Origin of the sequence: uncultured Sphingomonas sp. (assembly GCF_964243315.1) — a bacterium.
In the GTDB taxonomy this organism is placed as follows: Bacteria; Pseudomonadota; Alphaproteobacteria; order Sphingomonadales; family Sphingomonadaceae; genus Sphingomonas.
Genome location: NZ_CAXTEM010000012.1, coordinates 18445 through 68095 on the forward strand (window position 1 = coordinate 18445; position 49651 = coordinate 68095).

General features: G+C 65.7%; 46 protein-coding genes. 31 read left to right on the forward strand and 15 right to left on the reverse strand.

All coding sequences use genetic code 11. The features are described 5' to 3' along the window. The first annotated feature begins 122 nt into the window (after positions 1-122). From ACFE77_RS05985 to ACFE77_RS06010, 6 genes are all read left to right on the forward strand, one after another. A complete protein-coding gene (locus ACFE77_RS05985; RefSeq protein WP_375420714.1) occupies positions 123-1172 on the forward strand; it encodes an efflux RND transporter periplasmic adaptor subunit in 1050 nt (349 codons plus the stop codon). Positions 1173-1178: 6 nt separating this feature from the next. Further along, positions 1179-4349 carry an efflux RND transporter permease subunit gene (locus ACFE77_RS05990; protein ID WP_375420715.1) on the forward strand — a complete coding sequence of 1057 codons (3171 nt, stop codon included), beginning with the start codon at positions 1179-1181 and terminating at the stop codon, positions 4347-4349. A 5-nt stretch (positions 4350-4354) separates the two neighbouring features. Further along, positions 4355-5875, forward strand: coding sequence for an efflux transporter outer membrane subunit (locus tag ACFE77_RS05995; RefSeq protein WP_375420716.1), 1521 nt, complete (start codon positions 4355-4357; stop codon positions 5873-5875). 72 nt (positions 5876-5947) lie between these two features. Then, entirely contained in the window at positions 5948-6271 is a 324-nt protein-coding gene (locus ACFE77_RS06000; protein WP_375420717.1) for a hypothetical protein, read from the forward strand. Between the two features lie 382 nt (positions 6272-6653). Further along, a complete protein-coding gene (locus tag ACFE77_RS06005) occupies positions 6654-6833 on the forward strand; it encodes a hypothetical protein (RefSeq protein ID WP_375420718.1) in 180 nt (59 codons plus the stop codon). Positions 6834-6887: 54 nt separating this feature from the next. After that, positions 6888-7427 carry a PEPxxWA-CTERM sorting domain-containing protein gene (locus ACFE77_RS06010; protein WP_375420719.1) on the forward strand — a complete coding sequence of 180 codons (540 nt, stop codon included), beginning with the start codon at positions 6888-6890 and terminating at the stop codon, positions 7425-7427. Between the two features lie 106 nt (positions 7428-7533). On the opposite strand, the gene ACFE77_RS06015 is transcribed toward ACFE77_RS06010, so the two are convergent. Then, on the reverse strand, positions 7534-7785 hold the full coding sequence (locus ACFE77_RS06015; protein ID WP_375420720.1) for a hypothetical protein: 252 nt from the start codon (positions 7783-7785) through the stop codon (positions 7534-7536). A gap of 171 nt (positions 7786-7956) precedes the next feature. On the opposite strand from ACFE77_RS06015, the gene ACFE77_RS06020 reads away from it, so the two are divergent. Continuing rightward, on the forward strand, positions 7957-8427 hold the full coding sequence (locus ACFE77_RS06020) for a PilZ domain-containing protein (protein WP_375420721.1): 471 nt from the start codon (positions 7957-7959) through the stop codon (positions 8425-8427). A 20-nt stretch (positions 8428-8447) separates the two neighbouring features. On the opposite strand, the gene ACFE77_RS06025 is transcribed toward ACFE77_RS06020, so the two are convergent. Continuing rightward, positions 8448-9104 (reverse strand): hypothetical protein, encoded by a 657-nt coding sequence (locus ACFE77_RS06025; protein ID WP_375420722.1) that lies wholly within the window; start codon positions 9102-9104, stop codon positions 8448-8450. Positions 9105-9270: 166 nt separating this feature from the next. Between ACFE77_RS06025 and ACFE77_RS06030 the strand changes: the two genes are divergently transcribed. After that, entirely contained in the window at positions 9271-10203 is a 933-nt protein-coding gene (locus tag ACFE77_RS06030; RefSeq protein ID WP_375420723.1) for a PEPxxWA-CTERM sorting domain-containing protein, read from the forward strand. Between the two features lie 22 nt (positions 10204-10225). On the opposite strand, the gene ACFE77_RS06035 is transcribed toward ACFE77_RS06030, so the two are convergent. Next, complete coding sequence (locus ACFE77_RS06035; protein ID WP_375420724.1) at positions 10226-10714, reverse strand: TIGR02281 family clan AA aspartic protease; 489 nt, start codon at positions 10712-10714, stop codon at positions 10226-10228. A 47-nt stretch (positions 10715-10761) separates the two neighbouring features. Then, on the reverse strand, positions 10762-11634 hold the full coding sequence (locus ACFE77_RS06040) for a hypothetical protein (RefSeq protein WP_375420725.1): 873 nt from the start codon (positions 11632-11634) through the stop codon (positions 10762-10764). 262 nt (positions 11635-11896) lie between these two features. On the opposite strand from ACFE77_RS06040, the gene xrtV reads away from it, so the two are divergent. Together xrtV and epsI are read left to right on the forward strand one after the other, a co-directional pair. Further along, complete coding sequence (gene xrtV / locus ACFE77_RS06045) at positions 11897-12904, forward strand: exosortase V (protein ID WP_375420726.1); 1008 nt, start codon at positions 11897-11899, stop codon at positions 12902-12904. Further along, entirely contained in the window at positions 12904-13590 is a 687-nt protein-coding gene (gene epsI, locus ACFE77_RS06050; protein ID WP_375420727.1) for an exosortase-associated protein EpsI, V-type, read from the forward strand. Before xrtV ends, epsI begins: the two co-directional genes overlap by 1 nt. Positions 13591-13616: 26 nt before the next feature. Here epsI and ACFE77_RS06055 read toward each other — a convergent pair whose 3' ends face one another. Next, positions 13617-13859 carry an XrtV sorting system accessory protein gene (locus tag ACFE77_RS06055; protein ID WP_375420728.1) on the reverse strand — a complete coding sequence of 81 codons (243 nt, stop codon included), beginning with the start codon at positions 13857-13859 and terminating at the stop codon, positions 13617-13619. Between the two features lie 124 nt (positions 13860-13983). Between ACFE77_RS06055 and ACFE77_RS06060 the strand changes: the two genes are divergently transcribed. Beyond that, entirely contained in the window at positions 13984-14811 is an 828-nt protein-coding gene (locus ACFE77_RS06060) for an EpsD family peptidyl-prolyl cis-trans isomerase (protein ID WP_375420729.1), read from the forward strand. A 27-nt stretch (positions 14812-14838) separates the two neighbouring features. Here the strand turns inward: ACFE77_RS06060 and ACFE77_RS06065 are convergent, their stop codons facing one another. Both ACFE77_RS06065 and ACFE77_RS06070 read right to left on the reverse strand, forming a co-directional pair. After that, the gene (locus tag ACFE77_RS06065; RefSeq protein ID WP_375420730.1) at positions 14839-15609 is read right to left on the reverse strand and encodes a WecB/TagA/CpsF family glycosyltransferase; all 771 of its coding nucleotides are present in this window, start codon (positions 15607-15609) and stop codon (positions 14839-14841) included. Next, positions 15606-17201 carry a tetratricopeptide repeat protein gene (locus ACFE77_RS06070; protein ID WP_375420731.1) on the reverse strand — a complete coding sequence of 532 codons (1596 nt, stop codon included), beginning with the start codon at positions 17199-17201 and terminating at the stop codon, positions 15606-15608. Before ACFE77_RS06070 ends, ACFE77_RS06065 begins: the two co-directional genes overlap by 4 nt. 200 nt (positions 17202-17401) lie before the next feature. On the opposite strand from ACFE77_RS06070, the gene ACFE77_RS06075 reads away from it, so the two are divergent. From ACFE77_RS06075 to ACFE77_RS06130, 12 genes are all read left to right on the forward strand, one after another. Then, positions 17402-18010 carry a polysaccharide biosynthesis/export family protein gene (locus ACFE77_RS06075; RefSeq protein ID WP_375420732.1) on the forward strand — a complete coding sequence of 203 codons (609 nt, stop codon included), beginning with the start codon at positions 17402-17404 and terminating at the stop codon, positions 18008-18010. Then, positions 18007-19332, forward strand: a complete 1326-nt coding sequence (locus tag ACFE77_RS06080; protein WP_375420733.1) for a hypothetical protein — start codon at positions 18007-18009, stop codon at positions 19330-19332. Before ACFE77_RS06075 ends, ACFE77_RS06080 begins: the two co-directional genes overlap by 4 nt. Then, positions 19329-20789 (forward strand): Wzz/FepE/Etk N-terminal domain-containing protein, encoded by a 1461-nt coding sequence (locus ACFE77_RS06085; RefSeq protein ID WP_375420734.1) that lies wholly within the window; start codon positions 19329-19331, stop codon positions 20787-20789. The genes ACFE77_RS06080 and ACFE77_RS06085 overlap by 4 nt, the downstream gene beginning before the upstream one ends. A 14-nt stretch (positions 20790-20803) precedes the next feature. Next, a complete protein-coding gene (locus ACFE77_RS06090; protein WP_375420735.1) occupies positions 20804-21577 on the forward strand; it encodes a CpsD/CapB family tyrosine-protein kinase in 774 nt (257 codons plus the stop codon). Positions 21578-21610: 33 nt separating this feature from the next. Next, positions 21611-22579: a hypothetical protein gene (locus ACFE77_RS06095; protein WP_375420736.1), complete on the forward strand. Its 969-nt coding sequence runs from the start codon at positions 21611-21613 to the stop codon at positions 22577-22579. Then, positions 22579-23847, forward strand: a complete 1269-nt coding sequence (locus ACFE77_RS06100) for a glycosyltransferase family 4 protein (RefSeq protein ID WP_375420737.1) — start codon at positions 22579-22581, stop codon at positions 23845-23847. Before ACFE77_RS06095 ends, ACFE77_RS06100 begins: the two co-directional genes overlap by 1 nt. Next, positions 23844-25229 (forward strand): oligosaccharide flippase family protein, encoded by a 1386-nt coding sequence (locus tag ACFE77_RS06105; protein WP_375420738.1) that lies wholly within the window; start codon positions 23844-23846, stop codon positions 25227-25229. Before ACFE77_RS06100 ends, ACFE77_RS06105 begins: the two co-directional genes overlap by 4 nt. A 54-nt stretch (positions 25230-25283) precedes the next feature. After that, entirely contained in the window at positions 25284-26831 is a 1548-nt protein-coding gene (locus ACFE77_RS06110; RefSeq protein WP_375420739.1) for a hypothetical protein, read from the forward strand. A 184-nt stretch (positions 26832-27015) separates the two neighbouring features. After that, entirely contained in the window at positions 27016-27570 is a 555-nt protein-coding gene (locus ACFE77_RS06115) for a hypothetical protein (RefSeq protein ID WP_375420740.1), read from the forward strand. Positions 27571-27643: 73 nt separating this feature from the next. Beyond that, entirely contained in the window at positions 27644-28690 is a 1047-nt protein-coding gene (locus ACFE77_RS06120; RefSeq protein WP_375420741.1) for a glycosyltransferase, read from the forward strand. Beyond that, positions 28687-29685 (forward strand): glycosyltransferase, encoded by a 999-nt coding sequence (locus ACFE77_RS06125; protein ID WP_375420742.1) that lies wholly within the window; start codon positions 28687-28689, stop codon positions 29683-29685. The genes ACFE77_RS06120 and ACFE77_RS06125 overlap by 4 nt, the downstream gene beginning before the upstream one ends. Next, on the forward strand, positions 29682-30200 hold the full coding sequence (locus ACFE77_RS06130) for a serine O-acetyltransferase (RefSeq protein ID WP_375420743.1): 519 nt from the start codon (positions 29682-29684) through the stop codon (positions 30198-30200). Before ACFE77_RS06125 ends, ACFE77_RS06130 begins: the two co-directional genes overlap by 4 nt. Positions 30201-30213: 13 nt before the next feature. Here ACFE77_RS06130 and ACFE77_RS06135 read toward each other — a convergent pair whose 3' ends face one another. Further along, positions 30214-30711, reverse strand: coding sequence for a serine O-acetyltransferase (locus tag ACFE77_RS06135; RefSeq protein ID WP_375420744.1), 498 nt, complete (start codon positions 30709-30711; stop codon positions 30214-30216). 165 nt (positions 30712-30876) lie between these two features. Between ACFE77_RS06135 and ACFE77_RS06140 the strand changes: the two genes are divergently transcribed. From ACFE77_RS06140 to ACFE77_RS06160, 5 genes are all read left to right on the forward strand, one after another. After that, positions 30877-32109 (forward strand): glycosyltransferase family 4 protein, encoded by a 1233-nt coding sequence (locus ACFE77_RS06140; RefSeq protein ID WP_375420745.1) that lies wholly within the window; start codon positions 30877-30879, stop codon positions 32107-32109. Then, a complete protein-coding gene (locus ACFE77_RS06145; protein WP_375420746.1) occupies positions 32106-33278 on the forward strand; it encodes a glycosyltransferase family 2 protein in 1173 nt (390 codons plus the stop codon). The genes ACFE77_RS06140 and ACFE77_RS06145 overlap by 4 nt, the downstream gene beginning before the upstream one ends. Before the next feature lie 131 nt (positions 33279-33409). Beyond that, a complete protein-coding gene (locus ACFE77_RS06150) occupies positions 33410-34807 on the forward strand; it encodes an undecaprenyl-phosphate glucose phosphotransferase (protein ID WP_375420747.1) in 1398 nt (465 codons plus the stop codon). Positions 34808-35175: 368 nt separating this feature from the next. Next, positions 35176-35838: a PEPxxWA-CTERM sorting domain-containing protein gene (locus ACFE77_RS06155; RefSeq protein WP_375420748.1), complete on the forward strand. Its 663-nt coding sequence runs from the start codon at positions 35176-35178 to the stop codon at positions 35836-35838. 141 nt (positions 35839-35979) lie between these two features. Continuing rightward, on the forward strand, positions 35980-36660 hold the full coding sequence (locus ACFE77_RS06160) for a hypothetical protein (RefSeq protein WP_375420749.1): 681 nt from the start codon (positions 35980-35982) through the stop codon (positions 36658-36660). A gap of 105 nt (positions 36661-36765) precedes the next feature. Here ACFE77_RS06160 and rfbA read toward each other — a convergent pair whose 3' ends face one another. Genes rfbA through rfbC form a run of 4 tightly spaced genes read right to left on the reverse strand, consistent with a single transcriptional unit; the run spans position 36766 to position 40140 of the window. Beyond that, entirely contained in the window at positions 36766-37629 is an 864-nt protein-coding gene (gene rfbA / locus ACFE77_RS06165) for a glucose-1-phosphate thymidylyltransferase RfbA (protein WP_375420750.1), read from the reverse strand. Further along, the gene (gene rfbD / locus ACFE77_RS06170; RefSeq protein ID WP_375420751.1) at positions 37626-38513 is read right to left on the reverse strand and encodes a dTDP-4-dehydrorhamnose reductase; all 888 of its coding nucleotides are present in this window, start codon (positions 38511-38513) and stop codon (positions 37626-37628) included. The genes rfbA and rfbD overlap by 4 nt, the downstream gene beginning before the upstream one ends. After that, complete coding sequence (rfbB, locus tag ACFE77_RS06175; RefSeq protein ID WP_375420752.1) at positions 38510-39565, reverse strand: dTDP-glucose 4,6-dehydratase; 1056 nt, start codon at positions 39563-39565, stop codon at positions 38510-38512. The genes rfbD and rfbB overlap by 4 nt, the downstream gene beginning before the upstream one ends. Positions 39566-39567: 2 nt before the next feature. After that, on the reverse strand, positions 39568-40140 hold the full coding sequence (gene rfbC / locus ACFE77_RS06180) for a dTDP-4-dehydrorhamnose 3,5-epimerase (protein ID WP_375420753.1): 573 nt from the start codon (positions 40138-40140) through the stop codon (positions 39568-39570). Positions 40141-40542: 402 nt separating this feature from the next. Here rfbC and ACFE77_RS06185 point away from each other — a divergent pair, with 402 nt between their 5' ends. Next, on the forward strand, positions 40543-42147 hold the full coding sequence (locus ACFE77_RS06185; RefSeq protein WP_375420754.1) for a hypothetical protein: 1605 nt from the start codon (positions 40543-40545) through the stop codon (positions 42145-42147). A gap of 454 nt (positions 42148-42601) precedes the next feature. Beyond that, positions 42602-44146 carry a hypothetical protein gene (locus ACFE77_RS06190; RefSeq protein WP_375420755.1) on the forward strand — a complete coding sequence of 515 codons (1545 nt, stop codon included), beginning with the start codon at positions 42602-42604 and terminating at the stop codon, positions 44144-44146. A gap of 522 nt (positions 44147-44668) precedes the next feature. Here ACFE77_RS06190 and ACFE77_RS06195 read toward each other — a convergent pair. The 3 genes from ACFE77_RS06195 to ACFE77_RS06205 all read right to left on the reverse strand — a co-directional run bounded on the left by ACFE77_RS06195 (position 44669) and on the right by ACFE77_RS06205 (position 48756). After that, entirely contained in the window at positions 44669-46000 is a 1332-nt protein-coding gene (locus tag ACFE77_RS06195; protein ID WP_375420756.1) for a PepSY-associated TM helix domain-containing protein, read from the reverse strand. Continuing rightward, positions 45997-48231 carry a TonB-dependent receptor family protein gene (locus ACFE77_RS06200; protein ID WP_375420757.1) on the reverse strand — a complete coding sequence of 745 codons (2235 nt, stop codon included), beginning with the start codon at positions 48229-48231 and terminating at the stop codon, positions 45997-45999. Before ACFE77_RS06200 ends, ACFE77_RS06195 begins: the two co-directional genes overlap by 4 nt. Positions 48232-48336: 105 nt before the next feature. Continuing rightward, positions 48337-48756 (reverse strand): hypothetical protein, encoded by a 420-nt coding sequence (locus ACFE77_RS06205; RefSeq protein ID WP_375420758.1) that lies wholly within the window; start codon positions 48754-48756, stop codon positions 48337-48339. Positions 48757-49059: 303 nt separating this feature from the next. On the opposite strand from ACFE77_RS06205, the gene ACFE77_RS06210 reads away from it, so the two are divergent. After that, on the forward strand, positions 49060-49651 hold a 592-nt coding region (locus tag ACFE77_RS06210), incomplete at its 3' end, for a PEPxxWA-CTERM sorting domain-containing protein (protein WP_375420759.1).

A 49651-nucleotide genomic window follows, 5' to 3' on the forward strand; every position in this document is an offset into this window, starting at 1 on the left:
CCTTTATTCGCACCCTCACCCCGTTGCTCCTTCTGTCGGTCGCAGCCTGCGGCGGCAAGCCGCCCGAGCAGCCACAGCCGGGACCGGCACAGGTCGGGTACGTCGTCGTGCGTGAACAGCCGGTGACGCTGACTACCGAATTGCCGGGGCGGACATCCGCGTACGAGACGTCTGAGGTCAGGCCGCAGGTCAATGGCTTGATCCAGGCGCGCCTGTTCGAAGAGGGCCAGCAGGTCCGTGCCGGGCAGCCGCTCTACCGGATCGATTCGGCGCCCTATGTCGCACAGGTCGCCAGCGCCCGTGCCGCACTCGCCCGTGCACGCGCGTCGATCGCGTCGAGCGGGGCGCTGGTTCGCCGCTATGGCGAGCTGGTCAAGATCAATGCGATCGCACGCCAGGATTACGAGAACGCGGTCACCACGTCGCAGCAATCGCAGGCCGACGTCGCCGCACAGCAGGCCGCATTGCGCAGCGCGGAGATCGATCTGCGCCGCACCACCATCACCGCCCCGATTTCGGGACGGATCGGCCGGTCGATCTCGACCACCGGTGCGCTGGTCTCCGCCTCGCAGACCAACCCGCTGGTGACGATCCAGCGGCTCGACCCGATTTATGTCGACATCCAGGAATCGAGCGCCGATCTGCTGAAGCTGCGTCAGCAGATCCTCAGCGGACAGCTGACCCGCGACGGGAACGCGCGCGTCAAGCTGAAGCTGGAAGACGGCAGCGAATATGGCGCACAGGGCACGCTGCGCTTCGCCGACGTGACCGTCGATCCCACCACCGGATCGCAGGTCATCCGCGCCCAGTTCCCCAACCCCAACGGCCTGTTGCTGCCGGGCATGTTCGTGCGCGCCTCGCTGGTCGAGGGCACCCAGGCGAAGGGCATACTGGTGCCGCAGCGCGCAGTCGGCCGCGACGAGAAGGGGCAGGCGACCGTGATGGTCGTCGGCGCCGGCAACAAGGTCGAGGTCCGCTCGCTTCAGACCAGCCGCGCGATCGGCGACAGCTGGCTGGTCACCGGCGGCCTCAAGCCGGGCGACAAGATCATCGTCGAGGGGGGCATGATGCTGCGCCCCGGCATGCCGGTTCAGGGCAAGCCATGGAACCCCAATGCCAAGCCCGCCGGCGCGCCGCCGCAGCAGGGCCAGGCACAGGCACAAGCGAAGTAAACCGACATGTCACGCTTCTTCATCGATCGCCCGATCTTCGCCTATGTGTTGGCGGTGATGGTCGTCATCGCGGGCGTCCTGTCGCTTCGCACCCTGCCGATCGCGCAGTTCCCCGCGATCGCGCCGCCCGCGGTCGCGATCACCGCCACCTATCCGGGTGCGGACGCGCAGACGCTCGAGAACACCACTACCCAGATCATCGAGCAGCAGCTGAAGGGCATCGACAACCTCCGCTACTTCTCGTCGTCGTCGTCGTCCGCGGGGTCGGTGACGATCACGCTGACCTTCGAACAGGGCACCGATCCCGACATCGCGCAGGTCCAGGTCCAGAACAAATTGCAAGCGGCGACGCCGCTGCTGCCGCAGGAGGTCCAGCGCCAGGGCATTCTCGTCGCCAAGGCGACCCAGAACATTCTGCTGTTCGTCGGTCTGTATTCCGAGAACGGTAAGCATGACGCCGAGGATCTCGGCGACATCGTCGCCTCCAGGATTTCCGACCCGCTCTCGCGCGTACCCGGTGTCGGCGACACCCAGCTGTTCGGGTCGCAATATGCGATGCGGATCTGGGTCGATCCGGTGAAGCTGAACAATTACGCGCTGACGATCGCGGACGTGACCGCGGCGGTGACGGCGCAGAACGCGCAGGTCTCAGCGGGGCAGATCGGCGCGCAGCCGGCGCCGAAGGAACAGATGCTCAACGCGACCGTGTCGGTCTCGTCGCGTCTCACCACGCCCGAACAGTTTTCGCAGATCCGGCTGAAGAGCAACACCGACGGATCGATCGTCCGGCTGGGTGACGTCGCGCGGGTCGCGATCGGCGCGGAGAATTACGGCTTTTCCGCGCAGTGGAACGGCAAGCCCGCCTCGGGCATCGGCGTGAAGCTCGCACCGGGCGCGAACGCGCTCGATACCGTCGCTGCGGTGAAGGAGCGGGTCACCGAACTCGCCAAGCAGTTTCCGCCCGACGTGAAGGTGGTCTTCCCGTACGACACCTCGCCGTTCGTCCGCCTCTCGATTGAACAGGTCGTCGAGACGCTGGTCGAGGCGGTGGTGCTCGTGTTCCTCGTGATGTTCCTGTTCCTCCAGAACATCCGCGCGACGCTGATCCCGACGATCGCGGTGCCGGTGGTGCTGACCGGCACGTTCGCGGTGCTCGCGGCGTTCGGCTATTCGATCAACACGCTGACGCTGTTCGGCATGGTGCTCGCGATCGGTCTGCTCGTCGACGATGCGATCGTCGTCGTGGAGAATGTCGAACGGCTGATCACCACCGAACACCTGACGCCCAGGGAGGCCGCGCGCAAATCGATGGACGAGATCACCGGCGCGCTGATCGGCATCGCGCTGGTGCTGTCCGCGGTGTTCCTGCCGATGGCTTTCTTCGGCGGATCGACCGGCGTCATCTATCGCCAGTTCTCGATCACGATCGTCTCCGCGATGGTGCTGTCGGTCGCGGTCGCGCTGATCCTGACCCCGGCGCTGTGCGCGACCATCCTCAAGCCGCACGATCCCAACAAGGGGGAGGGCACCGGCCCGCTGGCGCGCTTCTTCCGCTGGTTCAACGACAAGTTCGATCGCGGCCGGGCACGGTACGAGCGCGGCGTGCGCACCACCGCCAACCGCTGGGGCCGGTCGCTGATCGCCTATGCGCTGATCGTCGTCGGCATGGTCTTCCTGTTCACGCGGCTGCCGACCGGATTCCTTCCTGACGAGGATCAGGGCGTGATGATCGCGCTGGTTCAGGGGCCTCCGGGTGCCACCAGCGCGCGCACCCAGCAGGGGCTCGACCTCGTCCGCGATCACTTCCTCGCCAACGCCGCCGGCGCGATCCGCGGGGTCTATACCGTCAATGGCTTCAGCTTCGCGGGGCAGGGCCAGAATAGCGGCATCGCCTTCATTCCGATGAAGGAGTGGAAGGATCGTCCGGGCGCCGAGAACAAGGCGCAGGCGATCGTCGGCCGGGCGATGGGCGCGTTCGCGCAGTACAAGGACGGGCTGATCTTCGCAGTGATCCCGCCGGCGGTGCAGGAGCTGGGCAATGCCACCGGTTTCGACCTCCAGCTGGTCGACGAAGGCGGCATCGGGCACGGCAAGCTGCTCGCCGCGCGCAACATGCTGCTCGGCATGGCGTCGCAGAACAAGTCGCTGGTCGGGGTGCGCCCCAACGCGATCGACGATGCGCCGCAGCTGAAGGTCGACATCGACCAGGACAAGGCGCGCGCGCTCGGGCTCGATCTCGGCGCGGTGAACAGCACGATCGCAACGGCCTGGGGCGGCTCGTACGTCAACGACTTCATCGACCGGGGTCGCGTCAAGCGCGTCTATATCCAGGCCGACGCCGCCTATCGCATGTCGCCCGACGATATCGGCGACCTGTTCGTTCGCGGCGCGACCGGCAGCATGGCGCCCTTCACCGCCTTCTCCAGCGTCACCTGGGGGCAGGGTCCGATGCAGCTGACCCGCTATAACGGCCAGCCGTCGATGGAGATTCTCGGCCAGCCCGCGCCGGGCGTGTCGTCGGGTGCAGCCTTGCAGGCGATGCAGGACATGCAGGCCAAGCTGCCGCCGGGCACCCGGCTGGACTGGACTGGGCTTAGCTATGAGGAGCAGTTGTCGGGCGGGCAGGCGCCGGCGCTGTACGGACTGTCGTTGCTGATCGTCTTCCTGTGCCTCGCGGCGCTGTATGAAAGCTGGTCGGTGCCGATCTCGGTGATGCTGGTGGTGCCGCTCGGCATCGTCGGTGCCCTGCTCGCAGCGAGCCTGACCGGGTTGAACAACGACATCTACCTTCAGGTCGGCCTGATCACCACGATCGGCGTGTCGGCAAAGAACGCGATCCTGATCGTCGAGTTCGCCGAAGAGCGCATTCGCGACGGTCTGGCACCGTTCGACGCCGCGATCGAAGCCGCCAAGCTGCGTCTTCGTCCGATCCTGATGACCAGCCTCGCGTTCATCTTCGGCGTGTTCCCGCTGGCGATCGCCAACGGCGCGGGCGCGGGCGGGCAGAACGCGATCGGCCGTGCGGTGGTCGGCGGCATGCTGTCGGCGACGGTGCTCGCGATCTTCTTCGTGCCGATGTTCTTCATCGTGGTCCTGCGCCTGTTCGGACACCGCGACGAAACAGACCACGCCACCAACGACACCACCGGCGCCACGCCCGCGCCGCAGGGAGCCTGACCGTCGTGACCCTTCGTCTCCTCTCGCTGTTCGCGCTCGCCGCGAGCACTGCGCTCGCCGGCTGTAACCTCGCGCCGACCTATGTCCGTCCGGTCGGTGCGGTTCCCACCGCGCTTCCGCAGGGCGGCGTCTACCCGGTCGCCGCGACCGACGCGCCCGACATCACCAGGGTCGGGTGGCGCGACTTCTTCACCGACGATCGCCTGCGTCGCGTGATCGCGCTCGGGCTGGACAACAACCGCGATCTTCGGCTCGCGGCCGCCAACGTGCTCCAGGCGCGCGCGAACTACCGCGTCCAGCGGTCGAGCCTGGTGCCGACCACTGCCGCCTCGGGATCGGCGAGCTACACCAATAATTTCGCGGGACTCGGCGGCGCCGGCGCAGCTGGCGGCACGACGGGAGCGGGCGGCGGCGTAGGCACGGGTGGCGGTGTAGGCACGGGCGGCGGTGTAGGAACCGGCGGCGGTGTGGGGGCCGGCGTCGGGACAACGACCTCCAACATCGAAATCTATTCGGCGACGATCGGCTTCTCGGCGTTCGAACTCGATTTGTTCGGCCGGCTTCGCAATCTGAGCCGTGCCGCGCAGGAGGCCTATTTCGCGAGCGAGGAGGCGCAACGCTCGACGCGGATCAGCCTGATCGCGGAGATCGCGACCGCGTGGCAGACGCTGGCGGCGGATCAGGACCAGCTCCGCCTGTCGCGCGATACGCTGAAGGCGTTCGAACAGACGCTGGAACTCACCCGCGCCCAGTTCCGGATCGGCGTCGCGTCGGAGCTCGAGGCCAAGCAGGCCGAGACCAACTATCAGGCGGCGCGCAACGACATCGCCACCGGCCTGACCCGGATCGCGCAGGATCAGAACGCGCTCAACCTGCTGGTCGGCACGACGGTCACCGCCGATCTGCTGCCGACCGGGCTGGGCACCGCCGACGCGGCGCTCGCGACGTTGCCGGGCAACATCGCGTCCGACGTCCTTCTTCGCCGTCCCGACGTGCTCCAGGCCGAGCATCAGTTGATCGCGCAGAACGCGAACATCGGCGCGGCGCGCGCAGCGTTCTTCCCGCGCATCTCGCTGACCGCAGCGGTCGGCACGCTCAGCACCGCGCTGTCGGGCCTGTTCGGCAGCGGCAGCGAGACCTTCTCGGCGTCGCCCGGCGTGTCGCTGCCGTTGTTCGACGGCGGCCGCAACAAGGGCAATCTCGATTATGCGCGCGCGTCGCAGCAGGCCGCGGTCGCGACGTATGAGCGCACGATCCAGACCGCGTTCCGCGAAGTCGCCGACGCGTTGGCGCAACGCGGCACGATCGACGAACAGGTCGCCGCGCAGACCGCCCGCGCCGATGCCGCGCAGACCGCGGCACGCCTGTCCGACGCACGCTACCGCGCCGGAGTCGATTCATTCCTGGTCGCCCTCGACGCGCAGCGCACCGCCTATGGCGCGCAGCAGCAACTCGTCACGACGCGGCTGGCGCGCGGCAGCAACCTCGTCGAGGTCTATCGGTCGCTGGGCGGTGGCCTGAACTGACCCGATTTTTGCCGGTTGCATGCCCGCCAGAAAGGCATAGTCTCTCCGCATAATACGCTTAGGAGAGCGATCATGGGTTCATACATGGACTCGAACCGGGAAGCGGCGGCGATGAACTCGGCCGCGGCTGCACTCGATTCGGCTGACATCAGCCAGGGCGAGCAGAGCCTGATCATCCTGCAAAGCCTGCTGTGCCTGTTGCGCGAGAAGAACCTGCTGACCCGCGCGGACATCGAGGATCTCTGCCACAAGGTCGAGATGCGCGCGGCGGGCGAGGGCGGCAACGCACTGCCCTGCTGCGCGGAAAGCGCCAACGCCGCGTCGAGCAAGATGCAGCGCCTGACCAGCTATATCGGCCAGCGATATGGCGGCAAACACGCGCGCAGCTTCCGCTGAGGTAGGCGTTCTGCGGTGACGTCGCGGCGCGGCTAGCCTGCGTTTTTCGCGCGCATGCGGTGAAAACGTTCGCCGCCGTGTCCCCGCGCAGGCGGGGACCCAGGGTCAAGCACAACAACGATTAGCCTCTAGCGGAACCCTGGACTCCCGCCTTCGCGGGAGAACAGGAAGGGGAGCGGCTGGATAATGCTGACGCCCTGACATAAGCGTCGAGACTAGGGCCGAGTATAGTTAACGTATAGCGTAAACATTACTTCAACTAGTAAATACTCAATAATTAACCTTATCTTGTACCGCATCGAGACCGATCCGCAGACTTACGATATTGATGAACAAGTCGTTCATCTCGATACTGTCTCCATCATCTTAAGGGAGACGAACAATGAAGCGGATATTGGGTGCGGTCGCGGTTGCGGCGTTGTTTTCGGCGGCTCCGGCGCTGGCCGCGACTTCGATGGTCGAGTTCACGGGCAAGGCGCTCGTCAACGGCGTCAACGGCAACGCCCGCACCTTCACGAGCACCGACAAGACGGTCAACGTCCGCGCCACCGCCTGGAGTTAGGACGGAAACCGCGTCCGCGACTCGTTCCTCGGAGCTTTTGGTTCCGGCCTCGGCGTGACCTCCGGCGATGAATTCGGCCTCGGCAACACCCATGTCACCGACAACCAGAGCCGGGTCGACTTCATCCTGCTCCAGTTCGACCAGACCGTGCAGCTCACCTCGGCGATCTTCAACGCGTTCGCCTTCAACGGCAAGACCGACAGCGACGCGACGATCGGCTGGGGTACGCTGGCAGGCGCCTGGAACCAGGGACTGACGTTCAACAACACCAACGGCATGGCATTGAGCGGCCTGTTGACGGGTCATGCCGACGCACTCGGCACCTCGATGAGCGGATCGCGTTCCCTGAACCTCGGCACCGCGTCGGGCAATTTCTGGCTGATCGGCGCGAATTTCGTCAACGTCGACAAGAAGATCGACGGCTTCAAGCTCGGCGGCGTGACGCTGAAGACCGTCGCACCGGTGCCGGAGCCGAGCACCTGGGCGATGATGCTTGCCGGTTTCGCGCTGGTCGGGGTGGCGATGCGCCGCGCGATCCGCACCTCGGAGCAGCGCTTCACCGACAAGGTCCGCCGGATCGCCACCAGCGGCTGATCCCGAAGACGATCATCGAAGAAGGGGGCTCGGACGGCAATCGTCCGGGCCCCTTTTCGTTCGTAGCGGCACGACGGCCACATGCCGCGCCGTTCGGTCGTAGGGTTCAGCGTTCGCTGTCGGGGAGGGGGCGGGTCGCGTCGCGCGCGAGGAGGCGGATCTCGTTGCCGACGAACTGCGCGCCGTCCACCGTCTGGATGTAGAAGTTCCAGGGATCGTCATGCGCGGCGTTGATCGCCTGCACCAGCGCGTGGAGCTGCCCGCACAGGACGCCGCGCCAGTCGGTGCCGTCCTCGCAACGGAATAGCGTCGCTTCGGCGGTCCAGTCGATCTGCTTGGGCATGGGTGCGGAGGTCATGATCGACTGACGTGGTAAGCGTAGCGTTAAGTCGTTTCATCAGTGCTGATCGACCGGTCACCCTCGTATTGTTCCGAATTGACGCAGTTAACCTCGATTGCCGCACCGGGACGTTTACGCCGTCTCAACCTCGACTGGCGCAAGGTGACTTCAGAGGATCGAGGAACTGTTATGGCATTGGCGGCAAAGCTCTACCGGGACGAACGCACGGCCGATCGGCAAGCGGTCAGCCTCGACGCGACGCTGCGCAAGCCGGACCAGCGCCCGGTCGACATCCTGATCGAGGATCTGTCGGCGACCGGCTTCCGCATGACCACGAACGAAGCGATCTCGTTCGATGACGCCATTTCGATCGGGATCTCGGGGATCGGCCGCCGCGACGCGCGGATCGTCCGGCGCAGCGGCAGCAGCTATGGCTGCGAGTTCGTCGTGTCCGTCGATCGCGCGGAGATCGAGCGCGCGCAGACCGTCGAGACGATCGTTCGCGCCGATTTCGGCACCATGCCCGTGGTCACGGTCGAGGATCCCCCGCTAGACGCCGTAGAACATCGCATCCGCCGTATTCGCGGCCCAATCCTGGCGGTCGCGACGGTCGCACCCTGGGTGGCGATCGGCGCGGTCGCGCACGCGGTGCTACGCTGAACCACGCACGCCGCGCCGGATCAGTACAGCCAGCTGTTCCACTGCGCGGTGACCCGCCAGTCGCCGCGGACGCGTTCGACCGCATAGGTCGTACCCCAATGATCCGCGGTGACGGTGACGAAGGCGGTGCTTGCCGATCGCACGATCCGCGACAGCAGGTAACGCCGGTCGCAGCCCGCGCGGAAACGGTTGATCAACCACCAGCGTGCCGATGCGCCGGGCACGGCTTCCGCATCACCGATCGTCACCGCATCGCTCTCGCCGACCAGCGCAAGCGAGGTCGCGGCCGCGTGGAGGCGCCGCTGGTCGACCGCCGGCAGCGCCGCGGCGGTGGAGCGAGGCTCCGCGATCCTGAGCCGATTGCTGCCGACCGCATCCTCGAACAGCGCGCGCCCCGACACGCCACCGGGCGCACGGAGCGGGGCTGGGTGGCGCCAATGGCGATCGCCTTCCGCAGTCTGCGCGCGCATCGTTCGATAGATCGCCAGCGGCTCGCCACGCGTGCGGTCGTCGACGCACAACGGCTCCGCACCGGTACGTCCGCTCGCCAGCAACGTGAGCGTGGCGCGCACGATGCGACCGTCGTCATCGATCGGCGCTGCGGTGCATCCCGGCAACAGCAGCACGAGGGCGGCGAGCATAGGCAGCCCGCGCCCCGGCGTGACCTCGATATTCATCGCATCCCCCGCGCCCGCACGTCGAGCCACCGGGCGACGGCGCCCGGCCTGTGGCATTTTTGCCCGCCGGTTACGCAAAATCAAGACCGGCGCCCGCAGAGCGCGGAGGCCGCGAGCCAATCGGTCGCACTTATGTCTATATGGATATGAACCGGGGGGTTTGGAAATGACCGAGACGACGGGCGCGTTGCGCTTTCGCGAACGCCGCGTCCAATTGATGGTGGTCGGCGGATTGGCGATGATCCTCGCATTGGGGGCGCTGGCCGCGCGCAACGAACGCGCGCTGTTCGTCGACGGGTCGCGCGATCCGAAGGCGTTCGGTGCGCTCGCCATATCGCCGCCGCCGGCCGGCTCGCCCAAGCGCTTCGGCTGGGTTCCCCGCGACGTCCTCGCCCGTACCTTCGTACCGGTCAAAACGGCGGGCCTACCGCTGGCCGCACGCCGTCGCGCGCTCGGCGGCAGCGGCATGCCCGAGGAACAAGGCTTTGCCGGCCCCGTCGTCCCGATCGACGCCTTGCCCCTGACCGCCGATGCGCTCGGCTTGTCCGGGCCTGCTTCGGTCGGCGCGGGAGGTGCGCTGCCCGGACCGATGTTCGCCAGCGCCGGCGGGGGAGGGCGGCCCGTGGCAGGCGGCGCTAGCAGCGGTGGCGGTGGCGCCGGCGGTGGCGGCGGGTCCGGCAGCGTCGGCAGCGGCGATCCTACCGCAACGACCCCGACAACGGCCGAGACGCCTGTTCCTGTGGCGGAGAACAATTCTCCGGCGACCACGGTCCCGGCCACGGAGAGCGGCGCCACCGCGCCCTTGCCGATCGCGGCCAACGATCCGGCGCCGATCGACTTTGCGTATCAACCGCCGAGTCAGGCAGGTCCGATGCTCCAGCCGCCGCCCGAGGACTGGCCGGCGAACTGGCCCGATCCTTTCGAGAGTTCCGAGCAGTCGCCCTCGCCCGAGACGCCGACGGCTGTCGCCGATCCGCTCGCTCCGCCGGTAACGCCGGTGCCCGAACCCTCGACCTGGGCGATGCTGCTGACGGGCTTCGCGCTCGTCGGTTGGGTGATCCGCGGCCGGCGCAGCGAGCGGGGCCTGCTGCCGGCCTGAACTGCAGTCGGCAATCGGCCGATCAGCGCAGTTCCAGCCGTTCGCCAGCCAGTGTCACTGACTGTAGTTGCGACAGCGCGTTCTGGCCGAGCAGCGAGATCTTCAAGCCGTTCTCGACCACCGCGGCGCGCGTGCCGGTGAGCTGCCGGCCGGCAAGGTCGACCCGATCGAGCATCGCCCAGCGCATCGACGATCCGCCAGCGGCGGTCTCGATCCGCTCCGACCCGATCCCGCTCTTCACGCCCGCACGGCGCGCGTCGCTGCTGGTGAGCACGACGACGTTGGCGCCGGTGTCGACGACGAAGCGGATCGGCGTGCCGTTCACCCGCGCGGTGACGTAGAACAGCCCGTCCGCTTCCTTGATTGCCCGAGTCATGCCGCCGGAGGGAGGGGCCGGAGACTTCGGTGCGACGACCGGCGCGACCCGCGCGGGTTGTTCGCCGCCGCTCGGCGATACGAAGCCGATGATCGCCACGACGGCGGGGGTCAGGGGCTTGAGAATGTTCAACATCGGCAAAAGATAGCCGGCAGTTCTGAAATCGAGGTGGCGAGCTTTGGTTAATCCGGCAGTATCTTGCCGCCCGCTTGCCGGCGTCGTTCCCGGTAGAGGTGAAGCCCCAGCGCCGCGGCGGCGCAGAGTAGAGCGACCACCGACAACTCGACCGCGATTACCCGGTAGGGCCAGGTCAGGCTGTCGCGCGTCGCGAACAACACCTGGTAATCGCGCGCGACATCGACGCCGGCATAGCGGAACAGCCTCACCAGCTCGCCCGGCAACGCCTGCGGTTTGAGGATGCCCTGCAAGGCGCCGTCCCGCCTTGCCATCGCCAGGGTGTTGTCGGCGCCGATCTCGGCGAAGAAGCGCACTGGGGCGCTGCCGCCGCGATCGCCCGGAGCCACGATCGGCGCGAACCGGAAGGAGCGGCGCGCGACGAACAGGTTCTCGCTCAATCCCGCGACCCGATCCTCGATGACGTCGCCGACCAGCACCGCGACGCCGGCCCGCGCGCCCTCCGCGCTCGACGACCCGATCACGATGCGGGTCGCGGCGCCATCGTCGCCCGGTTGCGCGATCATCGTCGCGAGGGCGAGTCCGCTGCCGAGCGCGCACGCGATCGCCACGCCGAGCAGCGCGCGAATGAAGGTGCGGCCGGGCAGGTGGTCGTCCGCGCGCCCGCGCATCAGCCACAGCACCGGCGATCCGAGCAGCACCACCAGCAACAGGTAGGTCATTGCGGGATAATAGCGCCCGAACGCGTCGAACTCCCACTCCGCGGCGAGCGCCATCAGCCCGCGATAGGCGAGGGATTGCCACAGCAGCACGAGCGCCACCGCGACCGCCCAGGCGGCGAGCAGGTGGCGCATGCGCAGGCGTCGCAGGACCGGCACCCGCCGCGTCGACCCGTCGCCGGTCTGCCGTGCGTTCGTCATGCCGTCATTTCCCCCGTTCCCCATCGCGGCATCTAAAGGTGCGCGACGGCGCGGTATAGTGCCCGTCCCGGATCGGGAGGATGCTGCGCCCGATCAGTTGCCAAGGATCGCCGTGGCTTATATGGGATCGGCAGGGGGTGGATGCCGGATCGGCGAGCGCTAGGCGCTTTTTCGATCCTTGTTGCTGTCGCGGTCGACGCGACCTCGGCCATCACGCCCTTGGTATGATCTTAACCGCTATGGGCTAGTTACTTAACCGATCATGGACCTCACCATCCCGACCAAACATGCGGCGACCGATGAGTCGCACGGGATGGCGGCCGCGGCCGATCCTTCGCCGCCGCCGATGAGCCCGCGCACCGGTCCGATCGACGCGCGTGACGTCACGACGCCGACCTGGCGCGAGATGGGCCTGGCGATATGGCGCTCGTTCCGCGCCAATCCGATCTTCTGGCTCGGCATCGCCGCACTGGCGATCCCGACGCTGCTCGATCTCGCGTCGCGCGGATGGGGCACCGACGCCGCCGCGCATGCGCCGATCGTCTTCGCCACCGCCATCTGGATCTTCGCGCGCAGTGCAGGGCAAGCCGCGTCGGTGGCATCGCCGCCGCCCGCTTGGCGCGCGGTGCTGCTCCTCGTGCCGTTGTTGCTGCTCTATGCCGCGTCGCGGATCACCGGTCTGCTCGAGGTGCGTGGGCTCGCCGCCTATCTCAGCATCGTCGCGGTGCTTTACGCGGTCGGCGGCCTGCCGGTGCTGAAGGTGCTGTGGTTCCCGATCCTCTATTCGATCTTCCTGATCCCGATCCCGGAGACCTTCATCGATGTCGGCACCCAGCCGATCAAGCTGGCGATCTCCAAGACGGTCGTCGGGCTGCTGTCGGCGCTCGGCTATCCCGTCGCGACGTCGGGGGTGAGCATCTATATCGGCCAATTCGAATTGCTGATCGCCGCCGCGTGCGCGGGGCTGAATTCGCTGATCAGCCTCACCGCGATCGGCAGTTTCTACGTCTATCTGCGGCACAATGCGAGCTGGCGGTACACGCTGATCCTGGTGCTCGCTATCTTCCCGATCGCGGTGTTCGCAAACTTCATCCGGGTGCTGATGCTGGTGCTGCTGACCTATTATGGCGGCGAGGCGGTGGCGCAGGGCTTCCTGCATGAATTCGCCGGTCTGTTCATGTTCGTCGTCGCGGTGCTGATGATCTTCCTGATCGACCGGATCGTCGGCGCTCTGCTCTATCGGTTCGGTTCGCGGGCGAGGGCGGTCTGATGGCGACGACGCAGGATCCGCTGTCGCGGCGCAAGATGATGATCGGCATGGCGCTCGCCGGCACGGTAGCGCTGTCCGAGCTCTACGTACCCAAGCGCAGCATGCCGCGGCTGACCGAGAAGTCGTTCACCGCGATGTTCCCGACCAGCATCGGGCCTTGGAACTACCTCACCGCGTCGGGACTGATCCTGCCGCCCGAGGATCAACTTTCGCGCACGCTGTACGAGCAGCTTCTCACCCGCACCTATGCGGCGGGCGATGCCGATCCGGTGATGATGGTGCTCGCCTATAGCAGCATCCAGGAAGGCCGGCTTCAGGTCCACCGGCCCGAGGTCTGCTATCCCGCCTCGGGCTTCGCGATCCTTGACAATGAACCCACCGAGATCCGGATCAACGACAGGTTTACGCTGCCGGCCCGCTTCCTGATCGCGGATCGCGGCGCGCGTCGCGAATTCATTCTGTACTGGACCAGGGTCGGGCCGGACGTGCCGACGCGCTGGTTCGATCAGCGGCTGATGATGGCAAAGGCCAATCTGAAGGGTTACATCCCCGACGGCATGCTGGCGCGGGTCTCGGTCATCGGCAACGATCGCGAGGAAGCTATGCGGACCTTGCAGACGTTCGTGCGGACTCTGGTCGGCTCGGTCGATCGCCAGGCCCGCACCTTGTTGATCGGGCCGCACTGATCCGCAGCCCGATCATTCGCCTGAGATCAGGCGCGTGCGAAAGGTTTCAGGAAGTATAGTGTGTAGGCGATCACGCCGACGAAGGCGAGAATCGCGAACGCGTCATGGCCGTTGTTGCCGAGATAGTTGGTCACCGCGCAACCGCCCGCAGGCACGATGTAATGGTAGAGGGAGTCACGACTTTCGTCTGGGCCGATCGAACGCTGAAGCAGCAGCACGACCAGACCGGCGAAGAACGCCACCGTGACCCAATCATAGACTGTCTGCATCACGACTTCCTTCCCAATGTCCCCGCAGGGCTGTAACGATTTATACGCGACTTCCGAGCATGCCGCGGCGTCCCGGTTAGTGGACGATGGGTTCTAGTGAAAGGCCGTTATGAAATCGAAAACTTTGACGATCCTGCTTCTGGCTTCCGCGCTGACGGTGTCGGGGTGCAAGCGCGCCGCGACCGGCCAGGTGGTGGCGGTGGTCAATGGCGAGGAAGTATCGCTGTCGGAGCTCAACGGCGAGTTGCAGCGCGCCGGGGCGCAGGGTGGCGACAAGAAGGCAGTTCAGGCAGCGGCGCTGCAAGGCTTGGTCGATCGCAAACTGCTCGTCCAGCAGGCGCGCGACCGCGGGATCGACAAGGATCCCGAATATCTCCAACAACAGCGCCGTCTCAATGACGAGCTGATGATCAGCATGCTCGGCAAGCAGGTGACGAAGAACGTGCCGGTTCCCTCGACCGCGGACGTCGATCGCTACATCGCGGCCAACCCGGCGATGTTCGCACAGCGCACCATCTATGCGCTCGACCAGATCCAGTTCCCCGCACCCGACGATCGGTCCAAGCTGAAGGCGCTCGAGGCGGATCACAGCCTCGACGAGGTCGCGACGACGCTGACCCAGATGGGCATCAAGTTCGGCCGCCAGAAGGGCGCGATGGACAGCGCGCAGACCCCGCCGGGCCTCATCAAGCAGATCAGCGCACTGCCGCCGACCGAGCCGTTCGTGCTCGCCTCGGGTGGTCGCGTCGTCGTGAGCGTGATCGCCGACAAGCGCGTCCAGCCGCTCGAGGGTGACGACGCGCGCCAGCTGGCGACGCAGGCGATCCGCCGCGATGCGGTCTCCGACATCGCCAAGAAGCAGGTCAAGCAGGCGCGTGATTCGGCGAAGATCGAATATCAGCCGGGCTTCGCGCCGACTGCCGCCGCCGGCGGCGGTGCAGCGGCCAAGTAAGCCGATCGGGACAAGGCGCGCGCCGGGTCAGGAGCCCGGCGCGCGCCCTTCCTTGCGATGGCGGCGGGCGAGAAGGAAGATGCGCGGCCCCGTCACCAGATAACGCCGCCACATCCGGCGCGGCTCCGCGGCAAGCCTGAAGGCCCATTCCAGGCTCAGCCGCTGCATGATCTTGGGCGCACGCTGGCGCTCGCCGATCACGAATTCCACCGCCGCCCCCACGCATAACCCGATGCCGGTCGCATCGCCGCGCCGGACGACCGCCGCCGCAAGCAGTTCCTGCTGCGGCGATCCGACCGCCAGGAAGGTGAAGCGGGCGCGTGCCTCGGCGACGAACGCGGCAGCGCTGGCGAGCGCGGCCGGATCGTCGCGCAATCCCATCGGCGGCGCGTGGTGGACGATGTCGAGCGCCGGCAGCCGCTCGCGCAGCGCCGCAGCGGTTGCCGCACTGCCGCCGACGATCGCGATCCTGTCCCCGGCGCGCGCAGTCTGCGTCAGCAGGATCATCGTCAGATCGCTGCCCGGCGCGACCGGCAGATCGACACCGTCGCGCCGCGCCAGCGCCGCGACGATCCGGCTGTCGCACGTGCACCATTCGGCCTCGCGATACGCCGTCCAGATCGCCTCGCGATCGCTGCGGTGCTCGCCGTGCAGCCGGACGAGATGATCGACATTCGGGGTGACCAGATATGCGAACCGCGCCGCCGGGTCGCGCGCCGCGAGACGCTCCACCACCGCTTCCAGCGACAGCGGGTCGAAGCCAACGCCGAGATAGTCGCGCCGATCTGTCCGCATCATTGCGGCATCGCGGTTTGCAGGTCGCGCTCGGCGGTCTGTTCCTCGGGCGGGACGGGCGGCAACGCGATCTGCTGGCCATGTAGACGCCCGATCAGCGCGCGGGCACGGGACACGCAGGCGGCGTCCTTCGTCGCCGTACAGATCTGCGCGCGCAGTCGCCACGCCAGCACCGAGGCGGGGTGCCGGATCGTAAAGGCGCGGACCTCGCTCTGCACGTCCGCGGCCTTGCCGCTGGTGAGTGCTTGGGCGACGTAGAGCGCGAGGAACGCAGGATTTTCCTCATTGTCGTTGAACGCGCCGTTGATTGTCGCCTCCGCTGACGCCTGATCGTTGCGCAACCGATAGATCTGCGCCAGCAGCGCCACGACGTTCGGCGAGCCAGGATTATCACGAGCCACGATCCGTGCGTCGCGCATCGCGGCGTCGAGATTGCGTGCGGCAATCGCGGTGAAGGCGCGGGCCAAGAGGGCGATGGGTTCGGCGGGATCGATCGCGAGCACCGCGGCTGCGCGCTGTGCGGCTTCCTGGCCGCGGCCGACCTGCGCCAGGGCGAGCGCATAGGCGGCGTGGAGGTCGGTGGTAGCGGCGGCGAGCGGACGCGCCGCGGCCATCGGCGCAAGTCGAGCGATCGCTATCGCGGGATCACGGACAGCAATCGCATGTTGCGCCAGCGCGATCGCGAGGCTCGGTTCGGCAGCGGCCGCGGCGAAGAGGCTTGCGGTGTCGGCGCCCGACACATCGGCGTCGAGCAGCATCGCGACGGTCTGCGCGCGGGTGGCGTCGCCCGAGTCGATGCGGTGGGCTGCGCTCAGCACGGTCGCCGCACGCGCGGCACGCCCGCTCAGGATCAACTGCCGCGCCCACTCGATCTGCGCCGCCGGATCGCGCGGCTGCGCGGCCGCGTTGCGTTCCGCGACCCGCGCCAGCCCGATGCCGTTGCCGTCACGCTCGTATAGCGAGACGAGCTGGCGGCGCAGGTCGGGGCTTCCCCCTCCCGCCGCGAAGATCGGTGAGATGAGCGCCAGCGCCGCAGCGTTATCGCCCCGCCGCTGGAGGATCCGGCTCTTCAACACCCGCGCCGCTTCGTTCGCTGGTTCCCGGGCCAGCGTCTTGTCGACGGTGGCGAGTGCCTCGTCGAGCCGACCGCGACGAAAAGAGACGGTACCGCTGACCAACTGCGCGTTGGTGTCGGTCGGGTCGAGCGCGAGGATCTGCGACGCGTAGTCCTTGGCGAGGTCGAGATCGTTGGTTGCGAGTGCCAGCTGTGACACCGCCTGCAGCGCCTCGCGGTTGCTGCGATCCTGGTCCAGCGCGTTGCGATAGGAACCAAACGCGCCGCCGTAATCCTTCAATTCGATCTGATTGCGTGCGCGAGCGAGCCACAGCGCCGGAATGTCGTCGCGCAGGCTGACCGCATAATTGAACTTGGCCGCGGCTGCGTCATACTGACCGGCGGTGTAGAGTTCGACGCCCTCGTTCATCGCCTCCGCGGCGAGCTCTTCCTTCGAAGTGCAGCCGCTCACCGCGAGCAGAAGCGCCATCGCTGCGAGCGCTGTCCGCATCCCGTGGCGCGGCTTCGTCGATGTCGTCATCTCGGCGTCGTCCCGTTTTACAGTCGCTCGTCCCATACTGCCCCGAACGTCGCCTCGGCAGGCGTGTCGAAGCCGGCAGGTGCCGCTCGCGAACCATAGCGTCCCAGAATTGCCGCTATGCAGCATAGAAGCATATGGCTTTTGCAAGCCAGCGCGATTAAAGCAACATCGCTATCAAGTAGGCTTTCGGGGGATACACAATGAAGGTGGCAATTGCGTGCGCGGTGGCACTGGCCAGCGCAGCGGGATCGCTGATCGCCGTTCCCCAGGCGATGGCGCAGCAGGGTGGCGCGAACAAGCTGCCGCCGTATCGCATCAACCCGGGCGACGAGATCGAGGTCTATGTCTGGGGCGAGGAGCGTCTGCAGCGCTCGATCCGCGTCCTGCCGGACGGTAGTTTCTCGTTCCCGCTGGTCGGCCGCGTCGATGCAGCGGGCAAGCTGCCGGTCGATATCGAGGCGGCGGTCACGCGGGGGCTGTCCGCTCAGTTCCGCGACCAGGTTCCGCAGGTCACCGTATCTGTCCGCAACCCCGCGGGCTTCCAGTTCTCGATCATCGGCAAGGTGCGCTCGCCGGGGATCTTCACCCCGGGCAAATACGTCAACATCCTCGAGGCGATCGGCATGGCCGGTGGACCTAGCGAGTTCGCTGACACCTCCAACGTCCTAATCCTGCGCAAGCAGAACGGCGCGCTGGTGACGATGCGGGTGCGATTGAGCGATGCGATCAAGGGCAATCCCAGTTCGCGCGATCTCGCAGTGAACGGCTTGCCCGAAATGCAGAGTGGCGACACGGTGATCATGCCATGACGGCGCTTCGCAATCGACTGTTGATCGGCGCGATCGCTGCTGCTGCGGTGGCGGTCCCGTCCCAGCTTGCGGCGCAGACGCTAGTGCCGTCCGCAACGATCACGGCCGGCGGTGGGTATTCGACCAACCCGTTCCTCGGACGCGGTGACGGAGACGGGGCAGCGAGCGCGCAGGTGTCGATCACGCCGCGCCTGGAGATTCTCGACGATACGGACAGCGGCGTGGTCTCGGGTTATTATAACCGCACCGAATATTTCAAGAACTTCGACGCGAACGATAGCTACGGCCTGACGATCGGCGGCAACAGCCAGCTTAACCCGCGGGCGTCGATCGGCTTTTCGGCCGGTTACGATAGTTCGATCCTTGGCGCCGCGGGCGCGTATTCGGGCGTTCCGATCTTCGTCCCGGGTACGGTCGGCGGCACGGTAGGCACTGGTGCAGGCGTGGGGCCGATCGGAGTCGGCACGGGCGATCCGGGCACGGTGGGAGTAACACCGGTGCCAACGACGCCGCTGCCATTGGCGCCGGTCTTCACGGATCCCGGTGCCCCCGGTGGCGATATCGGGCTGATCGGGCTTCGTCAGCGCCGCAACAGCCTGACCGCCTCCGTGTTCGGCAGCTACCGTCCCGACGAAGTGTCTACCTGGGGTCTAGGTGCCAACGTATCACGCAACTCCTATCCGGATAGCGGCGGCGTGGCGATCAGCTCGCGCACCTATGGCGTCAACACGTCCTACACGCGCAGCCTGTCGGAGCGCAGTTCGATCGGCCTGCAAGTGTCGGCGACCGTGATAGACTATGCCGATGTTCCCAATTCGCGCTTCATCAATCCTATGGTCACGTACAGCACGCAACTGGCTCAGAACTGGTCGCTCAACCTCGGGGTTGGCGTCAGCTTGGTCGATGACGGGTTCAGCAACGGTGTCGCGGCATCCGCCAACGGTTCGCTTTGCCGCGCGATCGAGCGCGGCTCGTTTTGCCTGATTGCGGCTCGTCAGCCGAGCGTCAGTGCCTTTGGCGGCGCGCGCAACCAGACCAGCGTCAGCGCCAATTACAGCTATCGCCTGGCCGAACGCACCAGCATCTCGGCGACGGCCAGCTACCAGCGATCGTCGAACGGCATCGCCGTGTCGCAAAACGCGATCGCACGCAGCAATCAGGATTTCATCTCGGCCTCGGCAACGGTGAACCAGCAGATTGCGCGGCGATTGTCGGCTTTCGCGACGGCGCTTTATCGTGACGTAAAGGGTCTAGGCGTACCGACGGATGGCGATATCGGCGGCCGGGTCGGCCTGGCTCTCACGGTGGGTGGACGTCAATGAGCGAAGCATATGGCGCCGACGGCGACGAGGCCGGCGGCAGCGGCGGGGGGATCATCGCGTATCTGCCCTCGATCCTGTGGCAGCGCCGCTGGTGGATCATCGTACCGCTGGTACTGTGCACGATCGCCGGCCTGGTGGCGGCGTTCGTCATGCCCTCGACCTATCGTTCCAGCGCGACCCTGCTGGTCGAGACGCCCGAACTGCAGCCCGGCATCGAAGGCTCACCCCAGACAGGCTTGATCGACAAGCGGATCGCCAAGGTCCGGCAGCAGGTGCTCAGTCGTCCCGACCTGATCGAGCTGATCGAGAACAACAACCTCTACAGCGAAGAACGGCAGGATAAGCCGCTCTCCGCGATCATCGAAAAAATGCGTTCTTCGACCAGCATTTCGCCGGTCAGTGCCGACATCGGTGGTGGCGGCAAGGGATCGAATACGATCGCCTTCTCGCTGAGCTTCGAATATCCCGATCCGCAGAAGGCGCAACTCGTCGCGCAGGACTTTGTCGAACGGCTGGTCCGCCTCGATGCGGCACAGACCGCGCAACAGGCGACGGGCACCGTCGAATTCCTCCAGGAACAGGCGAACGGTTTGTCGTCGCAGATCACTGCGCTCGAGCGCCAGATCGCGTCGATCAAGGCGGCGAACGGGATGGTGCTGTCGAACTCGAACACGATGATGCTGGGCAGCACCGGCGGCTTCCAGGGGCAGATCGCCAGCCTTCAGCGCGAGAATGCGCAGCTCCAGTCGCAGCTGCGATTGCAGGCGACGGCAGTCGATCGCGACCCTGCGGTCGCGGCGGCAGAAGCACAGTTGGCCGGGGCGCGAGCAGTCTATTCGGACAATCACCCCGACGTCAGGCTGGCGGAGCAGCGCCTCGCGGAAGCGAAGCGTTTCGCGGCGGTCAACAACAAGAAGTTCAATCCCGGTTCGGTGATCCAGCAGCAGATCGCGTCGAACAATGCGGCGATCGCAAACCTTTCCGCGGCTCAGGGTGCGGAACAGGCAAGGACCGGCGCGGTCATGACGGCGCAGGCGCGTGGACCTGCGGTGAACGAGCAGATCGCGCAGCTTCAGTCGCGCGCCGATGGCCTTCGCGCGAACTACCAAACCGTTGCGACCAGCCTGATCGGTGCGCGCGGCAGCGCCAAGCTCAGCGAACAGCAGAAGGGCGAGCGCCTGTCGGTCATCGATCCGCCCGTCGCCGCGGATCAGCCGAGCTCGCCCAACCGGCCCTTCTTGATCCTCGGCGGCATCGCTGCTGGCCTGGGCATCGGCGTCGTGCTGGCGTTCCTGCTCGAACTGATCATGCAGCCGATCCGGGGCGTCGGTTCGCTCCAGCAGATCATCGGTAAGCCGCCGCTCGTCATCGTGCCGAACCTCGACGCACGCGGGCGCCGGTTCCGGTTGCCGTGGCGGCGCGACGACGACGAGGCCGAGCCCGGCCTCGCCGGTTAAGGATAGGACGAACGATGAACTATGTTCCGCCGCCGTACACCGGCGCGTTGACGATCAGCGCGACGCCGGCGACCATCGCGCCGGCCGAGTCCGTCAGCGAAACCATCGTCGGCTTCCGCGGACGGGACGAACGATCGCGTTCGTTCAACCTGCTGCGTACCCAGATCATTCGGCTGGTCGCCAGCGGCGCGAAGGTGATCGGCATCACGTCGGCGACGCCACAGGTCGGCAAAACCTTCATCGCGTGCAATCTCGCCGCCTCGCTTTCGCGGCTGCCCGATATGCAGACCATCCTCTACGACCTCGACCTGCGTCGCGGGTCGGTCGCGGAGCGGTTCGAGATACCCGTAGAGATTGGCATGGCCGAGTTCCTGTCCGGCACCGCGGACAACCTTCCCGAACTGTCCTGGGGCATCGAAGGGCAGCGATTGACGATCTATCCGACCGCCGCGCGTCGCGTACGGTCGTCGGAATTGCTGGCCAGCGCCCGCTTCGCCAAGCTGGTGAGCGCCATGCGCGAGATGCGCGGGCCGGTCGTGCACATCTGCGATTTGCCCCCGGTGTTCGCCAACGACGACAGCATGATCGTCAACGAACATATCGATGGCTACATCATGGTCGTCGAGGACGGCGTCACGACTGCCAAGCAGGTACGCGATTCGCTACGTTTGCTGGGACCTGAGAAGTGCTTCGGCACCGTTCTCAATCGGTACGTGAAGGGTTTTGCCGGCGGCGACTACGGCTTCGGTTACGGCAAGGGCAAAGCCTATGCCGATTATTACAACTAGGCCGATAGCGGCCTGCATGCGGCGGACATCGCGATGACCGAACACCGGCCCGTACGGACCGTCTACTGTGTGCTGGGCGTGCGGTCGCTGGGCTACGCCGTACCGTGTCTCGGCAGTTTGATCCGCAACAGTGTCGAACCTCTGGCGCTGACGATCCTTACCGATTCGGCAGCCGATGCGGCAACGATGCAGGAACGGCTGGAACCGCTTTTCGTCGGAGGCAATCACCGGCTCACCGTCCACGATCAGGCGCATGCCGACGCTCTTGCCGCCGAAGCCTACGCAGAATTCCCCGCGATCGCGGCGTTCCGCCATGGCCATCCGTGCTGGCGCAAGGTCACCGACCCGGCGCTCTACGCCGCTGCCGGCGACGAAGTGATCATCATCGATCCCGACGTTTATTTCCCCAACCGCTTCGCGTTCGAGCCGACCCCAGCGTCGGGCTTGCTGCTGATGTGGCAGCGGCCGAACTGCCTGCTGCCCGAGCCGCTGGTCACCGAAGCCTATGACCGCGGCGTGCCGATGGCGGATCATACCGATATCGGCGTGTGCCAGTATCGCGCGCCGCTCGATCTCGGCGCGCTCGAGGAGCTGCTGACGACGATCGACACGCGCCCGTTCGCGCGCTCGATGCATGTCGAGTCGATCGTCTGGGCGGCACTCGCGGAGCAGGTCGGTGGCGGCTATCTCGATCCCGAAGCGTGGCACTGCTTTGCCAATTCGGTGCCGAGTCGGCTTGCTCGCCGAATGGGCCGCAGCGGGTCCGCGACCCTTGCTCAGATCGACTTCACGCCGGTCAAGGCGTTCCACGCCGGCGGCACCGCCAAGAACTGGCTCGCCGACGCGGAGCGGGATGGGCTGTTTTCCAACCCGCGGACGCATCTCGATCCGACGTCGGTGTTGCCGTTCGTGCCCTATCCCCGCGCCAAGTTCGAGAACAAGCTGCGGACGCGTGGTGTCGCGCGTCGGCTCGGTCTGTATAAAGTACTAGGCGGCGGCTGATGACGACCGACGCCCGGCGGGCGGGCGCTGAAGGTCCGAAGCGCATCCTGCTGGTTGCGCCCAATCTCTCTCGCCATATGGGCGGCGAGGCGTTGAAGGCGTTGCAGATCCACCTCGAACTGCGCGCGATGGGATATCAGGTGCGTCAGGTCACCCATGCCCGCGTGCGCGAGGAGATGAACCGGGATCATCCCGAACTCGACATCGTCTATGTGGAGGACGACCGTTTCCAGTCGTCGCTGCATCGCGCCAGTATCGGGCCTGCGCTGAGTCTGCTCAACGCGTGGCAACTGCATCGTCTGGCGGTTCGTACGGCAGCGTCGTTTCGGCCTTGGGTGGTGCATTTCACCTCGCCAATCTCGCCGGTGCTTCCCTATTTTCGCTTCCCCGACTTCCCGGTCGTGATCGGGCCGCTCAACGGCAACGTCACGCATCCGCCCGCATTTCGCGACCGCGAACCGCGCGGCAAGGCGTTCGGCAGCCGTGTCCTGCGGCCGATGCAATGGCTTCTCGGCTCGTTGTTCAAGGGCAAGCGCGACGCCGTGATCCTCGTCTCGGGCGGCGATCGCACGATGCAGGCGCTCAGGCTCGGCGGATGCTCGCCCGATCGGCTGGTTCCGTCGCTCGATAGTGGCATGCCGGATGCGCTGGTCGATCGCGAGCCGCAGCGCCACGTCGGGTACAACCCGTCCTTCGTCTTCCTGGGTCGGCTCGTCGCCTACAAGGGGTGCGACTTGGCGATCCGCGCGGTTGCTGCCGCTAGAGATCAAGCGATAACGCTCGATATCTTGGGGGATGGGCCCGAGCGTGCCGGACTCGAAGCGCTTGCCGCGCAACTGGCAATTTCCGATCGCGTCCGTTTCCATGGCTGGGTACAGCCCGGTGCGGCTCTTCACGATCGCTTACGCACCTATCGGGGCTTGGTGATGCCAAGCCTTGCCGAGGCGAACGGCATCGCATTTCAGGAGGCGATGACGCTCGGCGTTCCGATCGTCTGCATCGATTGGGCCGGGCCACAGGAGCTGTTGACGGCCGCAGACGCGATCCTGATCACGCCGGACGACGTCGGAAGCGTGGTCGCTCGGCTTGCTGCAGCACTCGACACGCTCGCGAGCGACTCCGTGGCCGCGAACAACTTCGCGACGAATGCCCGAAACCGCGCCCTCGCCACCGGCTTTCGCTGGCGCGAATTATTGGCGCGGTGGGAGGACGTGTATCGACGCGCCGCCCACCTCCACGCTACGCCCAGCCAAGGCAATCAACGATGACCATGAATGGCGCCTCCGCACAGATGCGGCGCTTCAATCCTTTCGCCTTGTTGGCTGCGCTTAAAGGGAAACTGTCGGGCGACACGGGTGCGGTGGCGGGCACCGTCATTTTCCTCAATGTCACCCGGATCGTAAGCTCGGCCATCCTGACCCGGTTGCTGAGCGCGGAGGCGTTCGGCGTCGTCGGGATCATCACCTCGGTGTCGGTAACCTTCGGCCTCATGTCGGATATCGGAATCAACGCCTTCATCATCCGGCATAAAGACAGCAACGATCCCAAGTTCCTCGACGAACTTTGGACGCTGCGGATGATGCGGTCGCTCGCGCTGACGATCGGGGTGGCCGTGTTGTCGGGCCCGATCGCCAACTACCTCGATAAGCCCGATCTTCAGATGGCAATCGCCGCGGGCGGTCTGATCTTCCTGTTCGACGGCCTTGACTCGATGATGCTCTTCACCGCTCTTCGCAATCGTGAGGTGAAGCGTCTCAACAAGATCGACATCATCGCGCAGATGTTCGGTGTGGTTGCGTCGATTGCGCTCGCGCTTCTGCTCCGAAATTATTGGGCGATCCTCACGGCAAATTTGCTGGGGCAGCTGTTCAGGGTGTGGGTAAGCTATGCCTGGTTCGAAGGATCTCGTCGGCGCTGGAGCCTGAGCCGTCCAAGAGCCGCGGAACTATGGAAGTTTTCCAGGTTCATCACGGGTTCGACGATCCTGACGCTGATCATCAGCCAAACCGACAAGGTAGCTCTTTCTAAGCTGTTTCCGCTGGAAATGTTCGGGCTGTACATGATCGCCACCAATTTGGCCGGAGCTCCCACCGGCTTGGCGGGCACCTATACAAACAGGATCCTCTACCCGCGCCTGGCGCAATTGGCGCGCGAGGCGCCAGAGACGTTGCGGTGGGAATATTACCACCAGCGCCTTCAGGTGTCGCTACTCTATGCCTTTGCAGTGGGTGGGATGATCACGTGCGCGCCGCTGATCATCACGATGATCTATGACGATCGCTATCTTCCCGCCATCGTCTACCTGCAGGTACTGCTGGTCTCCAGCTTCTTCCTGATGGGTACGCTCGCCGCGAATCAGGTGATGATCGCGCTGGGGCATTCGATGTTCACGCTCTACACTAACGTCGTTCGGTTGATCTTTCTGGTGATCGGCGGCTGGTGGGCTTACACGAACTACGGCACCTTCGGCTTGGTTTGGGTGGTCGGGCTCCTTGAGATGGTCGCGCTGCTCTTCGGGTGGGTCTGGCTCTATCGGCTTCAGTTGTTCAGTTGGTCGAAAGAGGCGCTGATTCTGTTGGCCGGCGCAGCGGGACTTGCCATCGGCTACGCCGCCAACCTGGCCGGTCTGTCGCTCTTGCGCCTCTTGTGAGTTACGCGAGCGACAGGGAGCGTCGGGCCTGTTATCGATAGGTATGACAGACCCATGCGGAAGTCGGCTGTGAAATATGCCCGCAACGGATCGCTGATCGTGGCGGCGTTGGCTGTCGGCATCGGTGCGAGCGCGTCGATGCTGGCGCTCCAGCAAGACAAGCCCGCGCAAGCGGCAGAGAACGCCGGACGCCCTTTTCAGATCGGGGTGAACGTCTCGAGCAGCGTCTACTATAACAGCGAACGCATCTTCGCGAACCTGGCACAGGGCGCCGGCGGCTGGCGCGATCCTGGGGCGGGCTGGGGAGGCATGGCGGCGGGCAAGCTCGATGCGCGTGGCTACCCGCTTGCCAGCGGTGTGATGCCCATCAACGTTCCACAGCCGGTCTGGGGCGGGAAGGACGTTCCGGTCGTGTGTAAGTGGGCAGGGCGCGGCGTCGTTCGGATCGACGGCGATGCGCGGACAATGTCCGTCGGGCACAGCGTTTCGTTCACCTGGCGAGGGAAGCGAGGCCCCGGGCGCCCGAGCATCTTCGTCTACATGTCGGGATCTGATCCCCGTGACCCGTTCCGCGATCTCGACTGCCACGAGCCGGGCTTGGTCGCAAACGGGCAGTTCGATCAACGCTACGTCGATGACATGAAGCAGTTCCGTGTGCTGCGTTTCCTCGATTGGTCCAACACCAACGGCAATCCGGCGAGCGTGACCTGGGCGAACCGAACCACCCCGACCAAGCCCGGTCAGGATGGCGTCGCGCTCGAGCACATGATCGATCTTGCCAACGCTACGGGTGCCGATCCGTGGTTCACCGTCGCCTACAATGCGGACGAGACCTATATCCGTAACGCGGCAAAGATGGTCCACGACCGCTTGAATCCGAAGCAGCGTGCTTATTTCGAACTATCAAACGAGATCTGGAACTTTCAATTCCCGGTGGCGCGCCAGGCATTGAACGAGGGTGTCGCGGAGATATTGTCGACCGACACCTACACCAACGGCCTCGTCCGCTACGCCGAGAAGTCGATCTGGATGCACAAGATGCTCACGGAGGCTTTTGCCGACGACCCGAGCCGGCTGGTGCGCGTGGTGAGTTCCCAGAACGACAATAGCTTCACGGCACGAACGATCATGAAGTTCCGCGATACGGCGCAGTGGGTCGATGCGCTCGCGACTGCGCCATATTTCGGTCACGGCTTCTTCAAGGCGCCATTCGACAAGGCTACCGTCGCCGATCTGCCCGCCCTGTTCACCCGCCTCGAAGAGCAACGAGCGAACAGCATCGCCAAGGCGCTCGAGAACAAGGCCGTCGCGGACAAATACGGCAAGCGCTACATCACCTATGAGGCCGGCCAGCATATCGTCGTACCTGCCGGACCATTGATGCCGGTGATGGAAGCCATGCAGCGGAGCCCGCAGATGGGCGAAGCCTATGATCGATTCATTGCCGATTGGCGGGCGAAGTTCGGTGACACGCTGACGCTCTATTCGGCGACGGGCACGATCTCACAATATGGCGCCTGGGGCATGCGGGAATATGCAGGGCAGCCGCTGTCGCAGACGCCCAAGCGCCGTGCGGTACTAGAAGCTATCTCGGCACGCTAACCCAGGTTCTTGCGCGGTCTGCGGCTGCGAGCAGAGTGCCTCTTGCGATAGCGGCGGGACTGCTGCCGATTGAGGGACTGGCGACATGGGAGCAATCACTTCCGCTAGACAGTTGGCGACGTTCAAGATGACGCAGCGACGAGGGTTCGCTGTGCCGGATCAGCCCCATTTCGATCCCGCATCGATGCCCATGTTCATGCAGTTGCTAGGCAAAGCACGATCCTATGTGGAATATGGATCGGGCGGGTCGACGCTCGTCGCAACGCGAATGAGAGTGCCGACCGTCACCGTCGAAAGCGACCGGTTCTTCGCACGTGCCGTCACCAAGCAGATTGCGCCCGGTTCGCCGCACATCATGCTGGTCGCCGACATCGGCATGACGCGCGAATGGGGTGTGCCCGTGTTCAAGACGCCCACGCCCTCGCGACTGAAGCGCTGGCGGACCTATGTCGATCTGCCGTTCGACACGATGAAGAACGACGCGATGTTCGCCGACTTGGTGTTGGTGGATGGCCGTTTCCGCCGCGCCTGCGCGCTGGAGTCCGCGCGCCAGGCGCAACTGCGCGGTGTCCCAACCACGATCTTCGTCGACGATTACCAAGGGCGATCGTACGATCCGATTGAAGAGTATTTCGGCAAACCCGAGATGGCGGGGGTAGCAGCGATCTTCCGCATCGGTCCGCATACCACTCCCGTGCCCGTTTCCGCAGTGGACGCCGCCATTCACGACTACGGCTGAGTCCGTTTGCGGTACGACCGTTACGTCACGCTTTGCCTTTGAAGGCCACGGGTTCGCGTGTATCGGCGCTGCCATGCCTGCAACGCCTTTCGACGACCGCGTTACCGCGATCATCGTCAACTATCGCACACCCGATATGTCGCTCCAGTGCCTTGATGCGCTGGCTGGGGAGCGTGCGAGACTGCCGGGGCTTTCGGTCATTCTGGCGGATGGCGGATCGGGCGACGGCTCGGTGGAACGCCTGGCGGCGGGTCTGGCGACCTCGCCGCATCGGGATTGGGTGACGTTGCTGCCGCTTCCCTTCAACGGCGGGTTCGGCTGGGCGAACAATCAAGGGATACGGCGTGCGCTCCAACAGCCCGAGCCGGCCGAGTTCGTCTACCTCGTCAACCCCGACGCCATCATCGAGCCTGGGGCGCTCGTCGCGCTCGTGGCCGCGATCCGGGCCGATCCGAAGGCGGCGTCCGCGGGCAGCCAATTGCTCGCGCCGCAGGGCTGGGCGGTCGGATCGGCCTTCACCTTCCCCACTGTGGCGAGCGAGTTCTTTCGCGGCGCCAACACGCCGTTGCTCGAGCGGTTCGCGCGGGTAAAACCTTTGATGGTCGAAACCGATCGGCCGGTAGAGGCGGAGTGGGTGACAGGGGCGAGTGTGCTGTTTCGCGCCGAGGCGTTGCGGCAATGCGGGCTCTTCGACGAAGGTTTCTTCCTGTATTTCGAAGAGGTCGAGCTGATGCACCGCCTCGCTGCGGCAGGCTGGAAGGCGCTGCATGTGCCGGGCAGCCGCGTGCGGCACGTCGGGGGGGCGGCGACCGGCGTGGTCGACGGCGCTAGCGAGAAGGCGCGGTTGCCCGACTATTGGTTCCGCTCCCGACGCCGCTATTTCGCGCGCACGCGGGGTCCGCTTGGCGCGCGCCTGTCGGCGCTGGCGTGGATCGCGGGTTACGGCATCTGGCGAGCGCGTGAACTGGCCGGGCTCGGGCGGATGAGCGCGCATGCGCCGCGGGAGTTTCGCGACCTGGTCCGGAACGGCATCGGCCCGGTCGCGCTCGACCGTGAAGAGGCTATTCCGCGCTGGGATGGCCCACTCGACGAATTGCCGGCCTGGGCCAAGCGGGCGTGACCGAGGTGGCGATCATCGCGATCGGCCGCAACGAGGGCGATCGCCTGAAGGCGTGCCTGCGCTCGCTCCCCGTGGACGCCGCGCGGATCTATGTCGATTCGGGATCGACCGACGACAGCGTCACGTTCGCGCGAGGAGCGGGTGTCGAGGTCGTGACCTTGCCACCGAACACCGCCTTCACCGCCGCACTCGCGCGCAACGCGGGGCTGCAGCTCGTCGAGGCAGGAACTGACGGCTTCGTCCAGATGGTCGATGGCGATTGCTCGCTGGACCCCCGGTGGCTCGACCGGGCGCTCGATGCGATGCGCGCCGAACCCGATCTGGCGGTGGTGTTCGGCCGCCGTCGCGAACGGTTTCCGGACCGCAGCATCTACAATCGGATGTGCGACGACGAGTGGAACGTGCCGGTGGGCGAGGCGCGGTCCTGCGGTGGGGATGCGCTGTTCCGCACGCGCGCCATACGGGCAGCAAACGGCTATGATCCGACGCTGATCGCGGGCGAGGAACCGGACCTGTGCCTACGGATGCGGGGCGCGGGGTGGCGGGTGCGGCGGATCGACGCGGAGATGACCCTGCACGATGCGGCGATGACCCGGTTCGGCCAGTGGTGGCGTCGCACCGAACGGGCAGGCCACGCCTTTGCGGAGCTCGCATGGCGCCACGGCGCGAACGCCGATCCGCACTGGACGCGCGAGACGCGGAGCATCGTCGCCTGGGGTATCGCGCTGCCGGCGACGCTCGTGCTGCTGGGGTTGGCGATTGGCTGGTGGGTGCTCGCAATGGGCGTGCTGATCTATCCGTTGCAGATGGCGAGGATCGCCTGGCGCAAGTACCGCGCCGGCGACGCGCGCGACTTTGCGATCGCGTCGGGCTTCTTCCTCGTCGTCGGCAAGTTCGCCCAGGCCAAGGGACTGCTGCGCTATCATTGGCGGCGGCTGACCGGCGGCACTGCCTCGTTGATCGAGTATAAGGGCGCGGAGGCGAGCGGACGATGAAGTTCCGCGAATTGCGCGCGCTGATCCGGGAGGATCTGAGGGCCAATGGCGGCGACCCCACCCGCGCGGGCTTCCGCACGCTCGCGGTATATCGATTCGGCGTCTGGCGGATGAGCGTGCGATCGAAGCTGCTGCGTTGGCCGCTGTCGATGCTCTACCGCCGCGGCTTCGTCCACTGCCGCAACGTCTACGGCATCGAGCTACCCTATACGACGAACGTCGGGCGGCGGGTGGTGATCGAACATCAGGGCGGGATCGTCATTCACGGCAACGTCACGATCGGCGACGAATGCATCATCCGCCAGAATTGCACGTTGGGTTTGCGCCGCGTCGACCGGCCGGGCGACGTCCCGACGCTGGGCGCGCGGGTCAACCTTGGCGCCGGATCGGTCGTGCTCGGCGCGGTGACGATCGGCGCGGATGCGGCGATCGGTGCCAACGCGGTCGTGCTTTGCGACGTGCCTGCCGGCGCGTTGGCGATCGGAGTTCCCGCGACCGTACGCCTTCGCGGTTAAGTCGCACTGCACTTTAATCGCTCTTGGGCGTGACCAGGCGCGCGGGTACGCCGACGGCGACGCCGTAGTCGGGGACGTCGATCGTCACCACGGCGTTGGCGCCGATCTGCACGTGATCGCCGATCGTGATCGGCCCGATGATCTTCGCGCCCGCGCCGATATCGACATGCCCGCCGATCGTCGGTGATCCCTTACGCGTTGCGCCGATCGTCACCTGTTGGAAGAACATGCAATTCGGCCCGATCGATGAGAATGGCGAGATTACGATTCCGTTGGGATGCGGCAAGCGCAGTCCGCCTTCGATCTTCACCGTCACGGGAATGTCGGCGCCGGTCACGACCGACCAGAAACGGTGGCGCAGCACCGCCCAGCGCCGGCTTATCGGCCCGCTAGCGCGTTGATAGCTCCGCACCGAGGCCAGCAAGGCGCGGGCGGGAGCCCATTCGGCGAAGCGCTTATGCTCACGCGACCAATCTGGCTCGGTTGCGGAAACGATCGTGGGTTCGGACATTCGGTAGACGTCTCGTTTAGTGGGGTCGGCGCGATAACAGAGCTAATCGCTTCCCGCTAAGCCCAACTTAACGCTGCGCGTATAGCAACCTGATCGTTGACGGCGGCGCTGCGATCGTCTTTGCAGTCGGCGCGCCTGCCGGGCGCAACAAGGGGGCGCGGTGCCGTGCCGAAGGCCGAAGCGGACGGTAATGAATCGATGCGGATAGCCTACCTCGTCAACCGGTATCCGACTGTCAGCCATACCTTCATCCGTCGCGAGATCCTCGGCATCGAAGCCGAGGGGCATGATGTCACGCGCTTTTCGATCAGGGCTGCACCCGGCGATCTGCCCGACGCCGCCGATCGCGCCGAGCGGGAGCGGACGCGAGTCGTGCTCGATCAGCCGCTGCCGACGCTGTTGCTGGCGGCTGTGGCGTCGCTGATCCGCCGCCCGGGACGAACCTGGCGAGCGTGGCGGACGACGCGGCCGATGACGCCGCGAACTCCGCGCGGGTTCGTGGCCCGCTTCGCCTATCTGATCGAGGCCTGTTGGCTGGCGGCGGCGATGCGGTCGGCCGACATCACCCACCTCCATGCGCATTTCGGCACCAACCCCGCGGCGGTAGCGCGGCTGGTGCACCTGTTGTCGGGGATCGCGTACAGCTTCACCGTTCACGGTCCCGATGAGTTCGACGAGCCGCGGCAGATCGATCTTGCCGGTAAGGTCGCCGATGCAGCGTTCGTCGTCGCGATCAGCGACTATGGACGCAGCCAGATCTGCCGCTGGGCCGCGCTCGAGGACTGGCCGCGGGTAGTCGTGGTCCGCTGCGGCGTCGATATCGCCTCGATCGCCGCTGGCGATGCAGCGGTAAAGACGCTGGACTTCTGCAGCGTGGCGCGGCTCGCCCCGCAAAAGGGTCTGCCGGTGCTGGTCGAGACCATTGCCCTGTTGCGCGACCGCGGCGTTGTTGCGACAGTGGCGGTGATCGGCGACGGCCCGATGCGTGACGAACTGGCTGCGGAGATCGCGCGACGAGGTCTCAGCGACCAGATCCGGCTGCTCGGCAGCCGCGACGGGGGTACCGTGTTGGCGACGCTGCGCGATGCGAAGGCGCTGGTGCTGCCGAGCTTCGCAGAAGGCCTGCCGGTGGTGATCATGGAGTCGCTCGCGGTAGCGACACCGGTGGTGACCACCGCGATCGCGGGCATCCCCGAACTCGTCGATGCCGGCTGCGGCTGGGTCGTCGCGCCGGGATCGGTCGAGGCACTGGCGACCGCGATGATCGCGGCACTGGACGCTTCACCGGAACAGCGGCAGGCGATGGGTGCGGAGGGCAGAGCGCGAGTCGCGCGCGATCACGATGCCCGGCGCAACGCCGCGCTGATGGTTCACCACATCGCCGGAACCGCAACATGATCGACGCGCTGATCCTGCTGCTGCTCGCTCCGCTGATCCTAGCGACTCTGGTGTTCATCACAGAGACCGGGCTCGGCGCGTTTCCGCCGGCGCGGCGCAAGCCGACGCTGCCAGCCTACGACCCCGCGCAAGTCGTGGTGTTGGTGCCGGCGCACGATGAAGCCGCGGGGGTCGGGGCGATTCTGGCCGCGCAACGTGCGGCGATGCCCGCGGGGATGCGGCTGCTGGTCGTCGCCGACAATTGCAGCGACGATACCGCGAGCGTCGCGCGCGCCGCTGGTGCCGAGGTGATCGAGCGGCATGATCCGGTACGACGCGGCAAGGGCTTCGCGCTCGATCATGGCCGCGCGAGTCTGGCAGCGGCACCGCCGGCCTGCGTGATCGTGGTCGATGCCGACACAGTCCCGATCGGCGACGCGCTGGACCGGCTTGCCGCCCTCGCGATCGCGCGCGGCCGCCCGGTCCAAGGCGCCTACTACCTGACCGTCGGCGCCGGAGACGGGCCGGTGGCGCGCTTTTCCGCCGCCGCGTTCTTCGTCAAGAACATGGTCCGCGAATTGGGCGCGGCACGGATCGGTGCGCCCGCGATCCTGACCGGTTCGGGCATGGCGTTCCCGTGGCCGACCTTCGCGGATCTGCCGCTCGCGACCGGGCACGTCGCGGAGGATCTGATGCTCGGCGTGCAGTGCAGTCTTGCGGGTGTTGCCCCGATCTTCGACGCCGATGCGCGGATCACCGGCACCGGCAGCTCGGACCGGGGCACCGCTGTGCAGCGGCGGCGCTGGGAATCGGGATTTCTCCAGGTCGCGCAGGACAGCGCGCTACCGCTGATCGCGCAGGCGCTGCGGCGCGGACGACCCGCGCTCGGCTGGCTTGGCCTGCATCTGCTCACCCCACCGCTGGTGCTGCTGCTGGCACTCGATGGACTGGCGACGCTGATCGCGGCCGGTTTGCTGGTCGCGAACATCGCAGCATGGCCATTCTGGCTGATGGCGACGCTGACCCTCGCGGCGGCTTCGCTAGTGGTGATCGGGCTGGCGGGCCACAAACGGCTCGACCTGCTGAGCGACTGGGCGTCGATCCCCAAATACCTCTGGTGGAAACTGCGATTGTCGCTGCTCGCGCTGTTCCGCCGCGAAACCCGGTGGATCAGAACCGACCGGGACTGAAGCATTTTTAACTGGACCATTACCGCATCACGGGTACGGACGGCGGAAAGGGGCAAGTCGCTGTGAGTCCGGAAGTCGAAACCATCGATATGCCCGCGATCGAAGAGCGCCGGGTATCGCGGACGCCGGCCATGCTCGAGATGTCCGGGTTGTTGTCGCGGATCATCGAATGGCTCGTGGTATCCGCGGTCGGCCTGTTCGGCATCTGGGCGACGATCGGGATCTTCAAGCTCGAGCCGATCGAACAATATGTTCGCGTCGCGTGGCTGGCGGGCGTCGCCTATGCGCTGATCGGCGAGCTGACCGGCTGCTACGACGTCGATGGCCGGTTCACGCTGCGGACCGGATGGACGCGGGTGCTGACCGCCTGGGTTGGTTGCGGCGTGGCGATGCTCACCGTCGCCTTCTTCATGAAGACGTCGAACGACTTCTCGCGCGGGTGGACGGTGTTCTGGTTCATCAGCGTCGGTTTGGCGCTGATCGTCACCCGCGGCATCAGTACGCTGATCTTGCGATCGATGAAGCGCAAGGGCGTGTTCAACCAGCGTGTCGCGATCTTCGGATCCGGCCCGCAGAGCGATCGACTGGCGCAGTACATCGCCGCCAACACCGCGCTGACGATCGATCTGGTCGGCTGCTATGACGACCATGGCAATCGCAGCACGGCCAGCGAAGCCTGCATGCCGTTCCGCGGCAGCCTGCAGATGCTGCTCGCCGACATCCGCGGCGGCCGCGTCGATCAGGTGATCGTGGCGATGCCGCTGCCCGACGGCATCAATATCGAGACCGTGGTCGAGGAATTGTCGATGCTGCCGGTGCTGATCCGGTTGGCGCCCGACCTGTCGGACTTCGCGTTCGCTGGACGGACGATGGTGATGCTCGGCGAGATCCCGCTGATGACGCTGTTCGAACGTCCGATCAACGGCATCAATCAGATCTCGAAGCGGATCGAGGATCTGGTGCTGGGCTGCCTGTTGCTGATCCTGTTCGCGCCGCTGTTCGCGCTCGTCGCACTGGCGATCAAGCTGGACAGCCCCGGCCCGGTATTCTTCCGGCAGGACCGCGAAGGCTTCAATCACCAGACCTTCCGGATTTGGAAGTTCCGGTCGATGCGCACCGACACCCTGCAATACGACAACATCATGCAGGCGACCGCCGGCGATCGCCGCGTCACGCGGATCGGCCGGTTCCTGCGTGGATCGAGCATCGACGAACTGCCGCAGTTGATCAACGTCGTGTCTGGCCAGATGTCCTTGGTCGGCCCGCGCCCGCATGCCCCGTCCACCAAGGTCGCGGGCATTTTGTTCAGCGAGGCCAACCGCAACTATGCCGCGCGTCACCGGGTGAAGCCGGGAATGACCGGCTGGGCGCAGGTAAATGGCTGGCGCGGAGAGACCGACACCGACGAGAAGCTGGTCAAGCGGGTCGAGTGCGACCTGTTCTACATCGAGCATTGGTCGATCGGGTTCGACCTCTACATCATCGTTCGCACCTTCGCGGCGGTGCTGTTCCCCAAATCGGCCTATTGATCTCTGCGTGACCTGTTTGTGCTCCCGCGCAGGCGGGAGCCCAGTATTGTGTCCCCGCCGCCGCGCGGGCACATAGGGCTGCTAGCAGACGTCAGAAGTCGAGCGTGAACTTAAGCGGTCCCTCGGCTCGAATTAAACCTAATCCAATAAGTTAACCCGGCACGGGTTGTACCAAACAGATACATTTACGCCGCGTTAACCAAGTACAGCCTTCGACCATGTTCGTTTGCTGGTTAACAGATGCTATACTAACTTTACGCTGATCCAAACCGCTGCTCTATCGACGTCAGGCCGTTCAGCGGCCCCAACGCTCTGATCTTCGACACGAGGAGCGGGGTTGCACGAAACGTCGATCAGGGAATGATTACATGAACAAGATGCTCGTCCTCGCGGCCGTTGCCGCCTTCGCCGCCGCCACGCCCGCTTATGCTGCGCCGACGCTCAAGACCACGCCGGGCTCGGCCGCGTCGTTTCTCGTCCCCGCACTGCCCGGCATGCGCACCGCGGTGATCGACTTCAACTCGAACACTTTGCCCCAGGGCTTCACATCCAAGTACACCAATGTGACGCGCTATGCGGGCACGCATGATCCGTTCTCGGCACAGCCGGCCTTCAGCGACGGCTCGAAGTATCTCGCGGTGCTCGCGAACGGGTCGGCGACCCTGCAGTCGACGACCGGTTATTCGCTGGTCAGCTTCTATCTCGGCTCGATCGACACGTACAACACGGTGCAGATCCTCGACATCGCGGGCAAGGTGCTCAACACCTATACCGGCGCGAATTTCGCGATGCCCGCCAACGGCGACCGTAGCCTGCCGGCGACGAACCGCCGCATCACCTATCAGATCGGCAAGGGCGATCCGCTGATCGGTGGCCTCCGCATCTCGAGCACGCAGAACGCCGCCGAGATCGACAATGTGGTGTTCGCGGTTCCCGAGCCTTCGACCTGGGCGATGATGCTCGTCGGCTTCGGCATGATGGGTCTCGCGATGCGCAGCCGCCAGCGTCGCACGTCGCTGGTCTACGCCTGATCCAGGCGCCGGCTTCGCCGGTGTTGCAAGACGCCGCGGCTCCACGGGCCGCGGCGTCTTCGCGTGATCAAGACTTGGCAAGATGTTCGGTGCTAGCGTCGCCCCGTCCGAATGCGTAGGATCGCAGCGGGGAGAGCGACGATGACGATCTACCGGAACGATGCGGAGCGCTATCGACCCAGCGTGCAACGTCGCGACCGCCGCTGGGAACTGCACGCGGGCAGCCGCCGCTTCGCGATCGTGTTCAGCGATCATCGCGCTTCCGCCCCCGTAGCGAGCTTCCAGGTCCTGCGCCGCGTGGGCGAGAGCAACCGGCAGACCGGCGTCTCGATCTCAAAGGCGATCGGCGCGGTCCTGGCGGTGATCGGCGGCGTCGTGACGATCGGCATCGCGGTCCAGGCGGACGGCGCGCGCGCCGGTGGCGGCAGTTACGTCGTCAGCGTGCCGGTGCCGCAGCGTGCGGTGGCCGCCGTATCTGCCGTACCCGCCAAGCCGACCTGGCGCCCGACAACGCGATCGGTCGCGAGCCCGCGTCCGGCGGTAGCGACCAACGGATATGCGAGCGTACCCGCGGTCGACACCGGTGATGCGATCTCGATCGATATGCCGACGGGTCTGACCACGCGGCAGGGCGCGCTGGCCGCCGCATTGCGCACCGGGGCGTTCCAGCAATGGGTCCGCGCGGACGGTGACGAGCGCGGCTTCGTCGTCGCTGGGCCGGCGCAGAATGGCTGCCGAGACCTGTCGGTGCTGATCCGTCGGTTCGGCGACGATGACAAGGTCGAGAAGGTCCACCAGTGCGGGGCGCCACGGACCGACTGAGCTAAGGCACGCGGGCGCCGCGAGCCTTAGCCTCGGCTTCCGCCGCGGTAGCGGTTGCGTCGAGCGCGCCAGCCGCCCGCCTACCGGGCAACCAGCTGCTTGCTCCTAGTCCAATGCCGCGAGGATCGCCCGCCCATAGGCGGTTTTGCTGAAGAACCGCCCACGCTCCGCCGCTTGTTCGCGGGTGATGAAGCCCTTGTGATAGGCGATCTCTTCAAGGCAGGCGATCTGGATGCCCTGCCGGTGCTGGATGGTGCGGACGAACTCGCTGGCTTCGAGCAGGCTGTCGTGGGTCCCCGTGTCGAGCCACGCATAACCGCGCCCCATCTGTTCCACGTAGAGGTCGCCCGCCTCCATGTAGAGGCGATTGAGGTCGGTAATCTCATACTCGCCGCGCGCACCGGGCTTCAGGTTCGCGGCATAGTCGACGACGCGGTTGTCGTAGAAGTACAGGCCGGTCACCGCCATGTTCGATCGCGGCGCAGCGGGCTTTTCTTCCAGGCTGATCGCGCGGCCGCCTTCGCCGAGCTCGACGACGCCGTAGCGCTCGGGATCGTCGACGCGGTAGGCGAATACGGTGGCGCCGTGGGTTCGGCGGGTGGCGCTCGCGCACAGCTCCTGCAAGCCGGCGCCGAAGAAGATGTTGTCGCCGAGCACCAGCGCGACGCTATCGCCGCCGATGAACTCGCGACCGATCGTGAACGCCTGGGCGAGGCCCTCGGGTCGCGGTTGCTCGGCGTAGGAGATGTCGAGCCCGAACATGCTGCCGTCGCCGAACAGGCTGCGATAGTTACCGAGGAACTCGGGGCTGGAGATGATCAGGACCTCGCGGATGTCGGCGAGCATCAGCACCGACAGCGGATAATAGATCATCGGCTTGTCGTAGATCGGCAGCAGCTGCTTGTTGATCGCGAGCGTCGCGGGGTGCAGCCGGGTGCCCGAGCCACCGGCGAGAATAATGCCCTTCATGCGTTCGATCCGATCAGTTCGTCGAGGATGTCGCTAAGCGCCGCCTGCCAAGGGCGGGGGCGGATGCCGTAGTCGCGTTCGATCGCAGCGTGGCTGAGCAGCGAATTGGCAGGGCGGGTCGCGGGGGTCGGGTACTCCGCGGTCGAGATGGACACGACGACGGGGGAGGGGCCGCCACGTGCGCTCGCCTGCGCGAAGATTTCGGTGGCGAAACCGGCCCAGGTTACCGAGCCGGCGTTGCTGAAATGATAGGTGCCAGTCGGCGCGTCGGCATCGTCGGCGAGCCGCATCGCGATCGTCGCCAGCACCGCGGCAAGATCGGCGGCGGCGGTGGGGCTGCCATGCTGATCGTCGACCACGCTTAGCGTGTCTCGGGTGGCGCCCACCCGCAGCATCGTCTTGATGAAGTTGTTGCCATGGGCGCTGACCACCCAGGCGGTGCGGACGATCGCGTGTCGCGCGCATGCGGTGCGGACCGCGAGTTCACCGCCAAGCTTCGATGCGCCGTAAACGCCGAGCGGCGCGACGGGATCGTCGACCTCCCACGCCCCGGTGCGGCCGCCGTCGAACACATAGTCGGTCGATACCTGGACGACCGGGATGCCCGCGGCGTTGCACGCCTTCGCCAGCGCGGCGGGGGCAAGCGCGTTAACCGCCCAGGCGGTGACGACGTCGTCCTCGGCCTTATCGACCGCGGTATAGGCGCCGCCGCTGATCACCGCCGCCCAGGGGCGTTCGGCGACCTTGGCCGCGATTGCCGCGGTGTCGGTCAGGTCGAGCTCGTCGATATCGATGCCGACCGCTTCCCAGCCCTCCGGCCAGGCGAAGCGCCGGAGTTCGGTGCCGAGCTGACCGTTGCCGCCCGTGACGAGGACCTGCTTCACGCGGCGAGGCCGCGGCGCTGGTCGGCCTTGCTCTCGGCAACGATCGGCCGCCACCACGCCTCGTTGGCGAGATACCAGGCCACGGTCTTCTCGATGCCGCTGTCGAAGCTCTCGCGCGGCTCCCAGCCGATCTCGTCACGGATCCGCGATGCGTCGATCGCGTAGCGCTTGTCGTGGCCGGGCCGGTCGGCGACATAGCCGATCTGGCTGGCATAGGGCTGGCCATCGGCGCGTGGCCGCAGCCGGTCGAGGATCGCGCAGACGGTCTGCACGACCTCAAGGTTCTGCTTTTCCGAATTGCCCCCGACATTATAGGTTCGGCCGGGCTCGCCGCGTTCGAAGACCGCGTGCAGCGCGCGGACATGATCCTCGACGAACAGCCAGTCGCGGATCTGATCGCCCTTGCCGTAAACCGGCAGCGTCTCGCCAGCGAGCGCCTTCACAATCATCAGCGGGATCAGCTTTTCCGGGAAGTGGAACGGCCCGTAATTGTTCGAACAATTGGTGATCAGCACCGGCAGGCCGAACGTGTGTCCCCAGGCGCTGACGAGATGGTCGGACCCTGCCTTGGACGCCGAATAGGGCGAGCGCGGATCGTACGGCGTCTCCTCGGTAAACAGCCCCTCGGCGCCCAGAGAGCCATAGACCTCGTCCGTCGAGATATGGTGGAACCGGAACGCGGCGCGGTCTTCGCCCTCCAGGCTCTGCCAATAGCTGCGCGCGGCAGTCAGCATCGCGAAGGTGCCGACCACGTTGGTCTGGATGAAGGCGCCGGGACCGTCGATCGAGCGGTCGACATGGCTTTCTGCGGCGAGATGGGTGATCACCTGCGGGCGGAACTCCGCAATCGCGGCGGAGACCGCGTCACCGTCGCAGATGTCGCCCTTAACGAAGCGGTAGCGGTTGCTGTTTGAGACCGGCTCCACCGTCGACAGCGTGCCCGCATAGGTCAGCTTGTCGAAGTTGAGCACCTCGTGCTCGGTATTGTCGATGAGGTGCCGGACGAGCGCGGAACCGATGAAGCCGGCGCCGCCGGTGACGAAGATGCGCATGATTATCCTTGAGCGAGCGGGGTCAGCGGCTGACCGTCATAGGGGAAGGGTGAGTCGAACGCGGCGAGCAGCGGCAGTACCGCGTCCTTCGCGGATAGTTCGGGCGTGGTGCCGGCGGGCATCGGCCAGTCGATCGCGATCGTCGGATCGTCCCAGCGCACCCCACCGTCGCAATCGGGGGCGTAGAGATCGGACACCTTGTACGACACCTCGCAATCGTCCTGCAGCGTCAGGAAGCCGTGCGCATAGCCGACGGGAACGAACAGCTGGTGCCCGTTCTCGGCGCTGAGTTCCGCGCCGACATAGTGTCCGAAGGTCGGGGATCCGGCGCGGACGTCGACCGCGACGTCGAAGATGCTGCCGCGAATGCACCGCACGAGCTTGGCCTGACCGTGCGGCGGCGTCTGAAAATGCAGGCCGCGCAACGTGTAGCGCGGCACCGACAGCGAATGATTGTCCTGCACGAACCTGCAGTCGATTCCGCGGGCGGCAAAGGCCAGCTCCGAATAGACTTCGGTGAACCAGCCGCGCGCGTCGCCGAAGCGCTTCGGCACGATCAATTGCGGCGTGCTCATGCGGTGGTCTTCCTCGGTCGGTCGGCAGCGGAGGCCATGAACAGGGTCTTCGGCATGCCCGCAATCACAGGCAGGGCGCTCATATCGGCTTCGTGACGGGTCCGCAACGCCACCTCCGCGCGACTCGGGGTTTCATGACGGGACGGCAAGAAGGTTTAACCTCACGTTAGGCACAAGCAATTCGGGTGAATATCCGACAAGTTCGGTTCATTAACCAAGACTGTTCTTCTCAGCAGAGTGATGACTGGTTCTATGTTAACCATCGAATTGTAAAGCAACGCGTTAGAAGCAGAAACAAGTTAGATTTCAGAGGTTGTAAACCTGTGCGGAATATCTGGGCCACGACTTAAATAGAGGGGCCAAATTCCGGTGACCATCATCACTTCCGCAGCGACGTCTACCATGAAGTCGAAATTGGTGGCAGCCGCTAGCGCCAGCATCGTCGCCAAGATCGCAGCGATGGTCGCCGTCGCCGGCAGCGCCGCAGCGATCGCCGTGACCGCGGGGGCGGTCAAATCGAAGGACTTGCCTGCGATCCTCGTCATCAAGGAGCCGGTGAAGGCAGCGCCGCAAGTCGCGGCTCCCGTGGTCGTTATCCCCAGCGGGCCGCGCTTCGAGGTCGGCGTCAACGTCGCGGGAAGCGTGTACTACGGTACCGAACGCGTGTTCGCGAATCTGGCCGAGGTCGCTGGCCCCTGGAAAGATCCGAGCGCGGGTTGGGGCGCAATGGTCGCCGAGAAGCTCAACAGTTATGGGTTTCCGATCGTTGGCGGCGTGCTGGCGCTCAACGTGCCGCAACCGGTTTGGGCGGGCAGGGACGTCGCGGTGACGTGCACCTGGCTCGGCAGCGGGACGGTCAGGGTCGACGGCGATGCTCGCGTTGCTGGCATCAAGAACAGCGTATCCTTTACCTGGAAGGGCAAGACCGGGACCGGGCGGCCGAACATCCTGATCTACGTCACGGGCGCGAACGCGGCAGATCCCTTCCGCGCGCTGGACTGCCGTGAACCGGGGCTGGCCACCAACGGAGCGTTCGACCAACGCTACATCGACGACATGAAGCCATTCGGCGTGCTGCGCTTTCTGGATTGGTCGAACACCAACGGCAATCCGGCAAACGTCACTTGGGCGAGCCGGACGACGCTCGAAAAGACGGGCAACGACGGCGTGGCGCTCGAGCGCATGATCGATCTTGCCAACGCCACCGACTCGGATCCTTGGTTCACGGTCGCGTACAATGCCGACGAGACCTACATCCGCAACATGGGCAAGCTAGTGCACGATCGGCTCAAGCCCGGCCGTCGCGCGTATTTCGAATTGTCGAACGAGATCTGGAATTTTCAATTCCCGGTCGCGACACAGGCGCTCAACGAAGGTCTCGCCGAGAAGCTGTCGACCGACAAGTATAGCAACCACCTAATGCGCTATGCCGAGAAGTCGATCTGGATGCACAAGATGCTGACCGAAGCATTCGTGGATAATCCGAGCCGGCTCGTGCGCGTGGTCAGCTCGCAGAACGACAATAGCTTTACTGCGCGAACGATCCTGCAGTTCCGCGACACCGCTAACTGGATCGATGCGCTCGCGACCGCACCGTATTTCGGCCACGGATTCTTCAACGGAACCAACGCAGGCGTGACCGATATCGCCAAGCTGTTCGTTTCCCTGGAGGCGCATCGCGTCAACACGCTGGTGCGAGCTAACGAGAATAAGGCGGCCGCGGCTAAATACGGCAAGCGCTTCATCGCTTACGAAGGTGGGCAGCACATCGTCGCTCCCGGTGCGAATGCGGTGACCGATGCGGCCATGCAGCGTAGCCCGCTGATGTACGATATGTACAAGCGCTTCCTGACCGACTGGAAGGCGCAGATCGGCGATACGATGACACTCTATTCGGCCACGGGTACGATCTCGCAGTATGGTTCCTGGGGTATGCGCGAATATGCCGGTCAGCCGCTGGCGGAAACGCCGAAGGCGCGGGCCGCGCTGGAGTTCGCGCGCAAGTAGATCCAGTCAGCAAGAGAGATGAAGAAAGCTCGGCAACGCTTTAGCGTTGTCGAGCTTTCTCGTTGCCGCTTGCCTGATAAGAAGCATGAAGACACAACATAGTTAATCGTTGTAAACCAATGCGATAGATTCGCTGCTTCACCGATTAATTACCACTTGCCGGTACAAAGCTCTCATCGAGATTGGGAGTAAGCGGGTGGGTCGCATCGACATTTACGGCATCGGTATCGGACCAAATATCGGTCGCGCATCGTCGAGCGCGCGACGGTGGCTCGCCTTGTCCGGCGCGACCTTGCTTGCCGCGTGCGGCGGTGGCGGGGGTGGTGGGGCGTCTGGCCCCGCAACTGCGGGTGCCGTCACGGTCGTTCCCTCAGGCTCGGCGTCCCCAGTGCCGACCCCCGCACCGGCGCCAGCCGCGCCCGTGACGCCGACCCCGACGCCGACGGCTGCGCCCGTGACGACGGTGACACCGACACCCACCCCGACCCCCGTAGCCGTTGTGACACCGACGCCGGTGCCGTCGCCGACGCCGACACCGGTTTTAGTCCCGACAGCGAACTCGGCGACGATCCCCACGACACGATCGTTCGACCTCGCAATCAACGTTGCGGGCAGCATCTATTATAGTACGGAGCGTACTTTCGCGAACCTCGCGCTTCATTCAGGTGGCTGGCGCGACCCGAGCGCCGGCTGGGGCGGCGTCGCGGCCGAGAAGCTAAGCAGCTCAGGCAATCCGGCCAGTAGCGGCGTGTTGTATCTGAACGTGCCGCAGACCGTCTGGTCCGGCGTTGCCACCGCGGTGACCTGCACCTGGGAGGGTGGCGGAACCGTGAGGCTCGACGGTGACGTACGGTCGGGCGCGACCAACAATCGCGTGTCGTTCACATGGCCCGGCTTCGACCGGGTCAAGAACCCAACCGGGCGCCCAAACCTCATGGTTTACCTAACGGATGCAAACACGTCCGACCCGTTCAGGAACCTTGACTGTCGCGAGCCGGGCCTGGAGGTCGTCGGTCAGTTCGACAAGCGCGCGGTGGACGACTTGAAGCCATACGGTGTGCTGCGTTATCTCGACTGGACAAATACCAACGGCAATCCTGCAAATATCACCTGGGAAAACCGCACGACGCCAGGGTGGTTGTCGCCTGCGGGAAATGATGGAGTGCCGCTGGAGCATATGATCGACCTAGCGAACGCCGCAGGGTCGGACGCCTGGTTCACCGTGCCGTACAATGCCGACGAAAACTATGTGCGCAACTTGGGCAAGCTGATCCACGATCGGCTCGCGCCGGGACATCGCGCCTATATCGAACTGTCGAACGAAGTCTGGAACTTCAGTTTCCCGGTTGCCACCCAGGCGCTCAACGAGGGTCTCGCAGCCGGCCTCTCGACCGACAAATACGCCAACAACCTGCTGCGCTATGCCGAGAAGTCGGTGTGGATGCACAAGATCCTGACCACGGTCTTTGCCGATCAGCCCGCCCGGCTGGTGCGGGTAATCAGCTCGCAGAACGACAACAGCTACACGGCGCGCACTATGCTGCAGTTCCGCGATACCGCGCAGTGGGTCGATGCGCTGGCGACTGCGCCCTATTTCGGCCACGGCTTTTTCAACGGCGCGAATGCCGGCGTCACGGATCTGTTCACGCTCTTCGTGACGCTTGAGGCACAGCGTGCCAACACGATCGCCAAGGCAAAGGAGAACAAGGCGGCGGCCGACAAGTACGGTAAGCGTTACATCGCCTATGAGGGCGGCCAGCACATCGTTCCGCCCGCCGCTAACGCCGAGACAGCCGCACAGATGCAGCGGAGCCCGATGATGTACGACGTCTACAAGCGGTTCCTGACCGATTGGAAGACGATCTTTAACGACACCATGACCCTCTACTCCGCCACCGGCACCATCTCGCAATACGGCGCCTGGGGCATCCGTGAGTACGCGGGTCAGCCGCTTGCCGACACGCCGAAGCGGCGTGCCGCTATGGAGTTCGCGAGGTAATTGTTCCAAAACACGGCATCGTTCGGCTTGCGGTGCAAGGGTCGCGCCCGTATACTCAAGTCAATGGCTCCCTCGCCTAGTCAGAAGCGCTGAGCGACTACCTTCGGTTCACGTCAAGCACTAAGACGCTGGCGTCCACAACGGAAAGCGCTGGGTTTGATCGTGCGCATCTGGTAGTCAGTCGCAATCCCGCTGCTGGATGACGCGCACCGCTTCCAGACCAGATTGGTGGGTGCGAACTGATCGAAACTGTCAGCTTCGTATCAGCTCTTCTAGTCAGCGGGTTATTCTTTCTTCGGCTGGGCAGTGATCGTTGGTTGGTCAAGTTGCTGGTAACGAAGCTGATGATTCTGAAGAACGTGACATAATTCGCCGCCTTCTGCGTAGCTTCGATCCTCTCGCTTGATCTCGTCGTCGGGCTGTCGGTTCCAGTCCTTGCGGCGAAACGACGCCTGATCGCGCCAATTCGGCTATTCCTTCAGCTTACGATACCGATAGTTACCGGCGGAGTCTGCGCGTGCATCAGGCCCGGTGCCGCTGCCCGCTACGTGACTCTGACCGCCGCAACACCACCGCACGCCTCGTCACCAACCGGTCCGCCACCAAAACCACCGCCAGCGACAGGCCGAACAACGGCAGCAGCATACCCAGTCCCACCAGCACCATCGCGAACCCGTGCACCAGCGGCGCGGCGGGGCGGGGCGGCGGGGCGCCGAGCTTGCCGGTGGGGCGGCGGCGCCACCACAGGATCGCGCCGCTGATCGACAGCAGCGTCAGCCCGATCGCGGTCAGCAGGTTGAGCAGCTGGTTGAGCACGCCGAACGCCTGCCCTTCGTGGATCGCGACGCCGTAGCCCACCACGCGGTCGACCAGCCGCCGTTGGGCGAAGTCACGCCGGGTGAGCAGGCGCCCGCTCTGTCCGTCGATCGTCAGATCGGTGCGCAGCGGGCGGTTCGCCGCGTCGGATTTCGCGGTCCACGAACCGCCCGTGCCGACCGGCGGCGCGATCAGCACCGGCGGCGCCAGCGCCAGTGGCCGCACCGTCGCCGCCACACGGTCGAGCGCCTCCAGGCCCGGTGCGCCGGTGCCGGCCGGCATCGCCATGTGATGCTCGCCATGCGCGCTGCTCCAATCCTGCTTGGCGGGCGCGCCCTCGGCGACGTGGCGGATCAGCTTCAGGTAGCCGCCCCAACCCTGCGCCCAGGGCAGCCCCGACAGCAGCAGGAACAACGCCGCGAGCGACACCCAAAAGCCGGTGACGCCGTGGATGTCGCGCCAGAACCGCCGCCCCCCGGCGCGCAATCGTGGATAGACCACGCCCGCCAGACCGCCGCCCCGCGGCCACCACAGCGCCAGTCCGGTCAGGATCATCACGATCGTCCACGATGCCGCGAGTTCGACCAGATAGGAGCCGATCGGCCCCGCCAACAGCTCGCCGTGTAGCCGGAACACGGTTCGCATGATCCGCGACTCCTCGTCGACGGTGTGCAGCACCGCGAGCGTCTGCGGATGCACATAGACGCGGACGTCGCCCCTGGGCGTACGCAGGAGCATCTGCACCGCCTGCTCCGGCCTTGCGGGCAGCTCGTACGCGGCGAGCGTCGATCCCGGCACCGCGCGCAGCGCCGCCTGCACCTGATCCGCGGCCGTAGCGGAGGTGCCGGCGCCCACGACATGCGCGTAGGGCCGGTCGATCCACGCCTCGATCTGCGGCCGGAACAGGTAGATCGAGCCGGTCAGCGACAGCCACAGCACGAACGGGATGCAGAACAGCGACGCATAGAAGTGCCACCGCCAGATCGCATTATGTCCGGGCCAGCGGCGCACGACCGCCGCGGAGGTGAGGTCGTTCATCGGAAGCGGCTCCTGATGCCGGCATAGATGGTTCGCGGTGCACCCGCGTAGAGCGATCCGGTGGTGGTGCGCAGCACGCTCACGGGGTTCTGCTCGCCGGTCGTGGCGGACAGGCTGTCGCTGATCACAGCTGCGGAACCGACATGCACCGTGTCGAACACGTTCTGCAGCGCGACGAACACGCCGATCCGCGACCAGTTACTGCCCGCCGCTGCCGGCGGATCATAATGAAGGTTCAGATTGAACAGCACGTGCCCCGGCACCGACAGCAGATTGGCGTTGTCGATCGCGTAGCGCGACCGATGCGTTGCCTCGACGAAGCCGCCGAGCCCCTGCGCGATGCCGTGCGGCCGGTCATAGCCGGCGCGCAGGTTGATCACTGTGGGCACGACCCCCGGGATGGCGTTGCCCGCGCGATCGAACACGCGCGACGATCGCCCCGCGCTCAAGCGCTCCTCGAAGCGGGTATAATGCTGGTCGTTGTAGCTATAGCTGGCCGACAGCCGAGCCCCCGCGACTGGACGCCAGCTCGCGCCGATCTCGAGCCCCTGGTGAAGCGAGCGCGGTACGTTGCTGGTATAGGTGAGCAGGTCGATCCCCGCCGACTGGCCGAAGAGTTCGTCGCGGAACCACTCGCGATAGACGGTGATCTCCGCGTCCAGCCGCTTGCCGACCGCCACCGCCGCGCCGACGTCCAGCCCGATGTTGCGCTGGGGCCGTAGCGACAGGTTGTTGCCCGGCACGCCCGCAGCGGTGACGAACAGATTGCCGGCTTGCGGGATGCCATAGCCGGTCGCGAGCCGTGCATGCAGCTTTACCGCCTCGATCGCCTGCCAGCGCAGCGCCACGTCAGGCGCCACGTTCCAGAACACCCGCCGCGCCGGCAGAGCGGTGGTGATCGCGGCGCTGGCCAGGGGATAGCTGTAGGCGGTCTGCGCGACGTCGATCGTCGATCGCTCGGCCCCCACGCCGACAATCAGCCCCAGCCGCGGGGTGACCGCGAGATCCTCGCGCGCACGCACGCCGACATTGTCGACCGTGCCGATCACGATCTGGGTCGGCGCCCCGAACCCGTCGCGACCCGCGGGCGTCTTGTTGAAGCTGAAGCTGCGGCTATCCAGATGATTGTAGAAGATCCCGACGAAGCCGGTCGCGGGCATCCCCGCCAGCCGGTGATCGGCGGTGACGTCGCTGGTGAAATTATAGCTTTCGAAGCCGCCGCGGAACGGCGTTGCGCTGGTCGGCTGGTAGACGATCCGGCTGTCGAAGGTCGCCTGGGTCCGCCAGGTCGCGGTCTGAGAAAAATCATGTTCGTAGCGCGCGCCGAGGATCGCGCGGCGATCGTCGCGGGCGAGATCGCCCTCCGCAGCGGTCTGCGCGATGCGCTGCCCGTTGCGACCATTGACGAGCACCTGGATCGTCCCGCAGCCCGCCGCGGCGGTCGCAGCGCTGGCGCATCCTTGCTGATACGGGTTGGCCAGATACTGGTCGTAGGACAGCCGCGTCGACAGCCTGAACTCGCCCGCATTGTAGATCAGCTTGGCGGCGACGCGATCGTTCGCACCGAGGGAGGCGGTAGCGAGCGCGTTGATCGTGGCGGTTCGATAGTCGCTATGCGCGGTCGCGCCGACCCCGCCGACCAGGCTGCCGAAGACGCTGTAATCGAGCGTGTCGGTGCCGTGGCCGAGCGTCGCGTAGACGTTGCCATAGCCGTCGCCGCCGACATCGGTGCCGACATCGAGCCCGTCGATATCGCGCCCGCGCCGCGTGCGGAAGTTGACCGCGCCGCCTAGCGCGTAATTGCCGTATCGCGTCGACGACGGCCCCCGCACTACCTCGATCGCGCCATAGGCATGCGGATCGGCAAGGTCGAACCGCGCCAGGCCATCCGGCTGGGTGACTGGAAAGTCGTCCTCGAAGACCTGGATGTTGCGCGCGCCGAAGCTGTTCCGCGCATTGGATCCGCGGATCGACAGCCCGATATCGCGCGGGCCATTGCCCTGGATGACGGCGACGCCGGGGGACAGCTTGACCAGATCGGCGATCGTCGTCGCGGGGACTCCGCGGATCGCCGAGTCGTCGATCGTGGTAGCGGTCTGCCCCGCCGCCTGCGCGGTGGGCGACAGCGAGCGAGCGGTAACGACGATGTCGCCGGCGCGCGGTTCGGCCGCGCGGCTTCTGGTCTGCGCGAGCGCCGCGGATGGCAATAGAGCAAAGACGGCCGCAGCCATCCTGATAGGTGATGAGATCATGGAATCCTGCGCACGAGATCGCGGCGGCGCCGTGCGCCGCGCCGCGATCATGAAGCCCTGGACGCCCGCAGGCGCCGGCGGTGGTCAGGCGGGCAGGGGAGGCGCGCGGAGTGGTGGGCGCAGGCGTGACGTCGAGCGCGGTGCCGGACGATGCGTGCCGCGCATCACCGCCGCCATGAACGCGAGCGCGACCGCAAGCAGCACCGCATCGACCGCGGCGAGCACCGGCGCCGCCAGCCCCGCGAATGCGCAGGGCAGTTCGGCCTTCGACGCGGGCATGTGCTCGCTGTGGTCGTCGACGGGAGCGGTCATCGCATGGTGTGCCATCGCCATCGGCGCTGGCGCGCTTACCGCGGCACCCGGACAGAGCTGGAGCGTGATGCCATCCGCGCCGTTCACCGGCATGTACCCGTTCGGCACCAGCATCTTCATCGCCAGCGCAGCCGCGACCAGCAACGCCGCCAAAGCTGGATGAAGCCGGAACAGGGCGCGCAGCGTTGACACCGCTCGGGCTTAGCCACCGGCCCCGGTTCGGGCAATGACGATCGCTAGCGTGCGAATCATCTTGCGATCGAACCCTGGATGATCAGCGGCTGCATAGTTACTGTGGTCGAGCGTACCATCGAAAGCACCCGATCACGGGTGAAAAGATGAAGCGTACTGGTTAACGCCATGATTTCATCTAAGCTTGGAACAGATTGGGGTTAACGGGAAGGTAATCAGCTGTTTATCTGTCAGCCCGGACGAGACATAAGAATAGCGACGGTGCAGTGATGCATCAAACTAGATCTTTACAGGGGTTCATCCATGAAGACGCTCACTAACTTGTTCGCTGCCGCCGCCCTGATGACCTTGGCCGCACCGGCATTCGCCGCGCCGATCGTCAGCTTGCCGGGCGGCTCCGTGCTTACGATTGGTGCCTTCCAGAAGACCAACGGACCGACCAGCGTCGCACCTGGCGTGAGCTTCACCGCGACTAATAACGGCTATGTCGGTTACGAAGGTGCCTGGGGCTTCGATAAGCATGACACGTGGGAGGGCACGCCGCTGCTCGGCCTGAACAGCGCCACCGGGTCGTTCACGCTGAACTTCGACACCGCCATAACCGGCTTCCTCGCCGAGGTGAACTGGGCGGGTAATTTGTATAACGACGCGTCGATCACCGCGTTCGACATGGCCGGCAACGAGCTCGAGCGAATCGCGCTTACCGAGCACAGCATGGACCTCGAGGAGCCCGGCTTTTTCGGCTTCGGCAACACCGCGGCCCCGATCAAGAGCATTCGCTTCAGCAACTCCTATATCGCCATCCGCAACCTCGCGATCGTGCCCACTGCCGCGATTCCGGAACCCGCCACCTGGGCAATGATGCTGCTCGGCTTCGGCATGATGGGCGCCACGC

Excerpts from the sequence above, each read along its gene's own strand:
- ACFE77_RS05990 (WP_375420715.1), top strand. The coding sequence starts at position 1,179 with ATGTCACGCTTCTTCATCGATCGCCCGATCTTCGCCTATGTGTTGGCG.
- ACFE77_RS06000 (WP_375420717.1), top strand. The coding sequence starts at position 5,948 with ATGGGTTCATACATGGACTCGAACCGGGAAGCGGCGGCGATGAACTCG.
- ACFE77_RS06005 (WP_375420718.1), top strand. The coding sequence starts at position 6,654 with ATGAAGCGGATATTGGGTGCGGTCGCGGTTGCGGCGTTGTTTTCGGCG.
- ACFE77_RS06015 (WP_375420720.1), bottom strand. The coding sequence starts at position 7,785 with ATGACCTCCGCACCCATGCCCAAGCAGATCGACTGGACCGCCGAAGCG.
- ACFE77_RS06020 (WP_375420721.1), top strand. The coding sequence starts at position 7,957 with ATGGCATTGGCGGCAAAGCTCTACCGGGACGAACGCACGGCCGATCGG.
- ACFE77_RS06025 (WP_375420722.1), bottom strand. The coding sequence starts at position 9,104 with ATGAATATCGAGGTCACGCCGGGGCGCGGGCTGCCTATGCTCGCCGCC.
- ACFE77_RS06030 (WP_375420723.1), top strand. The coding sequence starts at position 9,271 with ATGACCGAGACGACGGGCGCGTTGCGCTTTCGCGAACGCCGCGTCCAA.
- ACFE77_RS06035 (WP_375420724.1), bottom strand. The coding sequence starts at position 10,714 with ATGTTGAACATTCTCAAGCCCCTGACCCCCGCCGTCGTGGCGATCATC.
- ACFE77_RS06040 (WP_375420725.1), bottom strand. The coding sequence starts at position 11,634 with ATGACGAACGCACGGCAGACCGGCGACGGGTCGACGCGGCGGGTGCCG.
- xrtV (WP_375420726.1), top strand. The coding sequence starts at position 11,897 with ATGGACCTCACCATCCCGACCAAACATGCGGCGACCGATGAGTCGCAC.
- epsI (WP_375420727.1), top strand. The coding sequence starts at position 12,904 with ATGGCGACGACGCAGGATCCGCTGTCGCGGCGCAAGATGATGATCGGC.
- ACFE77_RS06055 (WP_375420728.1), bottom strand. The coding sequence starts at position 13,859 with ATGCAGACAGTCTATGATTGGGTCACGGTGGCGTTCTTCGCCGGTCTG.
- ACFE77_RS06065 (WP_375420730.1), bottom strand. The coding sequence starts at position 15,609 with ATGATGCGGACAGATCGGCGCGACTATCTCGGCGTTGGCTTCGACCCG.
- ACFE77_RS06070 (WP_375420731.1), bottom strand. The coding sequence starts at position 17,201 with ATGACGACATCGACGAAGCCGCGCCACGGGATGCGGACAGCGCTCGCA.
- ACFE77_RS06075 (WP_375420732.1), top strand. The coding sequence starts at position 17,402 with ATGAAGGTGGCAATTGCGTGCGCGGTGGCACTGGCCAGCGCAGCGGGA.
- ACFE77_RS06080 (WP_375420733.1), top strand. The coding sequence starts at position 18,007 with ATGACGGCGCTTCGCAATCGACTGTTGATCGGCGCGATCGCTGCTGCT.
- ACFE77_RS06085 (WP_375420734.1), top strand. The coding sequence starts at position 19,329 with ATGAGCGAAGCATATGGCGCCGACGGCGACGAGGCCGGCGGCAGCGGC.
- ACFE77_RS06090 (WP_375420735.1), top strand. The coding sequence starts at position 20,804 with ATGAACTATGTTCCGCCGCCGTACACCGGCGCGTTGACGATCAGCGCG.
- ACFE77_RS06095 (WP_375420736.1), top strand. The coding sequence starts at position 21,611 with ATGACCGAACACCGGCCCGTACGGACCGTCTACTGTGTGCTGGGCGTG.
- ACFE77_RS06100 (WP_375420737.1), top strand. The coding sequence starts at position 22,579 with ATGACGACCGACGCCCGGCGGGCGGGCGCTGAAGGTCCGAAGCGCATC.
- ACFE77_RS06105 (WP_375420738.1), top strand. The coding sequence starts at position 23,844 with ATGACCATGAATGGCGCCTCCGCACAGATGCGGCGCTTCAATCCTTTC.
- ACFE77_RS06110 (WP_375420739.1), top strand. The coding sequence starts at position 25,284 with ATGCGGAAGTCGGCTGTGAAATATGCCCGCAACGGATCGCTGATCGTG.
- ACFE77_RS06115 (WP_375420740.1), top strand. The coding sequence starts at position 27,016 with ATGCCCATGTTCATGCAGTTGCTAGGCAAAGCACGATCCTATGTGGAA.
- ACFE77_RS06120 (WP_375420741.1), top strand. The coding sequence starts at position 27,644 with ATGCCTGCAACGCCTTTCGACGACCGCGTTACCGCGATCATCGTCAAC.
- ACFE77_RS06130 (WP_375420743.1), top strand. The coding sequence starts at position 29,682 with ATGAAGTTCCGCGAATTGCGCGCGCTGATCCGGGAGGATCTGAGGGCC.
- ACFE77_RS06135 (WP_375420744.1), bottom strand. The coding sequence starts at position 30,711 with ATGTCCGAACCCACGATCGTTTCCGCAACCGAGCCAGATTGGTCGCGT.
- ACFE77_RS06145 (WP_375420746.1), top strand. The coding sequence starts at position 32,106 with ATGATCGACGCGCTGATCCTGCTGCTGCTCGCTCCGCTGATCCTAGCG.
- ACFE77_RS06150 (WP_375420747.1), top strand. The coding sequence starts at position 33,410 with ATGCTCGAGATGTCCGGGTTGTTGTCGCGGATCATCGAATGGCTCGTG.
- ACFE77_RS06155 (WP_375420748.1), top strand. The coding sequence starts at position 35,176 with ATGAACAAGATGCTCGTCCTCGCGGCCGTTGCCGCCTTCGCCGCCGCC.
- ACFE77_RS06160 (WP_375420749.1), top strand. The coding sequence starts at position 35,980 with ATGACGATCTACCGGAACGATGCGGAGCGCTATCGACCCAGCGTGCAA.
- rfbA (WP_375420750.1), bottom strand. The coding sequence starts at position 37,629 with ATGAAGGGCATTATTCTCGCCGGTGGCTCGGGCACCCGGCTGCACCCC.
- rfbB (WP_375420752.1), bottom strand. The coding sequence starts at position 39,565 with ATGCGCATCTTCGTCACCGGCGGCGCCGGCTTCATCGGTTCCGCGCTC.
- rfbC (WP_375420753.1), bottom strand. The coding sequence starts at position 40,140 with ATGAGCACGCCGCAATTGATCGTGCCGAAGCGCTTCGGCGACGCGCGC.
- ACFE77_RS06185 (WP_375420754.1), top strand. The coding sequence starts at position 40,543 with ATGAAGTCGAAATTGGTGGCAGCCGCTAGCGCCAGCATCGTCGCCAAG.
- ACFE77_RS06195 (WP_375420756.1), bottom strand. The coding sequence starts at position 46,000 with ATGAACGACCTCACCTCCGCGGCGGTCGTGCGCCGCTGGCCCGGACAT.
- ACFE77_RS06200 (WP_375420757.1), bottom strand. The coding sequence starts at position 48,231 with ATGGCTGCGGCCGTCTTTGCTCTATTGCCATCCGCGGCGCTCGCGCAG.